We start from the raw sequence: 56,379 nt of genomic DNA, 5'->3' as shown, positions 1-56,379 counted from the left end.
GGTCAGTTCGTGGATCTTCTCGGGTATCTGGGGCACTCGTGAGAGCCTACCCAGCGCGCCACGCGTCCGGTCCATTGACAGAGGCCTTCGGCCCGGCCATGCTAAGCAGTCGCTTAGAGATGGTGTGCGATGCGGAGGCCGGGCACATGGCAGAGCCGAGGATCTTCACGTCCGTCGAGGACCTGAAGGCGGCGGTGGGCGAACAGCTGGGGTACACCGACTGGCTGGAGATCGACCAGAAGCGGATCGACCTGTTCGCGGAGGCGACCGGCGACCACCAGTGGATCCATGTGGACCCGGAGAAGGCCGCCGCGGGCCCCTTCGGCACCACCATCGCCCACGGCTATCTCACTTTGTCGCTGCTCCCGCTGTTCGGGCCGCAGCTGATCAAGGTCGAGGGTGTGCGGATGGGCGTCAACTACGGCACCAACAAGGTCCGTTTCCCCGCCCCCGTGCCGGTCGGCTCGCGGCTGCGCAGCACCGCCGTGATCACCGGCGTGGAGGAGGTGCCGGGCGGGGTGCAGACGACCGTCGCCTTCACCGTGGAACGCGAGGGCGGCGACAAGCCGGTGTGCGTGGCGGAGTCGGTGGTCCGGTACTACCTGTAGACCGGTGCTCCCTGCAGCCGGTACTCCCCGCAGTCCGGCGCTCCCCGCAGTCAGGTCACCGCCCGCAGGATCCGGTGCTCCCCCGCGGGGGACAGCGGACCCGGGGCCGGCCGCGGACGGTCCGGACCGCCCGCGGGGATCCGGAACCGTCCGCGGGAACCCGGCCCTACTTCCTGTTCTTGGCCCCGACCATCCGCAGCACCAGGTCGGCGTAGAGCTCGCCGATCTCCTCCGGGGTGCGGGGGCCGTTGACGTTGAACCAGCGGGCGACGTCGATGCACAGGGACAGCACGGCCAGCGTGGTGCCCTGGACGTCCAGGACGTCGAACTCACCCGCGGCCGCCCCCTCTTCGATGATCCCGCGGACTTCGGCGTCGACCTGGCGGCGCAGCGCGAGGATCTCCGCGCGGGCGTCCGGCCCGAGGGAGTCCAGCTCGTACTGGACGACCCGTGCGGTGGTACGCCCCCTGGCGTGCCAGCGGACGAAGGAACTCACGGCGTCGGCGAGCCGCTCGGTCGCGCTGCCCTCGCGCCGGGCGGCCGTGCGCAGGATCTCCAGCGCCTTCTCGTGGCCGATCCGGCTGATGCGGTGGAGCAGCTCTTCCTTGGTCTTGTAGTGGATGTAGAGCGCGGCCGGGCTCATTCCGGCCCGGCTCGCGATGTCACGCGTCGTCGTCGCGTGGTAGCCCCGCTCGGCGAAGGCCTCCACGGCGGCCAGCAGCAGCCGCCGGGCCGCGTCCGGGGTGACCTCGGCCCACGACTGCAGGTCGCTGTCGGCCCTCTCCTCCGCCGTACTCATCGCTTGCTTTGCCCCTCTCTGCGTCAAGGGGTCCACCATACCGCCGAGGATGAGCGGGCGCTTAGCGTCCCTGGGACGGTGGAGTGACGCAACCGGATCACAGTTTCTCGAACGGGTCGTGCGCGGCGAGGAGTTTTTCCAGACGGGCCTGGTCGACCCGGTTGATGATCTGCCCGGCCTCCTGGCGGTCCCTGATGACCTTGGCGAGGGTGAAGGCGGAGGTGACGAGGTACAGGACGGCGATGCCCAGGAAGGCCCGTACCCAGGCGTCGGCGTTCAGCCGGACGATGCCGATGGCGGTGGCCGCCAGGGAGACCGCGAAGGAGACGACGGCCTGACCGTAGAAGGCAGCCGTGTTCTGCTGCTTGATCGGTGTGTCGCTCATGCCGACAAGCATCAGTGGGTGTGGCCGGGGCCACATCCGCCGGGATACTCAGTTCCCGTACTCAGAGACCCGTGGGACCGGGCCCCACGGGAGCAGGCTCCGGACGACGCGGACCGCGTGGCCGCACTTCGGTGACGGCCGAACCGTGAGTGCCCCATCCTGGAGCGCGTGACTGCCAGGAACGCCCGGGCGCGGGCCCTTGCCGCGCTGGCCGGGCTGATCGCCGACGAGACCCGCGCCGCGTGTCTGCTGGCGCTGCTCGACCAACGGGCGTGGACGGCCGGGGAACTGGCCCGGCACGCGGGCGTCGCCGCCTCCACGCTCAGCGAGCACCTGGACAAGCTCGTCGCCGGTGGGCTGCTGGCCGAGGAGCGGCAGGGGCGGCACCGGTACGTACGTCTGGCCGACGCATGGGCCGCCCAGCTGGTGGAGGACCTGGCCGCCCGGGTCGCCCCAAAGGCCGTGCACCGGCCGCGCACCCTGCGGGAGGCCGGCGCCGCATCGGCGATGGCCCGCGGCCGCACCTGCTACGACCATCTCGCGGGACGGCTGGGCATCGTGGTGACGGACGCGCTGACCGTGCGGGGGCTGCTGCGGCAGGACACCGGTTTCGCGCTCACGGACGCGGGGCTGGCCTGGTTCGACGCCCTGGGCATCACACTGGACCGCAAGGGCCGGCGTCCGCTGGCCCGGGCCTGCCTCGACTGGACGGAGCGGCGCCTTCATCTCGCGGGGGCCGCCGGCGCGGCCCTGTGCCGGCACGCCTTCGACGCGGGCTGGTGCGTACGCATCGGCTCCGAGCGCGCGGTGAAGGTCACGGCTGCGGGCGAGCGGGCCCTGGCGGAACTGCTGGGGATCGAGGCGGCGGCGCTGCGCTGAGCGCCTGTGTGCGACCCCGGGTGTGGGAGCGAGGGCTCACGCATCACGGCGAGGGGGCGCGAGCACGCGGAGCGAGCATTTCGTGCACGGGGAACAGGCCGTTGCCCGCATGACCCCGCTGGGGTTGCGCGGGGTTGTCCGATCCGGGAGTCGAAGCGGAAAGGCTCGACACGGAGGGTCATGAACGGCAGCAGGCGTCTTTAGGCCCACGTGCCCAGGCCCACCCGAGTGCCGAGGAAGCGGAGTCTCACACGGCATCGGGCCGGGGCCACGGCCACGACAATCCGGCGGTCCATTGGGTCATTTCCAGACAGTGGCCCCGCAGTGGCCCCCAACGCACGGCCATGACCGGCATGGTCAATGAACCACTGCGTTGAGAAGCAGCCCCGTCCGCGCAGCATCCACTGAGGAGAGGCTTGATGAGCCGGGTCGGACGATCCATGGCACTGGCAGCCGTGATGGTGGCGGCAGTCGCGTGCACGGCGGGCGGCAGCAGCGACGGTGCGGAGTCAGGATCCTGTGAATACCGGATTCTGTACCACGGCCGAACGTACCGTGACGTCGCCAACGTGACGTTCACCGTCGGGGAGAAACTCGGCGACGCCACCGAACCGCCCTGCGACGACACCGGCGGCCAGAATGCGTCCGAGGCGTCAGGGACGACAGAGACCGTCCATGAGGTCGACGGCATCTCTCCCGACGTGGCCGTCGCAGTCGGCGACACCCCTGGTGAAGCCGAGTTCGTCGTCTCCTACTCCGGCACGGAGCTTCCTGTCGAGGTGAAGAAGCTGATCGACGGCTCATGACGCCGAGTGCCCGGACGGCGCGGGAAGTCAGTGGTCACCCGGGCGGCGGCCTCTTCGCCGCAGAGCAGGCGCCGGCGCCCGGCTTCCCCGGGCACCCGGTCACACCACGGCGCCCAGGCTGCTCACCGTCGGGATCGCCATCAGGATCGCCATCGGAACCGCACAAAGGCACTGAGCCCTGTCCTCCTGGCGCCGGCGAGGTGCCCGCCCGGCCTGCGGCTGCGGGGTCAGAAGACCACCAGGGCCCGTCCCCCCTTTCCCGCCAGCATGGTCTCGAAGGCGGCCGGAATGCCGTCCAGGGCGATCCGTTCGGTCACCAGGGCGGTCAGGTCCAGGCGGCCGGCGCGGACATGGCCGGCGAGGACGGGCAGGTCCTTGGCCGGGTCGGAGTTGCCGTAGACGCAGCCGGTCAGGGTGCGGCCCCAGTGGAAGATCTCCAGGGCGTTGAAGGTGACCTGCTGGTCCTTGCCGCCGATGCCGACGACCGTCGTACGGCCGCCACGGCGGGTGGAGTCCCAGGCGGCGCGGATGGTGGCCGCACGGCCCACGCACTCGACGGAGACGTCGACGCCCTGCCTGTCGGTGAGGGCGCGGATCTCACGGGACGTGTTCTCGGAGGCGAGGAGGTAGTCCGTGGCGCCCGCACGGCGGGCCAGTTCCTCCTTCTGCGGGGTCACGTCGACGGCGATGATCCTCGCCGCGCCCGCGATCCGGGCGGCCTGGAGGGTGGCCAGGCCGACTCCGCCGACGCCGAACACCGCGACGGTCTCCCCCGGCTGCACCTTCGCCGAGTGGTGGACGGCGCCGTACCCGGTGAGGACGGCGCAGCCGAGAAGCGCGGCGTCGGTGAGCGGGACCCCGTCCGGAAGGGGCAGGACACAGGAGGCGGCGACGACCGTCTCCTCGGCGAAGGCGGCGACGTTGAGACCGGGGTGCAGCTCGGTGCCGTCGACGGTGCGGGCGTGGACGCCGGCGATGCCGTTCAGCGCGTTGGCGCACAGCCACACCTCACCGAGCGCACAGGTGTGGCACTCCCCGCACGACGGCGCCCAGTTGAGGACGACGGCGTCGCCCGGCGCGACATGGGTGACCCCCTCGCCGACGGCGAGAACGGTTCCCGCGCCTTCGTGACCGAGCACGGCCGGCACCGGCACCCGCATCGTGCCGTTGCTCAGCGACAGGTCCGAGTGGCAGACCCCGGCGGCGGCCAGCCGGACCCGGACCTGGCCGGGGCCGGGCTCCGGCAGCTCGATCTCCGTGATCTCCAGCGGGGAGCCGATGGCGGGCAGGACAGCGGCACGTACGGCCATGACGTGATGACTCCCTTGGGACGAGGGAAACGACGGGAAAAAAAGACGAGGAAAGGACGAGGGAAGCGGGAAACCGGAAGCGGAGGACCTGGAGCCGGAGTGCCTAGAACTGGAGGGACTTGGTCTGCAGGTACTCGGCGAGGCCGTAGATGCCGAGTTCACGGCCGACGCCGGACTGCTTGCAGCCCCCGAAGGGGGCCAGGGGGTTGAAGCGGCCGCCGTTGATGTCGACCTGGCCGGTGTCCATACGGCGGGCGAAGGCCACCGCCTCGGCCTCGTCGCCCGCCCAGACGGCCCCGGCAAGGCCGTAGACCGTGCCGTTGGCGATGCGCAGGGCGTCCTCCTCGTCCTCGTAGCGCAGGACGGACAGGACCGGGCCGAAGATCTCCTCCTGGGCGACGGTCATGTCGGGGGTGACGTCGGCGAAGACGGTGGGGCTGACGAAGTAGCCCTTGTCGCGCGGGGATTCGGGGCCGCCGGCGACCAGGCGGGCGCCCTCGGCGATTCCCTTCTCGATGTAACCGCGCACGCGTGCCCGCTGTGCGGCGCTCACCAGCGGGCCGATGCGGTCGCCGTACTTCGCGGCGGCCGTCGCGGCGAGCTCGACGGCCTCGTCGTACTGGTCGCGGTGCACCAGCATCCGGGTCCAGGCGCTGCACGTCTGGCCGGAGTTGGACATCACGTTGGCGACACCGACGTTGACGGCCCTGGCCAGATCGGCGCTCGGCAGGATGACGTTGGCGGACTTGCCGCCCAGCTCCAGGGCGACCCTCTTGACGGCGGCGCCCGCCGTCGCGCCGATCCGCCTGCCGACGGCCGTGGAGCCGGTGAAGGAGACCAGATCGACGTCCGGGTGCTCGACGAGGGCCTGCCCGGCGACCGGGCCGAGGCCGGTCACCAGGTTGAGGACACCCGCCGGAACCCCGGCCTCATGGACCGCCTCGGCGAAGAGCCGGGCGGTGAGCGGGGTGTCCTCGGCCGGCTTCAGCACGATCGTGCAGCCCGCGGCCAGCGCCGGGGCGGCCTTGGCGACGATCTGGTGCAGCGGGTAGTTCCAGGGGGTGATCGCGCCGACCACGCCGACCGGCTCGTGGTACACGGTGGAGTTGCCCACCTTCTCCTCGAAGACGTACGTCGCCGCGAGATCGGCGTAGGAGCCGGCGACCGCGATCGGCACGCCCACGTGGACCGTCCGGGAGAAGGCGAGCGGCGAGCCGAGCTCGGCGGTGACGGTCTCGGCGATCTCCTCCTCGCGGGCCACCAGCACGTCCCGCAGGGCGGCCAGGCGGGCGGCCCGTTCGGCGGGCGGCGTCGCGGCCCAGCCGGGGAGGGCGGCGCGGGCGGCGCGCACGGCCGCGTCCACGTCCTCGGCGGTGCCCGCCGGCACGGTGGCGATGACCTGCTCGTCGGCCGGGTTCACCACCTCGATGACGTCCTGGCCCGCGGCGGGGCGCCAGGCACCGTCGATGTACATGCCGTCGTGTGCCTTCATCGTGCTCCTTGGGACGGGGCGCGTCGTACGCGTGGGGAGGAATGCGTCGTACGTGTCACAACCTACCGATGGCTCCCCGTGTCGGCACCGATGGTTTTCGGTCACCGGACGTCCCGGGGCCGGGGTCTTCACTCCTCCGGGGTCGGAAGGCGGACCGGGCCGGAAGGCGGGTCGGACCCGGAAGGCGGTCCGAGGCCGTACCCGCCCGTCGGCGCCGCCGGACCAGCCGGCGGACGGGCCCCGGTGCCCCGGATCCGGTCGGGTGCTCCGGTCCGCCCGGGAGGCACCCGGGAGACACCCGGAAGAAAGCGGCCGGCCGTGTGCGGGACTGACCGGATGTCACTTCGTCGCGGTCAGATGGGCGAAGACGACGACATTGCTGGAGTAGCCGGTTCGGTGGGTGTAGAGGCCGCCGCAGGTGATGACGCGGAGTTCGGGGCGGCGGGCGGGGCCGTACACCTCCTTGTCGGGGAAGCGGTCCTTGTCGAAGACCTGCACCTTGTCCACGGTGTAGACGGCGGTACGGCCGTCCGCGCGCCGTACCTCGATGGTCCGGCCCGGCTCGACCTGGCCGAGCGCGGCGAAGACGGCGGCGCCCTTCTTGGTGTCGCGGTGTCCCACCGCGACCGCCGTGCCGCGCTCCCCGGGCGTGGGCCCGTCCTTGTACCAGCCGACGAGGTTGGGATTGTCGGCCGGTGGCGTCTTCAGCCGCCGGTCGGCGTCGAGGCCGAGGCCGACGACGGGGGCGTCGATGCCGAGGGAGGGAATGCGCAGAGTGGTCGCCCGGGACCTGGGCAGCGGCGCGGGCGGGGGTGAGGACGGAGCGGTGGGGCGCGGGGAGGCGGACCGGCCGCCGTCCTGCGCGCCTTTGTCCTGAGTGCCTTTGTCCTGGGCGCCGCTGTTCGCACCCTTGTCTTTGTCCTTGTCCTTGCCCTCTCCTCGGTCCTTGCTTTGGTCCTTGCTTTGGTCCTTGCCCTTGCCTTGCGCTCCGTTGCCCTCCGCGCCGTTGCCTCCCCGTGCGCCGTCGCCCGTTCCGCCGCCCGTGTCGCCCGTGCCGGAGGGGGCCGGGAGAGCCGGCGCCGCGACGACCGGTCCGCCGGCCCGGTCCGCTGCGGTGCGCTCGCCCGCTCCCTCGCACCGGGTCCCCGCCATCACCAGGAGGAGCGCGAGCACAGCGGTTCTGGTGAGGCGATAGGCACGGGTCCGGTACCAGGGCCTGCGCCTGCGTCCGGGGCGTGGCGCGAAAGCGGCGCCGCCGGCCGCCCGGGGAACGGGTCTCGCGGGCACCCGGGGAACGGGGCCCGCGATGGTGGAGGGCCTGCCCCTGTTCATGCGGGGCCGGGAGCCCGGCAGAGGGCGTGCGCGCACGGCGGGGGGCCGCCCGCGCACCGGATGTACGCGGGCGGCCCCGGCCACACGGCCCGGCGTCCCTCCCTGCTCGGGGAGCCGGGAGGGACGCGTACCCGGGCGCACCCCCCGGCCGCCGGGCCGGGGGAGCGCCGCGGGACGGGCGGAACGTTCGGCGTACGCCCTACGCGGCGCCATGGAGCTGCCGTCGGGCCCGCCGGACGTACGCCGCTCCACCGGCCGCGGCCAGTCCCACGGCCGCGGCGCCGGTCAGCGGTGAGAGGGCGGCGGCCACCGGGGCGAGGCCGCCGGCGCCCGCGTGGACGGCGCCCTTCGGGCCTCCGTCGTTGTCGTGGCCCGTGGAGGCCACGCCGTTCTGCTGGTCGTGGCCGCGGCCCTGGTCCTCGATCCGGCCGCCCGGACCGTGGGCTCCCTCGCGCCGTTCCTGCTCGTCACGGCAGTTGACACGGAAGAGCTTCTCCCTGGTGGTGCCGTCGACGCTCCAGATGAGCTTGTACTGGCCGTCGGTCAGCACCAGCGGTTCGGTGTGGCCGGCTCCGGCGCCGAGGGCGATGGTGCCGTTGACGGTGGCGCTGGTGGGCAGCGGAGGCTGTGCCTGGATGGTGTAGGCGATGCTCGGGAGGCTGTCGAAGTTGACGGCCTCGAGATAGAACCGGCACACCACGGGGTCGTCCTTCGGGACGCCGAAAGGCACGCCCACCCGGTGGATCCTGATGTCGCCGCCTTCTCCTTGGGCCATGGCGGCGGGTGCCGCCAACCATGTGGCCCCCGCCGCGGTCAGGGCCGTCAGGGCGGCGGTGGCACCGATGCGGGAGCCGAAGGTGCGTAGAGATGTCAGGGTGGGCATGCGCATTCCTCCGAGTCAGCCGATTTTCATACAAATCGCTCTTGTCTCTGACTCTCTTTCACACCCGACCGCTGAAGACCGTGACCTGCGCCCGACGCGCCGTCAGACATCGCCCGACCGGCTCAGCCGACGCCTCTCCGCCGACGGCGGCGCGGTCCCCGGAGCGGACGTCTCTCGGTCCAGCGCCCGTTCCAGATACGCCCGCAGCATCACCCGCATCTCCTCGATGATCCGCTCGTCGCCCTGCGGGTCGACGCGGAAGGCGAGATGGACGAGGGTGTCGGCGGTCTCGACGGCCACCAGGAAGGTGCGGCGCAGCTCGTCGTCGAGGGGGCGGTCCAGATGACCGGAGAGCAGCTCGGCGAGGCGGTCGGCGACACGGTAATTGGGCTCGGCACGGGGGGCGCCGACGGGAATCTGGTTGCCGAAGTCGACCAGGGAGAAGCCGGGAGCGGTCCGCTTCATCTCCAGGTACTCCTCGAGCACGACGTCCATGGCGACACGCCAGTCGTCGCTCTCGGTCTTCCGCAGACGCTCCGTGACACGCTCGGCGAAGCGCTCGAGGTTGCGCTGGGCGAGCGCGTCGGCCATCGCGCGCTTGTTGCCGAAGAAGCGGTAGACGGAGCCGATGGGCACACCGGCGCGCAGAGCGACGGCACGCGTGGTCAGCTCGTCGTAGCCGACCTCGTCGAGGAGATCGGCGCAGGCGTCGAGGATTCTGGTCAGCCGTTCGGCGCTGCGCCGCTGCACGGGGGCGCGGCGTAGCGGGGTCGCGTGGGACACGGCTTCATCATGCCCGCCTCCGCTCATCGGGTGAAGCGTGTCTTCCGGCCGGTCGGACGACGGGGCGGCCTTCCGTGGCACGCCCACCGTGCGCCCCGCCGGCGCCCTGCCCGTCCCGCGGGAGCGCGCGGCCCCGAGCCCGGGACCGGCCCCGGTCATTCCGCAGGCGATCCCCCAGGTGACCCTCCGGGTGCTCCCCCGGGCGATCCCCTGAGCGATTCCCCGGGCGATTCCACGGGCGATTCCACGGGAGAGGCCGTGATGTCGGCCGTGCGCTGGATCGGTGCGCCGTCGGTCGCCCAGACCGTGTCGTCGTCGGCGTGGAGGCGGGCGGTGACGTGGTGGGTGCCGCGGGGGACCAGGCGGGCGGGCAGACGGTAGCGGGGGGTGCGCAGAAGGGCCACCGGCCGGCCGTCCACGAGCAGGCGGACATGACCGCGGCCGGGCACCGCCCGGGGCTCGGTGCCGGGCGGCGAGAAGCGGAAGCGGCGGACGGTCAGCCGTATGTCCCAGTCACCGCCGGTGTCCGGCTGGACCTCGACACCGACTTCGGGTGCGCCCTTCTCGTCCACCTCGCGGTAGCGCCGCCCCTCCTCGTCGGCGCGGTCGAGGAGCCTGCCCACGGGCTCGGCCGCCTTCCGCTCCGTGCCTTCGCGCGCACCGTCCGGCCCGCAGCCCGCCGGCCCGGCGGACAGCAGGGCACCGAGCGCGAGCGCGGCCAGAAATCCTCGTGTCCACGACAACATGGCGGGGAGCGTAGGGCGGCGGTACGCCCCGCCGGATCCCCCTGAAGTCCGGATCCGGTCCCCCTGAAGTCCGGTTTCAGTCCTCCCGGGGGCGCAGGGAGCTCGTCCCGAGGATGCAGGGGGCTTGCGCCCCGGAGAACCCAATCCTATGGTGCCCCATAGGAATCAAACCGCAAGGGAGCGATCATGAGTGGGGACGACGCGCGCAGCATTGCCGAGAAACTGACCTACCTCTCCGGCTTCGGCAACGAGCACAGTTCGGAGGCGATCCCGGGAGCCCTGCCCGTGGGCCGCAACTCCCCGCAGCGCGCCCCGCTCGGGCTGTACGCCGAGCAGCTCAGCGGTACGGCGTTCACCGAGCCCCGTGCCCACAACCGCCGCTCGTGGCTGTACCGCATCCGCCCCTCGGCCGTGCACCCGCCGTTCGCCCGCACCGACAACGGCACTCTGCGCACGGCCCCCTTCAACCAGACCGTGCCCGACCCGAACCGGCTGCGCTGGGACCCCCTGCCGGAGCCCGCCCCGGGCACGGACTTCCTGGCCGGCCTGTGGACCCTCGGCGGCAACGGCGACGTCACCCAGCGCACCGGCATGGCCGTGCACCTGTACCACGCCAACGCCTCGATGGAGCGCGTCTTCGGCAACTCGGACGGCGAGCTGCTGATCGTCCCCGAGCGCGGCGGGCTGCTGCTGCGCACGGAGTTCGGTCTGCTGCACGCCGAGCCCGGCCATGTGGCGCTGATCCCGCGCGGGGTGCGCTTCCGCGTCGACCTCCTGGACGGCACCGCCCGCGGCTACGTCTGCGAGAACTACGGCGCCCCCTTCCGCCTCCCCGACCTCGGTCCCATCGGCGCCAACGGCCTCGCCAACCCGCGGGACTTCATGGCGCCCGTCGCCGCGTACGAGGACGTGGAGGGCCCGGTGGAGGTGGTGAACAAGTTCTGCGGCAACCTGTGGGCCGCCACCTACGGCCACTCCCCGCTCGATGTCGTCGCCTGGCACGGCAACCATGTGCCGTACGTCTACGACCTGCGCCGTTTCAATGTCATCGGCTCGATCTCGTACGACCACCCGGACCCGTCGATCTTCACGGTGCTGACCTCGCCCTCCGACACCCCGGGTCTGGCCGGCATCGACTTCGTCGTCTTCGCGCCGCGCTGGCTGGTGGGCGAGGACACCTTCCGGCCGCCGTACTTCCACCGGAATGTGATGAGCGAGTACATGGGCCTGATCGAAGGCGCCTACGACGCGAAGGCGGAGGGCTTCGTGCCGGGCGGCGGCTCCCTGCACAACATGATGTCGGCGCACGGCCCGGACCTGGAGACCTTCGACAAGGCGAGCGCGGCCGAGCTGAAGCCGCAGAAGGTGGACGACGGGCTGGCGTTCATGTTCGAGACCCGCTGGCCGGTGAGGCTCACGCCCCAGGCGGTGCGCGCCGAACACCTGCAGCAGCGGTACGACGATGTGTGGCAAGGTCTCAAGCGGCACTTCCGCCCCTTGCCCTGAGAGTTTCCCGACCGGTACGGATGGCCCGTGACCTCCTTCGCTCCGGATTCGATCGTCCTGAACCGCAAGCTGCCGCTGTGGTACCAGGTGTCCCAGTCGCTGCGTGCCTCGATCCTCAGCCGCTCGCCCCGGGACCCGCTGCGTCTGCCCACCGAGGAACAGCTCGCGGAGCACTACGGCGTGAGCGTGCTGACCATGCGGCAGGCGCTGAAGGAGCTGGAGGACGAGGGTCTGATCACCCGGCACCGGCGGCGTGGCACCTTCATCGAGCCGAACGCCCGGCGGGGCGCCCCGGTACGGCTCCTCGGCTCGGTGGACGCGATCGTGGCCCAGCAGTCCGGTATGACCACCGAGCTGCTGGACCACGGCACGGCTCCCGTGCCCGCCGAACTCGCCGAGTTCTTCCCCGACCTGGACGAGGTGGCGACGTACCACCGGCTGCGCAGCGACGAGAAGACCGGTGAGCCGACCAACCACGCCCGCAACTACGTCCGTCCGGAGCTGGCCCGGCACATCCCCGTGGACGATCTGCTGCGGTGGCCGATGACCAAGGTGCTGCGGGACGTGGCCGGCGCGGACATCGCGCGGATCACGGACACGGTGGAGGCACGGCTGGCCGACCCGGAGACGGCGCGCCTGCTCGACGTCCCGCTGCTCAGCCCGATCCTGCACTACACGGGGGTCACCTACGACACGGCGGGACGGCCGCTGGACGTGGCGGTCATCCACTACCGCGGGGACCGTTTCTCCTTCTCGGTCACCCTCGACGCCACCTGAGCCGGCCGTTTGGGGCAGGTCGTACGATGCCGGGCGTGACGCACGACGACGCTGTGCCGCTGGCCGACCTCATGCCGTGGTCCGTCGCATCGCCACGGGTCGGGCGGGGGTGGCCGACGGCGCCCGACGCGGGGTGTCTGAAGGCCCGCTGGGAGACCCTGCTGAAGGCCGAAGGGCCCGACCGGGAAGCCCTGTTCGAGCCGACGCGCTCACGGACGCCGTACACGGCGGTCGGACAGCTGCCGGGCCGGACCGGCGGCACCGAGAAGCTGATCCGTGCCTCGGGGCCCTGCCCGGAACCGGTCCGCGTGCTGGTGGCGCCCTTCGACGAGCAGTGGCTGATCCCCGATCACCGTCTGATCGACGCGGCCCGCCCGGAGCTGTGGCGGGTGGCCGACGCCCGGCAGGTCTTCGTCACCGAGCCGGCCGCCGCGCCCGGCACCGCGGAGCCGCTCCTGCTGGCGACCTCCCTGCTGCCGCTCCTCCGCCCGGGCCGCGTCCGTCCCCTGTACCGCCGGCCGGGGGCGCGGGAGCCGAATCTGGCGCCCGGTCTGCTCGAGCACCTCGCCGCCCGTCTCGGGCACTCCCCCACCCCGCTGGACGTCCTCGCCTGGACGCTCGCGACCGTGCGCCCCGGTCCGGCCGTCCCGCTCACGGAGGACGCCGGAGTGTGGGCGGAGGGGGTGGAGCTGGGCCGCCGGATGCTGTGGCTGATGCGCCGTGACGGCGAACGCCCCAAGCTGCCCGGTGGCCGCCGCCCCTACGTCCGCGCCCCGCTGCCCTCCCGTCCGCGGACCCTGCGCTACGACCGGGACGAGGAGACCCTGTACCTCGACGAGGGCCGTATCTCCCCCGTGCCGTCCGAGGCCTGGGACTTCCGGGCCGGCTCGGTGCGCGTCCTGGAGCAGTGGTTCGCCGCACGGACCGCGGAGGGCGAACCGGGCACGCTGGCGGCGATCCGCCCGGCGGTCTGGCCGCAGGCGTGGACGTCCGAGCTCCTGGAACTGATCACGGTCCTCGCGCTGCTGGCGGAGCTGCGGCCCCGGCAGGAGGCCCTGACGGTCACCGCCCCGATCACCGCCGCCGACCTGAGGTCCGCGGGTGTCCTGCCGGTACCGGCGGCCGCCCGCCGGCCGGCCACGGTCCTCGACCACCTCGAGGAGGGCCCGGAGGGCCAGTTCGCCCTGGTCTGACGCCTCGTCCTGGTCCGACGCCTCGTCTTGGTCCGATGCCCCGGCAGCCGGCCCGGCAGCCGGCGGGGGGGGCTCGGCCGTACGGCACGAGGTCGGCCGGCACGAGGTCGGCCGGCGTGAGGTCGGCCAGCGTGAGGACGTCCGGCGCGAGGACGTCCGGCGTCCCGTCCCGGCGTCCGTGCGTGCCCCGCCTCCGGCGCCCCCGGACCCGGCCTTCCCCGGCCTCCCCCGGCCCTCCCCGGCGCGCCCGTCGGCCGGTCACGCCCCGCTGCTGACAAAACCGCCGCTCCCAGGCCATGATCCAGTTCATGGAGCAGCTTCCCCTGCCCCTGGAGGGCATCACCGTCGTCGCCGTCGAGCAGGCCGTCTCGGCGCCCTTCGCCACCCGGCAGCTGGCCGATCTCGGGGCCAGGGTCGTGAAGGTGGAGCGGGTCGACGGGGGCGACTTCGCCCGGAGGTACGACACCGCGGCCAAGGGGCTCGCCTCGCACTTCGTGTGGTGCAACCGGGGGAAGGAGTCGATAGCGCTGGATCTGAAGGATCCGCGGGGGCTGGACATCGTCCGGCGGCTGATCGCCGACGCGGACGTGTTCGTGCAGAACCTCGCGCAGGGCGCGGCGGCCCGGCTCGGGCTGGACGCGGCCACGCTGTGCGCCGAGCATCCGCGGCTGATCGCGGTGGACATCTCGGGGTACGGCTCCGGCGGTCCGTACGCGTACAAGCGGGCGTACGACATGCTCGTGCAGTGCGAGGCGGGGCTGGTGTCGGTGACCGGGACGCCCGAGCAGCCGGTGAAGGCGGGCATCCCGGCGGCGGACATCGCGGCGGCCATGTATGCCTTCTCGGGTGTGCTGGCCGCGCTGGTGCGGCGCGGCACCACCGGGCGCGGCGGGCCGGTGGAGGTGTCGATGCTGGAGGCGCTCGCGGAGTGGATGGGGCATCCGCTGCACCACACCCTGCACGGCGGCACCGCCCCGGCGCGCACCGGGCTCGCGCACGCCGTCATCGTCCCCTACGACGCCTACCCGACCGCGGACGGCGGGCGGGTGCTGCTGTCGGTGCAGAACGACCGGGAGTGGCGTCGGCTGGCCGAGCAGGTGCTGGAGCGGCCGGAGCTGGGGACGGACCCGGCGTTCGCGACGAACGCGGCGCGGGTCGCGCACCGGGAGCAGACCGACGCGCTGGTCGCCGGGGCACTGGGTGCGCTCGGCACCGACGAGGCGCTGGACCGGCTGGAGGCCGCGGGGATCGCCTGTGCACGCCTGCGGGACGTGCACGAGCTGGCGGAGCATCCGCAGCTGGCGGCCCGGAAGCGGTGGCGGGAGATGGGGACGCCGGTCGGGCCGCTCAGGACGCTGCTGCCGCCGATCACGCTGCCGGGCGGGGCCGGGCCTCGGATGGGGGATGTGCCCGCGCTCGGGCAGCACACCGACACGCTGCTGCGTGGTCTGGGGGTGACGGACGACGAGATCGCGGCGCTGCGCCGGGACGGCGTGGTGGCCTGAGCACGGGTGCGGTGAACGAGCCGGGAGGAACCGAGAGGAACGTCGTACGCCGGCCGGAACGCCGGTCGCGCTCAGTGCCCGCCGAACAGGGAGCGACGCAGGCGGCGCAGCGGCGCGAACAGCGACACCCGGCTCACCCGCGCGTCCCTGTCCGTGCGGTCGTGCGGACCGCGCGCGGTCAGCTCGCGTACCAGTGACGTCGCCTCCGCCACCTCGTGCTTCGGCGCGGCGGGGCCGGACAGCACCGAGAGATGACGGTCGAGACGTGAGCTGGTCGCGCTGCTCCCGCAGGTGACCGCAGGGACCCTCGCCCTGCCGCGCGCTGTTATCTGCTCCATGTCACTCCCCACCGTCACTCCCCACCCGTACGAGTCCACCCAGCCCGGGCAGAGTAACCCTATCGCCCTCTTGGGGCACTCATGTATCGCGGCCGCAGGATTCACGCAACGCGTAAGGGGATTGACGCTTACTCTCCGAATCCGACCGTTTTCAAGGTGAGTTGGACAAAGGGCCGGGTGGTGGGCCGAACCGACCCTCCGTCGGGTTCGACCGTGACGGCCAGTGAGGTGGCCTTCCTGGCAAGGCCCGTGACGGTCAGAGGCTCGCCCTGTGTGAAGAGTCCGAGGGAGCGCGGTGGTGCGCCGGGGCGCATGAGCCAGAGCTGGTGCACCCGGCCGGGGGGCGGAGCCGCGTATCCGCTCAGGGTGACCACGGCCCGTCCCTCGGAGGCGGAAGCGATCACCGCGATGCCGCGGCCCCGTGCGTCCCGGCCGGTGGCGGCCCGTGCGTCGGGTGCGGCCAGCACCCGGGTGATCTCACGTGTCCGGTCCCGCTGGGCGTCCAGTTCCTCCTGGGTCCGGTGCGCCTGGACGGCGAACAGCGCGGCGACGACGAGCGCCGCGGCGGCGGTCATGGTGGCGAACGGAACGAACAGGGGGCGCGGCCGGGGCGCACGGATGCGCGGGGGAGGCGGCTGGGTGCCCCAGACATGCGGGGGAAGCTGGGATGTGCGCCCCTTCGCCGGTGCGGGGTCCTGGGGAGTGTCGCGTACGGCGGCCAGGACCCGGTCGCGCAGCGCGGGGGGCGGCGGAGCAGCCGCGGAACAGGCCAGCCTGGCCGCGTCCTCGGACAGGGCGCGCACCTCGGCGTCGCACGGGTGACAGCTCCTCAGATGCTTCTCGAAGCGGGCCCGTTCGGCGGGGTCCAGGGCGTCGAGGGCGTAGGGCGCGGCCAGCGAGTGCAGGTCCTCGCGGCGCAGCAGACGGCCGAGCAGGCTCACGCGACTCCTCCCAGGCACTCGCGCAGGCGGGTGAGTCCGTCGCGCATCCGCGTCTTGACCGTGCCCAGCGGCAGGGACAGCCGTTCGGCCACTTCGCGGTAGGTGTAGCCGTCGTAGTAGGCGAGGGTGACGGACTGGCGCTGCAGCGCGGTGAGACGGTCCAGACAGCGCCGTACCCACTCGCGTTCCAGGCCGGCCTCGACCTCCTCGGCGACATGGTCGAAGGCGGGTGAGGCGGCGCGCAGCGCCTCGCGGCGCTCGCGTTCGCCGGCGGCGCGGGCGCTGCGCACCCGGTCCACGGCGCGGCGGTGGGCGAGGGTGAGCACCCAGGACAGGGCGCTGCCCCGCGCGGGGTCGAACCTCGCGGCGGAGCGCCACAGTTCGAGCAGCGCCTCCTGGGCCACCTCCTCGGACTGGGCGGGGTCGCGCACCACGCGCTGCACCAGTCCGTAGACGGGCCCGGACACCAGGTCGTACAGCCTCTCGAATGCTTTCTGGTCGCCCCTTGCCACGAGCACCAGAAGCTCGTCCGCCTCCACTCGTCGCCTCCTCTCCGCCGATCGCCGTGGGCTCGACCTGTCGCGTACGGTACGCGCAGCGGGCGCGCCCCTGAGAGAAGTACGGACGAGCGGGCCGAAAACGCGGGTCGGACAGGAAGAAAGGAAGGAAGAAAGGAAGGAACGAAGGGAGGAACAAAGGGAAGGGCTAAGGGAGGGGCAAACGGAGAAAAGACGTCCGGTCGTCATCCTCCGTCAACGGCATGGGCGGAGACCCCGGCACAGGCAGGGTCTCCGCCGCGGACACGGCTTCTGTCTCTTCTTTTCCGTGAGGGTCAACGTGTCTCTTCCGTGAGGGATCGCGTGAGGATCACGCGAGGGACAACGTGGGGGACGACGTGAGGGACAGGAAGAGCAGAGATCAGGCCGCGCCGGTGAGGACCGGCAGATAGCCACCGGACTGGCCGGCTGCCGTCGGGTGGTAGGAGTTGCCGATGTTCAGCCAGTCGACGCTGTGCAGCCAGGAGTTGCCGGAGCAGATCTCGTGGCCGCTGAAGGCGGGACGGACGTCGCCGAAGACGAAGCCGTGGTTCGCGACGACCCTCGCGATGGCGGCGTTGAGGTGGTCGGCCGCGCCGTTGATGGCGGCGCGCTTGGTCTCGGACAGGCCCAGGCAGAGCTGGCCGAGCATGTAGAAGCGGGGGTAGCCGAGCACGACCACGCGCGCGTTGGGCGCCTTGGCGCGGATCGCCGAGTAGAGGTTGCTGAGCTTTCCGGGCAGGGTCGAGTCGACGTACGCCTTCGCGGTGTTGATGCGTGAGACGCAGGCGCTGTCGGACTGGATCACACAGGTCGTCATGACGTCGGCGAATCCGGCGTCGTTGCCGCCGATGGTGATCGACACGAGTGCGGTGCCGGAGTTGAGCGGGCCGAGCTGGTTCGCCAGTACGTCGTCCGTCCGGGCGCCCGAGCAGGCGGTGAAGGCGAACGACGAGGGTGAGTGCGCGGCGTTCCACAGGTACGGATACGCCTTCGTGCTGCGTTTGCAGCTGCCGCTGGAGTCGATGTAGCTGCCGGCGCCGACCCCGGAGGAGTAGGAGTCGCCGAGGGCCACATAGCCGCCGGCGGCGGCCTGTTGAGCGTGTGCCGTCGCCGCCCCGGTCAGGGCGAGTCCGACGGCCAGGAGGAGAGAACCGATATAGGCGACAAACCGGGAACGTCTCATGGAACCTCCCTTTAGCAGGATCTCTGCCACAACTGTCGTACCAGCTACGCGTGTTGACAGGAAGTGTCCATGCCAAAATTTTTTAACGATCAACAAGATGCGGTGCCGAGAGCGGTCGTTGCCATGCCCTTTCGGCCAACTGACCGAAAAGCGGCTGGAGATGGATGAAGGATCCCGAAGAGGGGATCAAGCGCCCACAAGAACCCTTACGGGTGAATTCCGTGTCTTGACGATCCCTGTACGGCTGCGCGACATTGAAGCCTGGCATCCGGCGCTTCGGGGGGCAAAGTCGCCAATGCAGACCATCGACGTCACAACAGCTTCATCAGAGGGCGCCGCGACGAAGCGACCAGGGCCGGGGAGGGACCTGTCGCCGCTGCTCGCGGGCGCCGCGACGGCCGCCGGAGGAACCGGCGCGCTGCTCGCACTCACCGGATCGGACTCCGTCCTGCGTGGTCCGCTGACACTGTTTCTCCTGGTGGCGGTGCCGGCCGCCGCCATCGCGGCCACACTGCGCGGACTGGATCCCTTCAGCCGTGTGCTTGTCTCAGCGGCGGGCGCCGTCGTTCTCGACATGCTGGTGGCCCAGGGAATGCTGACCCTGCACCGATGGTCCGTCAGCGGTGGGCTGATGACCGTCACCGCGTTCAGCTCCCTCGTTCTCCTGCTGGTTCTGGTACGGCGCCGGTGCGGCCGTACGGTGAAGAGACAGGGCTTCTGACGTGGACATCAGCGTGTACCGCCCCGGCGAGTTGAGCGCCGCCGACCGGGCGGCGTGGACGGCCATGCAGTCCAAGGCCCATCTGCACGGCCTGGAGGAGCTGGCGAACCCGTTCCTCTCCCCCGAGTTCGCCCTCGCGGTGGGCAGGTGCAGACGCGGGGTGCGGATCGCGGTGATCCGCGAGAACGGCGAGCCGGCCGCGTTCTTCCCGTTCCAGAGAACCGCCACCGGCGTCGGCCGGGCCATCGGGCTCGGCGTCTCCGACTGCCAGGGCCTGGTCCACCGGCCCGGCTTCATCTGGGACGCCCGTGAGCTGCTGCGGGCCTGCGGGCTCGCCATCTGGGAGTACGACCACCTGGTGGCGGGCCAGAAGCCGTTCGAGGCCGGCGCCACCGGCACCTTCCCGTCCCCGGTCATGGACGTGGACCGGGGCTATGACGTCTATCTGCGCGAACTGCGCGCCCGCTCACCGAGTTTCCTCCGCAGCACCTGGGCCAAGGAGCGCAGGCTGAAGCGCGACGTGGGCCCCGTGCGCTATGTCCACGACGAACGCGACCCGGCCGTGCTGCGCACGCTGATGGGCTGGAAGTCCGCCCAGTACCGGCGGACCGGACGCAGCGACCGCTTCGCGCACGCATGGATCACCGCTCTGGTCACCCGGCTGTTCCACACCCGATCCGACCCGTTCGCGGGCATTCTGTCGGTGCTGTACGCGAACGACCGCCCGGTCGCCGCCCACTTCGGACTGCGCACCGAGCGGGTGCTCTCCTCCTGGTTCCCGGCGTACGACCCGGCGTACGGACGGTTCTCCCCGGGACTGATCATGTATCTGCACATGGCCGAGGCAGCCGCCGACGACGGCATCGCCCACCTCGACCTCGGCCGGGGGCAGAAGAGATACAAGGACTCCCTGAAGACACGTGAACTCACGGTGTCCGAGGGATGGGTGACACGACGTCACCCCGTGGCGATCGCGCACCGGGCGCACCGCGCCCCGGTCCGGGCGCTACGGAACACGGTGCAGTCACGGCCGGAGCTGTTCGAGCCCGCGGACAAGCTCCTCAAACGGATAGGAAAAATCCGATCAAGGCTGTGATCAGCGCGCACATGGTTTCACAACGGGAAAATCAGCAAAAATGTGAGGCCTGATTCCAGGTCTTGCCATACTGGTTCAATCATCAATACTGTCGTACATCTCATCCGCATCGGTGCGTCAGCAAGCGGCTCCAGGGGAGGGTCAGAGCCAGGACGCATCCGGCGCGGAGCGCGGTAGGGGGGTGCCGTGCTCGGTGACCGCAGATGTGACCGAGCCGTGCCGCGCGACCGGCTGCCGTCGACCCGGCGGGCCGGCCAGCTTCACCGACCCACCCGGCGTGCGCCCAGGAGCCGTTGCGGCGCGCCCGGGTGACAAACCCCCCTTTCGAACCGGACAGACAGCCGGGCCGCCCCAGAGCGGGCGGTCCGCCGGACGAGAGGGACACGACATCATGGGCTCCGTTCCGCGCCCGCCTTCCTCGGCACAGGGAACGCAGGAACCGACGGCCACCGCATTCCGGCCGATCTCCTCCCACTTGGCGATCGCACCACCGGTGAGCGTGGTGATCCCCGCCATGAACGAGGCGGAGAATCTGCCCTACGTCTTCAAGACGCTTCCCGGGTGGATACACGAAGTGGTCCTCGTCGACGGCAACTCGACCGACAACACCGTCGAAGTGGCCCGCGAGCTGTGGCCCGACGTGAAGGTCGTGACACAGCGCGGCAAGGGCAAGGGGGATGCCCTGATCACCGGCTTCGAGGCGTGCACCGGCGACATCATCGTGATGGTCGACGCGGACGGTTCGGCCGACGGCGGCGAGATCGTCTCCTTCGTCTCCGCACTGGTCTCGGGCGCGGACTTCGCCAAGGGGTCCCGGTTCGCCAACGGCGGCGGCACCGACGACATGACCTTCATCCGCAAGCTCGGCAACCGGATCCTGTGCGCCGCGGTCAACCGCAAGTTCGGTGCCCGCTACACCGACCTGTGCTACGGCTACAACGCCTTCTGGCGGCACTGCCTGGACAAGATCGACCTGGACTGCACCGGCTTCGAGGTCGAGACGCTGATGAACATCAGAGTGGTCAAGGCCGGGCTGAAGGTGCAGGAGATCCCCAGCCACGAGTACCTGCGCATCCACGGCACCAGCAATCTGCGCGCCGTGCGCGACGGGCTGCGGGTGCTGCGGGTGATCCTCAAGGAGCGCTCCAACCGGCGCGAGCTGCGCCGCCAGGAGCGGCACTCCCCCCTGCTCGACACCGTGCGGGGAGAAGTGTCTTGAGCGATCCCGGCATCTCCGTCGTGATCTGCGTCTACACCGAGGACCGCTTCGAGGACATCCTCGCGGCGGTCTCCTCGGTGCGGGCGCAGTCCCGGCCGGCCCTGGAGACGCTTCTGGTCGTGGACCACAACCAGGCGCTCCTGGACCGGCTGACACGGGAGTACAAGGAGGCCGCGGACGTACGGGTGCTCGCCAACGCGGGCCCCCGCGGCCTGTCCGCCGGCCGCAACACCGGCATCGCCGCCTCCCGCGGCGAGATCATCGCCTTCCTCGACGACGACGCGGTGGCCGAACGGGACTGGCTGCGGTACTTCGCCGAGGGGTACGCCGACCCGAGGGTGATGGCGGTGGGCGGCCGTACGGTGCCCATCTGGGCGTCGGGCCGCCGGCCGGCCTGGTTCCCGGAGGAGTTCGACTGGGTGGTGGGCTGCACCTACAAGGGACTGCCGCCGGGCCGGGTCCGGGTGCGCAATGTGCTCGGCGGCAACGCCTCCTTCCGGCGTACGGCGTTCGACGTGGCGGGCGGCTTCGCCACCGGCATCGGACGCGACGGCGACAAGCGCCCGCTGGGCTGCGAGGAGACGGAGCTGTGCATCCGGCTCGGCAAGGCCCGGCCGGACGCGGTCCTTCTGATCGACGACCGCGCGGTCATCCACCACCGGGTGCCGGCCTCGCGCGAACGCTTCCGCTACTTCCGCACCCGCGCCTACGCCGAGGGCCTGTCCAAGGCGCTGGTGGCCCGCAGCGTCGGCGCGGCCAAGGGCCTCGAGTCCGAACGCCGTTACACCACCCGGGTCCTGCCCGCCGGAGTGGCCCGCGGGGTGCGCGACGCCCTGCTGGCCCGGCCGGGCGGCGCGGGCCGGGCCGGTGCGATCGTCGCCGGAGTGCTCGCGGCCGCGGGCGGCTACGCCGTCGGCAGCATCCGGGCGCGCCGGGGCGGCACCCGCTTCCGGATCGTGGAGATCGAGAACGGCGAGGGGGGAGAGGACGCATGAACGCACCCGTACCGGTGCTCATGTACCACGCGGTCGCATCCGAGCCCAACAAGGCCACGCGCGCCCTGTCCGTGGCACCGGAGGCGTTCGCGGAGCAGATGGGCGTGATCAAGGGCCTGGGCCTCCACCCGGTGACCACCGCCCAGCTGGCCGCCCACTGGCGCTCGGAGGGCTTCGTGCCGCTGCCCCCGGACCCCGTGCTGATCACCTTCGACGACGGCTACGAGGGCGTCCACCGGCACGCCCTGCCCGTGCTGGCGGGATACGGCTTCCCGGCCACGCTGTTCGTCTCCACCGGCTGGATCAGGGGGGCGTACGACACCGGGGGCGCCCTGGACACCATGCTCGACTGGGACCAGGTGCGCGCCCTCGCGGCCGAGGGAGTCGAGATCGGCGGGCACAGCCACACCCATCCGCAGCTGGACCAGATCGACGACGACGCCCTGTGGTCGGAGCTGATCCGCTGCAAGGAGATCGTCACCGGTGAACTGGGCACCGCCCCGGTCTCCTTCGCCTACCCCTACGGCTACTCCGACCGCCGGGTGCGGGCACGGGTACGGGCGGCGGGCTTCAGGCAGGCCCTCGCCGTCGGCAACGGACTGGCACGCCGCCGGCAGGGTCCGTACGCCCTGCAACGGCTCACCGTGCGCCGCAGCACCACCCTCGAGGAGTTCGAACAGCTCGTCCAGGGCCGCGCGATCGCCCGGAACTTCGCCAGGGACCGCGTCCTCACCAAGGGGTACGCCCTGGTCCGCAGAGCACGTCAGGTCCGCCGGAAGGCCATCCGCAGCAGTGTCTGACACGACCACCGCCACCGAGGCGTCGACCCCCGAGCCCCGCGCCCCCGAACAGCCGGGGCGCCGGCTGCGGCTGCCCGGACGGGACCGGCCCGGCGGCGGCAATCCGCTGTTCCGCAACGCCTACGCGCTGATGCTCAACACCGGGATCTCCGCGGTGCTGGGCCTCGGCTACTGGCTGATCGCCGCCCGTTACTACTCCGCCGACGCGGTCGGCCAGGGCTCGGCCGCCATCGCCGCCATGAAGCTCCTCGCCGGGCTGACCGCGGTGACGCTCACCGGTGCCCTGGCCCGCTTCATCCCGGTCTCCGGCCACGCCACCGGCCGTCTGATCGCCCTCACCTATACGACCAGTTCGCTGATCGTGGCCTGCGCGGCCGGAGTCTTCCTGTTCACGCTGGATCTGTGGGGGCCGTCGTACCGCTTCCTGCACGGGCCTTTGTACGGCCTGGGCTTCGTCGTGGTCGTGGTGGCCTGGAACCTGCTCACCCTGCAGGACGGGGTGCTGACCGGGCTGCGCAGCGCCCCCTGGGTGCCGGTCGGCAACACCGTGTTCTCGGCGGTGAAGCTGGCGCTGCTGGTCGCCCTGGCCGCCGTGATCCCGGCGACGGGTGTCTTCGTCTCCTGGGGGCTGGCGATCGCCTTCTCCATCGTGCCGCTGGGCTGGCTGGTGTTCCGGCGTCTGGTGCCCCGGCATGTGAAGGCGACCGAGGACCACGCGAAACCGCCGACGATGAGGGAGCTCGGGCGGTTCCTGGCCGGCGACTACACCGGCTCGCTGTTCTCGCTCGCGGTCGTCTACATGGTGCCGGTGATCATCGCCTCGCAGGTCAGCTCCGCGGACAACGCGTACTTCTACATCACGACGACGATCGGCGGAACGGTCAATCTGCTCGCCATCAACATGGGCGCCTCGCTGACCGTGGAGGGCTCGCACGACCCGGCGCGGCTGGCCGCCAACACCCGGGCGGCCCTGCTGCGGATGGCCCGGATCATGCTGCCGATCTGCGGGCTGATGTTCCTGCTGGCACCGCAGGTCCTGCGGGTCTTCGGCGAGGACTACGCCCACGCGGCGACTCCGCTGCTGCGCTGGTTCGCCGTGGGCGCGCTGCTGCGGGTCGTGATGGAGACGTACTTCGCGGTGCTGCGCGCACAGAGCCGCACGGCCGGACTGGCCTGGCTGCAGGGCCTGCTGTGCGTGCTGGTGCTCGGACTGACGCTGCTGCTGCTCCCCCGGATGGGGCTGACCGGCGCGGGCGTCGCGGAGATCGCCAGCCTTGCCGTGATCGTCGCGATCGCCGCACCCCGGCTGTACCGGATCACCAAGGGCACCCCGGCCGCCGCCGCCCCCGAGGACACGGCACCCGACGGGACCCTCGCCGCTCCCCGGGTGCGCGAGATCCCCGTCGAGGGCACGCCGCGCCGGCGGCCCGCCTGGGCGCTGGACTCCGACACCCTGGTCCTGGGTCTCCACGCCGACTTCGACCATGTGGAGCGGCGGCCGGACGTACGGCCCGGGCCGGACACCCCGCCCGCCGGCACCGCCCTGGGGCCTTCCGTCCCGTCCGCACGGCCGCCCGAACACCTGGGACTGCCCGTGGAGCAGCGGAAGCCGGGCCCGAAGGCGTCGCACGGGCCGACTGAGCGGGAGGTGGACATGCCGTTCGCGGAACGGGAGGTGGACGCACCGTTCGCCGAGGAGGAGCGGGCCGTCCTGCCGAGGGCGGCGACAGCGGCGCCCGTTCCCGGATTCGAGCCGGACCCCGCCCCCGGAACGAAGGAGGAGCCCCCTCCCGACGAACCCCCGCGGTCCTGGCGGCGGCGTCTGACGCCCACCCGGCCCGGTGTCCTCCTCGGCTGCCTGCTGACCGCCGCCCTGCTGCTGTACTGGGTGCCCGCGCTGCGCCTCGGCGACGCCGGCCTGGACCGGATGGGCGGGCTCGGCCTGGTCTCCGTCCTGCCGTCGCTGACCCTGGCCGGAGCGGCCCTGCTGGCCGTGGTGTTCGCCGCGCTGCTGTGGCTGCGCCGCGAGCACCGGGCACTGCTGCTGGTCACCCTGCTCGCGACCGTCGTCTCCCTGCACGCGCTGCCCGCCGTGATCGAGAGCGAGCCGCGGTTCGCGACGGCCTGGCAGCACCTGGGGTTCATCGACTACATCCATCGCACCGGGTCGGCCGTACCGGACCTGGACGCGCGCTGGAGCTGGCCCGGGTTCTTCGCGGTGGCCGCGTTCGTCGCCGGCGCCTGCGGGCTGAACGACCTCACCGAGGTCATCCGCTGGTGGCCGCTGACCATGCAACTGCTGTACCTGGCGCCGATGTTCCTGCTGGCCCGTTCGATGCGGGCGAGCTGGCGGGCCAGGTGGACCGGCGTATGGATCTTCGTGCTCGGCGGCTGGGTGGGCCAGGACTACTTCTCCCCGCAGGGCTTCACCTATCTGCTCTACCTGGTCTTCGTGGCGATCCTGCTGGTCTGGTTCCGGGCGCCGCGCATGCTGTGGACTAAGGTGCGCCCCGGCGAGGCGGAGGTCGAGCCGGCCGGCCGGCCGCAGCGGGCCGTGCTGCTCGCGGTCGTGATCGGCCTGTTCCTCGCCAGTGTCCCGGCCCACCAGCTCACCCCGTTCGTGATGCTGGGGGTGCTGGCCGTACTGGTCCTGGCCGGCCGGTCCGAACTGCGCGGCCTGCCCGTGCTGTTCGCGGTGGTGGTGGTGTCCTGGCTGGGCTTCATGGCCGAGCCGTACTGGTCCGGGCACTTCGACGAGCTGTTCGGCGGGGTCGGCGGGATCGGCAGCAATGTGTCGACGTCCGTCTCGGGCCGTATCCAGGGCGGCGACTCCACGCACCAACTGGTGCTGTACGCACGTGTGCTGCTGGCCGGTGCCGTGATGGCCCTCGCCTGCTGGGGCTGGTGGCGGCGGCGCGAGCACCGGTACCGCGAGCGGTCGCTGCCGGTGCTCGCCTTCGTGCCGTTCCTGGGCTTCGGCATGCAGTCCTACGGCGGCGAGATGGCCCTGCGGGTGTTCATGTTCGCGCTGCCCGGCGCCGCCCTGCTGGCGGCGCTCGCCTTCTTCCCGCGGGCCGGGGTGAACGCCGAGGAACGCGAGAAGGACCGGGTGAGCCTGGCGCCGCTCGCCGCGCTGACGGCGGGTGCGCTGCTCATGGGCGGCTTTCTGGTCGCCCGGTGGGGCAATGAGTCCTTCGAGCGGATCCGGCCCGGCGAGGTCGCCGCCATGGAGTACGTCTACGCCCACGACGAGCCGACCGTACGGCTGCTGTGGCTGAGCGACGACCCGGTCGACCACGTCACTCCGGCCATGCCCTGGGGCGCCAGGGACATGGAACGCGTCGTCTATGTGCCGACCCAGGCGCCGACCGACCCGGTGCTGGTCTCCGGTCTGGTCGAGGCGCTCAGGGACGCGGGCCCGAACTCGTATCTGATGGTCAACGAGAGCCAGGTGATGTACCTGCGGATGGACGCGGGCTACTCGGACACCTGGTCCGCGCGGCTCATGGAGAACCTGGACAACCGGCAGGAGCTGCAGAAGGTCTTCGTCAACGACGACGTCGCCCTGTACGCGCTGCGCGAGCAGCCCGGGGACACCGTGCCGCAGCCCCAACCGGGGCCGGCCGGTCCGCGGGTGACCTGGACGCCGTGGTCGCTGGCCGGCGGCCTCGCGGCCCTGGCGCTGGTCGTACTGCTCACGGCCCGGGAGTTCGTCCGGGTCGCGATGCGGCCGAGTGTGCGCCGGCTGCGGTGGCTGCAGGGCAGCTTCTGGTTCTCCCTGCCGCTGCTGGGCGTACTGGCCGCCACGCTGGTGCAGCGGTTCCTGACGATGGGGGGCGGCTGACGGGACGACGGCGGGGAGAGCGAGCCGGGCGGGGGCCGGTGCCGGAGGGCGCCTCCCCGCCTTTCGCGGCAATGAGCAGTGAGCAGTAAGGCCGAGCAGTAAGGCAGTCAAGGGGACCGTGAGGGGACACCCCGCCGGCCGACGGCACTACGGCGGGCGCGGTGCCGGGGCCAGCGCGCCCGGCCGGGTGAGCAGCCCGGCCCGAGTGCACGGCCTCAGCGCTTGAGCCACTTCACCTCGTACGCCTTCATGTCGAACCGCTTGCCGTCGACCTTCGCGCTGATCGGCCGGTTCAGGGTGTTGACCACCAGGACGGTCCGGTCGCTCGCCAGGACGCGTACGTTGGGCACGTCGTCCGGGGCGACGGACACCGTCCGGTACGTGGTGCCGGGCGGGAACTCCCGGCTGAAACGGGAGAGCAGGCCGTACAGGGGCAGTGCCCGTCCACCGTCGGAGGAGTCGGTCGGCGTCCACAGGCAGCCGGGGCAGTCGCCCTCCTTCTCCTGGGGGTTCCAGTAGAAGCCGGAGGTGGCACCGCCCTTGGCGATGGCGATCAGACCGGCGGCCTGGACGGCGACGCGGTGCGGCTCGGACCAGCCCTTGCGGTCGTCGTTGCGGTCGGCGGGCTCGACGTAGTACTCGGCCCACCACAGCGGCAGTCCCGGCGTCTGCTGCCGCACCCACCGGCCGACGGCCGTGAACTTGTCGGTGGCGGCGAACTCGTCGGGCAGCAGCTTGTCGCCCTCGGTGGTGTAGCTGGAGCCGTCGACGACGACGAAGTCGGCGCCGGCCTTGTGCTGGTTCCAGTAGGTGAAGGCGTCCAGGACCCGCTGGTCCATGGCGCCCCAGGGGCCGCGCACGACGGTGGAGGCGTTCTCCTCCTGCCTCGGGTCGACGCTGTCCATGACGAGGTAGGGGCCGCCCACCATGTTCTTGGGGTCGACCTGCTTGAGCGCTGTGTAGACCAGGTTGTAGAGCTTGGTGTAGCCCTCGTAGTCCCAGCGGCCCTCGGCGTCGTTCCAGAAGCCCTTGAACTCGTTCCAGACGATGAAGTGGCGTACGTCCGGATAGCGCTTGGCGACGGTCGCGGCGAGTGCGGCGAAGTCCTTGTAGTGCTCGGGGAGCGGGGCGGTCTCCAGGGCGGCCTGGCTCCAGTCGGTGTTGCCGGCGCCGGCCCGGCCGCCCTTCATCCAGTCCGGGGCGCAGCACAGGGTGATCACCGGGGTGCCGCCGGAGGCGCGGATGAAGTCGATCCGGCGGTCCAGCGCCTCGAAGTCGTAGTGTCCCTTGACCGGTTCGGGGTTGTCGGCACCCCAGCCCATGATCGCCTGGTTCTGCGGCAGGCCGCCGTCCCTCGACAGCAGTTTCCTGACCCGGCCGGTCGCCGTGGCGTTGCCCTCGTCGGCGCTGAACTGGGTGTGCGTGAAGCCCCAGCCGACGTACGGCCTGTCCGCGCCCGGCCGGAACACGGGCGTGCCGTGCACCTTGTCGCCGTCGCGTGTGGTGCCCTCGGTGCTCGCGCCGCCGGGCAGTGTGCTCACCAGGGCCACGAGTAAGGCCACGACCACCGCACCCACCCCGAGCAGCGCGGTGAGCCGCCACCGCCCTGCCCCCGTAATCCACCCATGACGTCCCATCAGGGACAACAGTAAGGGGGGAAATCACCCTTGGGACAGGGGTTGACCATATTCGGCCCCTGTCCGATCGGATCCGGAGCCGTGCCCGGCTTGTGCCCGGACCCGCGGGAGCGCCGACGCGTCCCCGGGCGTGCGGAGACCGCCGAAGCACCACCCGCGTGTGCGCGCCCGGTGCTTCGGCGGGGACGCGGACCGGTTCACCGGAACGCCGGGGCGCCGGGCCGGCGGTCCAAGGGCTGACGGTGGCACGGACTCCGCCGGCGCTCCTGCCCTGCGGGGCTCCCCTACTCCCCGTAGGCCGCCCGCAGGGCGTCCCGTACGGCGTCCAGCGCCTCGTCCTCGCCGAGTCCGAGCCGCCGTACCCGTTCCGCGTAGGCCTGGGCGGCCGCCGCGGCCTCCCGCACCGCCGCCGAGCCCGCGGCGGCGATGAACGTGCCGTTGCGCCCCCGTGTCTCGATCACGCCGTCCGCCTCCAGCACCCGGTACGCCTTGGCGACCGTGTTCACCGCGAGCCCGAGCGACTCGGCCAGTCCGCGCACCGTGGGCAGCCGGTATCCCACCGGCAACGCTCCCGACCGGGCCTGCTCGGAGATCTGCGCCCGCACCTGCTCGTAGGGGGGTGCGCCGTCGTCGATGTGGATCTTCAAGGTCACGAGGCGATTGTCCCGTATGCGCGCGCCCGCGCCCCAGTGGACGGCGGGAACGAACACCTCCGGGCCCGGAACCTCCTGCCCGGAAAAGGGCGGGGCGAAAATGGGAGGCGTCCGATCGAGCCTCCCCCGTAGCGTGCGTGCCCATGACTGTGATCGTCCGCGACCTGCGTCCCGATGCACGAGCCGACCTCGAGGGCTTCGCCCGTGTCCGGCACCGTGCCCTCCCCTACCTGCTGATCACCCCCGAATCGCTCGTCCACGACCTCGCCCATCTGTCCCCCGAGGCCCATTACCGGCCGCTCGTCGCCGTGGCGGACGGCGAGGTGGTCGGCACGGCGCAGGTGCATCTGTCCACCGAGAGCCCCGAACCCGGCCAGGGCAACATCAACGTGTACGTGGACCCCGCGTACACGCGCCGCGGTGTCGGCAGCCTTCTCGTACGGGCCGCCGAGGAGCACCTGGTCGCGCACGGGGCGGTCAGGCTGTTCGCCTGGGTGCTGGACGAGCCGGGCAACCGCGCCTTCGCCGAGCGGCACGGCTACCGGGCCGGCCGCTCCGCGCACTTTCTCCGTCTGGACCTGACGGGCACAGCCCTGCCCCCGCTCCAGGACCCGCCGCCGGGCGTGGAGCTGCGCACGGGCTCGGACTTCGCCGACGACCCGCGCCCGCTGTTCGAGCTGGAGGCGGAGACGACGGCGGACGAGCCGGGTGACATGGACCTGGAGCTCAGCGACTACGAGGCCTGGCTCGAGCAGAACTGGCGGCACCCGCTGCTCAGTCTCGAGCTGACAACGGTGGCCGTGGTCGACGGCCGTCCCGCGGCGTTCTCCGCGGTCCGTACCGACGGCACCCGCTACTTCACCTCCATGACCGGCACCGCCCGGGCCTTCCGCGGCCGAGGGCTGGCCAAGCTCGCCAAGAACGACTCGCTGCATCGTGCGCGGGCCGCCGGGTACACGGAGGCGCTCACGGGGAACGACACCGGGAACGGATCGATGATCGCGGTCAACAAGTGGCTCGGGTACGAGGTGTGCGCGACGGAGGTGCGGTATGTCCGCGATCTGGCCTGAGCCCGGAAGCCGGCTGGACGTGGTCCTCGTCAAGGCCGGTCTCACCAAGATCCGCTACCCGGCGGAGCTGCTGGTCGACGACGGCACGCGCATCACCGTGCGTGCCCCGTGGGCGGGCGGGGCGATACGCGACTTCGGCTTCGTCCGCTTCGAGCCGGGCGACGTCTTCACCGAGCACTACTGGCGCGATCGCTGGTACTCGGTGAAGGAGGTCCGCGACGCCCGGGGCGCGCTGAAGGGCTGGTACTGCGACGTGACCCGCCCCGCGACCCGTCTGGGCGTGGAGGTCGTCGTCGAGGACCTGGACCTGGATCTGTGGCGTTCGGCCGACGGTACGGACATACGGCGCCTCGACGAGGACGAGTTCGCGGCGAGCGGCCTGGCGGAGCAGGATCCCGAGGCGGCCGCCGCCGCTCTGGCCGCGCTCGACGAGCTGGAGGTGCTGGCCCGCGAGGACGGCTTCGAGGCCCTGCTGACCTGACCTGAGCACCCGCCCCCGTCCTCGGGGCCCGGGCGCTCAGGTGCTCAGATCGAGGCCACCACCGCATACCGTTCGTCGTCCACTCCCCTGCCCCACAGCCCGGCGTCGCCCGACAGGTGCTCCAGATGAAGGCGGGAGACAAGTGGCCGCAGAAGCATGGTCAGCCGCTTCGAGGGTATGCCGATCGGGGTGACCGTGCCCCGGACACCTTCGACCAGGACCATCCGGCCCTCCGGCCGCAGCAGCTCCTTCCAGCGCCGCAGCGCACGGGCGGGGTCGGGCAGCGTCCACAGGACGTGGCGGACCAGGACGGCGTCGAAGCGCTGCCCGCCCACCGGCGGGTCCGCCGCGTCACCGACCAGGCACACCGCGTCGAGGCCGGCGAGCTTGACGCGAGCCCGCTCCACCATCGCCGGGGACAGGTCGACCCCCGTCACCCTGTGCCCCTGCTCGGCCGCGAGGAGCGACAGGCTGCCGGTGCCGCAGCCGAGGTCGAGGACGTCGGAGGGAGAACCGGGCAGCCAGTCGCGCAGCCGCTCGGCCCAGGCGGCCCGCACCCGTGGATCACGCAGCCCGTGGTCCGGCTCGTCGTCGAAGACGGCGGCCCGGGCGTCCCAGTCCACGCGCTCCCGGGCCGATCCGTCATCACCGGCAGCAGTCCGTTCGCTCATGGTCCAAGGATGACGCCGGCCACTGACACAAGGGTGATGCCGACCACTGACAGCCGAACCGTGACAGCCACCACAGACAAACCCGCACCGATGAGGAACTCTCACCCGAAAGGCCTACCCCCGTCGGCAGACGGACCCCGGTAGGCGTCGAAGGAGGCAGCCATGCGCCGTGTGACCGTGCGGAAGCCCCTGAGGAAGACGGACCCTCGCAAGATCCGTGAGGAGATCGACGAGCGTTCCGTCGGGCGGCCCGAGATCCGCAAGGACATCGCGCGCACATGGTGGCCGGACAGCTGAACGGCATCGGCACTACCCGTGTCCCGCGGCCGGCCCCATGGCCGGCCGGCAGGCGCCCTGACCGGACAGGGGCCGCGAGGCCGGACCTGAGCGCAGCCTCAGCGCTTCCTTAACGCGAGCATAAGAATCGCCCGCCGGAGCCCCTGGCGGGCGATTTCGCGGTTTCTTCGGGCTAGCTTCTGGATCACCCCCCACGTGGATCACCCCCCCACGGAATACGGCCCGCGGGACCCACTCCCCCGTACTCAGAAGCGTTCCGAGGAGTTCCCTGATGTCCGCACGCCGCAAGGCCGCCACGCTCGCCGCCCTCGGCCTCCCCTCCCTGGCCCTGACCGCGCTCGCCGCGGCGCCCGCGTCCGCGCACGGTTCCCTGGGGGACCCGGTCAGCCGGGTGTTCCAGTGCTACGGGGAGGGGCCGGAGAACCCGAAGTCCGCGGCCTGCAAGGCGGCGGTCGCGGCCGGTGGCACCCAGGCGCTGTACGACTGGAACGGCGTCCGGATCGGCGACGCCGGCGGCCGGCACCAGGAGCTGATCCCGGACGGCAAGCTGTGCAGCGCGAACAACGAGGCGTTCAAGGGCCTGGACCTGCCCCGCGCGGACTGGCCGGCGACGTCCGTGCGCAGCGGCTCCCACACCTTCAAGTACCGTGTGACCGCCCCGCACAAGGGCTCCTTCCAGGTCTACATCACCAAGCCCGGCTACGACCCGGCGAAGCCGCTGGCCTGGAGCGACCTGGATCTGGAGCACCCGGTCGCGACGGCCACCGACCCGGCTGCCTCGGGCGGCTTCTACACCTTCTCCGGAACGCTGCCCGAGCGCTCCGGCAAGCATGTGCTGTACACGGTGTGGCAGCGCTCGGACAGCCCGGAGGCGTTCTACTCCTGCTCGGACGTCGCCTTCGGCGGTGAGAGCGGCGGTGGCGCGTCCGGCGGTTCCGCAGCGGCGCCGGTCGCCTCCGCGCCGACCGAGCAGCAGATCAAGGCCGGTGCCGACAAGTCGTCGGTCGAGAACCACGGCCAGGGGGACGCGGACCCCCACACGACCACGGACCCGTCGCCGGCCTCGGCCGAGGACGAGGCCAAGGGCACGGACGAGCAGAAGGCCGAGGCCAAGGACGCGCCCCGGGACACGGCCGAGGACGCGGGCGAGCAGCCGGCCGCGGCTCCGGCCGCCGACGCCGGTGAGCCGAACCGGCCGAAGGCCGACGGCGCCCCGGTGAACCTCGCCGAGACCGGCGGTGACAGCAGCACCCCGTACCTCGCGATCGGCGGTGCGGTCGCCCTGGCGCTGGGCTCGGCGGCCCTGTTCGCCTCGGTCCGCCGGCGCGCCGCGGCCGGAGGCCGACGGGGCCGCTGACGCGGCCCGTGAACGCGGGGCCTGTCCGGTGGCTCAGACCGGACAGGCCCCGAAGCACGTCAGCTGAACACGGACGCGCAGGTGGTGGGGGTGGCGCGGGCCGGGTCGAGCGCGTTGGCCACCTCATGGAAGGCGATGCGGTCGAACACGCCGATCGCCAGGTGCTCGGACAGGTCGAGCGGGCACAGGTCCTGCAGCAGGACGTTGCGCACGCCGGGACCGGACAGGTACTGGCTGCGCCACGGTGTGACCACCTCGTCGTACTTGGTGGCGATGACGGTGTAGCGCACGCCGGGTACGGTGTCGCCGCCCGCGTTGAGCTTGGTGAGGAAGGCGGATCCGGCGATCTGGTCGGCGAGGGCGGGGGTGGTGGCCTTGAGCAGATCGGCGGCGCCGGGGAAGTACGGCAGCAGGCCGGTGAGCCCGTTGAGGGTGGTGCCGTGGTTGCTGGGCGCTATGCCGACGAGGGCGTTCACCTTGGCGGCCCCGCCGAGGAACTTCAGGTAGTAGCGGGGCATCATGCCGCCCTGTGAGTGGCCGACGAGGTCGACCTCGGCGGCGCCGGTCGCGGCGAGCACCTTGTCGACGAAGGCGGCCAGTTGCTCCGCCGACTTGTCGATGGGCCCAAGGCCGTAGAAGACCGGGACGCCCTCCAACTGACCGTAGTCGAGGGAGAAGACGCAGTATCCGCGGTCCTTCAGGTACGGAGCGAGCCCGATCCAGTTGGTCACGGCGTTGCCGAGGGTGCCGTGGACGAGGACGACGGGGCGGGGGTGGGCGGCGGAGGGCCTGCAGCGGTAGTCGTTCCAGCCGCTGCTGGGGGCGCCGGCGGCGTGGGCGGTGACGGCGGAGGCGACGGCGAGCACGGTGGCCAGGACCAGGGCGACGAGGGGTCTGGCCGCCCGCTTGAAGGGCAGCATCGTGTGATCTCCTTGCGAGTGGGGGGAAGCGCGACGGCACTGCGCCCTGTGATCCGGATCACGGGATGTTGTTCACTCGTCAAGTTACGGGCCAGTAGCGCAGGCGTGAAGTAACGGGTTGGCAAAAACTCTCATAGATGCCCTGGGTTCGTGATAATGCACCTGACGAACAGTCATCAGGCGTGAAGAACAGGCACATACGACACACTCCCCCCAACTCCCCGTGGAGTGGCCGTACTTCCTCTTCCCCTCAGCTTTTCCCCAGCGCTTCATCCGCACCCGCGCCCGCACCGCCTCGGCACCCGGAAGCCGTACGGCTCGCGAACACCGCCCCGCTCCCCCAGCCCCACCGCGCATCGGCCCTCGTCCTCCGTACCGCACGAAGACCCCGCCCTTGCCTGCGCAAGGGCGGGGTCTTCGATGCGTGTGAAGGCGGGGCGGAAGCCGGGCCGCGCGGTTGGCGGCCCGGCCCGGGGGTCAGTAGACCTGGACGCCGTAGGCGCTCAGCGCCTCGGTGACCGGCTGGAAGAAGGTCGTGCCGCCGACGGTGCAGTTGCCGCTGCCGCCGGAGGTCAGACCGTAGGCGATGCCGCTGCTGGAGTAGAGCGGGCCGCCGGAGTCGCCGGGCTCGGCGCAGACATTGGTCTGGATGAGGCCGTAGACGATGTCGCCGCCGCCGTAGTTGACCGTGGCGTTGAGCGCGGTGACCCGGCCGGTGTGCGTGCCCGTGGTGGAGCCGTCACGGATGACGGTGGTGCCCACGCTCGGGGTGGCCGCACCCACGATGTCCACGCCGTTGGCCGTGCCGGGCCGGCTGACGGAGGAGTTGGTGTACCGGACGATGCCGTAGTCGTTGCCCGGGAAGCTGGAGCCCGCCGTGGTGCCGAGCACCGTGGTGCGGCTGGAGTTGGAGTACCAGGTGCCCGCGCCGTCGGTGCAGTGACCGGCGGTCAGGAAGTACTCGGTGCCGTTGCTGGCACGGACGTTGAAGCCGAGGGAGCAGCGCCAGCTGCTCGCGTAGATGGCGTCACCGCCCTGGATCAGCTTGGTGAACTTGCCCGGGGTGCGCTTGATGGTCAGAGCGCCGGCGTTGCTCCCCGCCTGCTGCTTGATCTTGTTGATCTCGGCCTGGGAGACCGTGCTGTCGACCGTGACGACAACCCGGTTGGTCTTGCTGTCGATCGCCCAGGCCGTGCCCGGGATGTCGGCCTTGAGCACGGAGTCGCTCGCCTTGGTGAGCTGGGCCGCGCTGAAGGTGGTCGGCGTGTCGGCCGCATTGGCGCTGGGGACGGCGAACGCGGCTGCGGCCACGAGGCCGGATGCGACGGCGATCAGCCGAGTCCGTCTCGTCACGCCGCTGCGGGGAGTGATGCGCTTGATCCTCACTTTTTCGTTCCTCCACCAAGGAAGTCGGGGGCCCGCGTGGGGTCCGGGCCGTGAGGCGCAGTCAGCAGCCGGACGTCCGGGTCCCGAACATGCCGTGCTCCTGACAAGCGCTGTGGGGGAGTATTCGGCCGAACGACCGGTCGGCACAAGGGCACCTTTCAGTCGCGCGACTGTGTGCGATTCGCGTGGGCGGTGTGTGGCCGCCGTGAATCGACGCCTGGTCAGCGGCCGGGAAAGGACCGTCCCGTCCGGATCGGCCGGGGACGAGTGCGGCCATGTCGCCGCCGGCCGTCCGGTCCCCGGGATGTCCGGAACTCGCCCTTCCGGTAACAAGTGCTTTCTGCCATGGACGGCCGAGTCATGAACGGGCGAGTCATGGACGGGCGAGCGTCCGTCAGCGGCGGTTGTCCCCCTGGGGGCGTACGGGGTGAAGCCGTCGCCTCGCTTCGCCCCCTTCGTTCACCCGTACGCACCGCGCATCACCCGTGTGCACGCGCACATTGGGGGACAATCATATTTCACTCCCCGTCAGCCCCCGTTCCACGCATCGCCCTTGGGGCACACGGGCTCTCGACGGATTCGCCGTGCACCAGTACCGTCACAAACCCCCCGCGCGGCGCCTATTCACTTGGCGTGTTGTCAGCATCATGGATGACCATAGGGATGCGGAAAGGAAGAATGACCGCTGTGAGAGGAGGCGTCCATGGGATCGGTACGCAAGGCGAGTGCGTGGCTCGGCCTCGTCGACGACAACGATGACGAGCGCTACTACGACGACGACTACTCCGAGGGCCCCGACTCCGAGGACGCCTGGGTCACCGATCCCCGGGTGAAGGTGGCCACGGACACGGCCGAGGAAAAGGGCCGCCGGATCGGCACGGTGACACCGGACAGCTTCCGGGACGCCCGCACCATCGGCGAGCTGTTCCGCGAGGGTGTGCCCGTCATCATGAACCTCACGTCCATGGAGCCCGCCGACGCCAAGCGCGTGGTCGACTTCGCGGCCGGGCTGGTCTTCGGTCTGCGCGGTTCCATCGACCGCGTCTCCACCCGCGTCTTCCTCCTCTCCCCCGCCGACACCGAGATCGTCAGCGGAGCCCCGGCGGCGCACCGGTCGGACGGGTTCTTCAACCAGAGCTGAGGCAGGGCCGCACACCGGCCCCGCCCCGTCCCGGCCTCACCGGAAGGCGTCGAGTCCGGTGAGCGCCTTGCCCAGCACGAGCTGGTGCATCTCGACGGTTCCCTCATAGGTGAGTACCGATTCCAGATTGGTCGCGTGCCGCATCACGGGGTATTCGAGGGAAATTCCGTTCGCCCCGAGAATGGTGCGCGCCGTACGGCAGATCTCGATCGCCTCCCGCACGTTGTTGAGCTTGCCGAAGCTGACCTGCTCAGGACGCAGGCGGCCGGCGTCCATGCGCCGCCCCAGATGGTGGGCGAGCAGAATCCCCTTGTGCAGTTCGACCGCCATGTCGGCGAGTTTGGCCTGGGTGAGCTGAAAGGCACCGATGGGCTTGCCGAACTGCTCACGTGACGTCGCATAGTCGAGAGCGGCCTCGAAGCTGGAGCGGGCCGCGCCCATGGCGCCCCAGACGATGCCGTAGCGGGCGTGGGACAGACAGGTGAGCGGGCCGCGCAGTCCGGTGACCTCCGGCAGCACGGCATCGGCCGGCAGCCGCACGTCGTCGAGGACGAGCTCGCTGGTGACGGAGGCGCGCAAGGACCACTTGTGCTTGATCTCGGGGGCCGAGAAGCCCGGGGTGTCCGTGGGGACGACGAAGCCGCGGATGCCGTCCTCGGTCTGCGCCCAGACGATGGCGACACCGGCCACGGAACCATTGGTGATCCACATCTTGCGGCCGTTCAGCACCCAGTCGGTGCCGTCGCGCTTGGCACGGGTGCGCATGGAGGCGGGGTCGGAGCCGTGGTCGGGCTCGGTCAGCCCGAAGCAGCCGATCACCTCGCCGGCGGCCATCCGGGGCAGCCACTCCTGCTTCTGCTCCTCGCTGCCGAAGCGGTGGATCGCGTACATGGCGAGGGAGCCCTGCACCGAGACCAGGGAGCGGATGCCGGAATCGGCTGCCTCCAGTTCCAGGCAGACCAGCCCGTACTGGACGGCGGTGGCACCGGCGCAGCCGTAGCCGCTGAGCGACATCCCGAGGGCGCCGAGGGAGCCCAGCTCACGGGTCAGCTCCCGGATGACGGGCAGCTCGCCCTTCTCGTACCACTCGGCGACATGGGGCAGGACACGGTCGGCGGCCCAGTTCCGCACGGTGTCGCGGACGGCCAGGTCCTCCGGGGCCAGCAGATCGTCGATCCCGAGGGGATCGGCGGGGTCGAACGAGGACATGGGCACCTCCGACTGGGTTCCACTGGATTCCGACGGGAACGGCCGGCACCGCCGGCTCACGACTCCGGCCCGACGCTACGACGCGGTACGGCCCACGTCCAGCGCCCCCTCCGCGCGCTTCTTCGCATCCCTCGCATCTCCCGCATCTCCCTCGTCTTCCGCGTCCCCCGTCCCGTCGGCGGCCTCCCCGGGAACCCCAGGGGCCGTGTGCGAGCGGGAAGAAGGACCGCGGTCATGCCGAGACATGGGACTGCTCGGGCTTGCGCTGCGCGGGCAGTCCGGCCGGCGCCGTCTCGCAGTGCATCGTGCGCGGCAGCCGCAGGGCCATCACCGCCCCCAGCAGCAACAGACCCGCGCTCACCAGCAGCGTCACATGCAGCCCGTGCACGAAGGAATCCCGCGCCGCCCGCCGCAGGGCCTCCCCCGCGCTTCCGCCCAGCTGCGCGGCGACCCCGTACGCCTCCCCCAGCGAGTGCGACGCCGCCTTCGACGCCGACGCCGGCACGCCCGGCACATGCGCGACCCCCGGTGCGTACGCCGCGTTCATGACCGTGCCGAGCAGCGCGATGCCCATCCCGGCGCCCAGCTGGTACGACGTCTCGCCGATCGCCGCGGCTCCTCCCGCCTGCTCCGGCGGCGCCTCGCTCAGCATCGACTCGTACGCCCCGAACAGCGTGGTCTCCAGACCGAACCCGAGCAGCACGAAGCCGAACAGCAGCAGCCCGGGGTTGTCCTGCGCGCCCATCCCGGTCAGCACCACCACCGCGCCGGCGGTCAGACAGAACCCGGCGGACACCATCCGCCGCGGCCCGAACCCGCGCAGCATCCTCGCCCCGGCCAGTCCGGCCGCCATCGCGGCGAACGTCAGCGGCAGCAGCCGCAGCCCCGTCTGCAACGGCGACAGCTCCAGCACCAGTTGCAGATACTGCGCCGCGATCAGCTCAAGACCGACCAGCGCCAGCATGGCCAGCACAATGCAGCCCACCGACGTACTGAACGCCGGCCATGCGAACATCCTCAGGTCCACCAGCGGATGCGCCCGCCGCCGCTGCCGCCGTACGAACACCACCAGCAGTGCCGTACCGGCCGCCAGCGACACCACGGTGAGCAGGCTCAGCACCTCCCCGTCGCCGAACCGCTTCACGCCCAGCACCACACCGAACAGCCCGGCCGCGGCCAGCATCGCGCCGGCCACGTCCCAGGGGCCGTTGCCGTCACCGGTCGACTCGGGCAGCAGCAGCCGGCCCACCGGCAGACTCACCAGCATCAGCGGAATGTTGACGAGGAAGACCGACCCCCACCAGAAGTGCTCCAGCAGAAAGCCGCCCAGCAGCGGCCCGATCGCCGCGCCCACCGCGGCGACCGCGCTCCAGACGCCGATGGCCAGCGCTCTTTCACGGCGGTCGGGGAACACCTGCCGCAACAGGGACAGCGTGGCCGGCATGATCATGGCGCCGCCGACGCCGAGCAGCGCCCGCGCGAGGATCAGCACCTGGGGATTGGGGGCGAAGGCCGCCAGGGCGGAGGCGACGCCGAACAGGGCGTACCCCAGCAGCAGGATCCGTCTGCGGCCCACCCGGTCGCCCAGCGTGCCGAAGAGGATCAGCAGCGAAGCGCAGACAAGGGGGTAACTGTCGACGATCCAGAGCAGTTCGATGGCGCCAGGCCGGAGGTCCTTGGTGACCGCGGGCACCGCCACATGCAGCACGGTCGCGTCGACCGCGACCAGGAGCAGGCTGGTGCACAGAACGGTCAGGACGACCCAGCGGTTGGCACCGGTTCCGGCTGCCCGACGGCGCGGCCGAGCGGCGGCCGCGGTCGTCCCGGACATGTATGTACCTCCCAGATGTGCCCTCGTGACCGGCGGGTCCGCGGGACGGGGACTCCCGCAGCTCGGTCGGAGAGGAGCGGTGGTCTCCGACCCGCGCAACGGTTTGACGAGTGACTCGCAGCGTACGCGAGTCCATGCGAGTGACGCATGACCACCCTCTCGAAGCGCACCGCCCTCTCGTGTGTCATGCGCCACTTCTCCCCCGTCGGCGCGCTTCGCCGGCCCGCCTGCTTTCGTGTGCGCTCGATAATCGGCCGGTGATCGATCCTGTGACGCGCATGGCGCCGGCTCTTCCCGGAGTCCTGCGCCGGGCCGCGCCGGCGCTCCTCGGGTACGCGGCCGTCCGCACGCTGGGCCTTCTTGTCCTGGTGCTGTGGAGCGCCGCGCACGACAAGAGCGCGTACACCCTGCTGACCGCCCGCTGGGACGCCCTCTGGTACGCCGGGATAGCCGAACGGGGCTACGGCCACGAGGTGCGTCTGCCGAACGGGGACGTCCACTCCGATCTCGCCTTCTTCCCGCTGCTGCCGTGGCTGGAGCGGGTGCTCGCCTCGGTGGGTCCGCTGTCGTACGCCGACGCCGGCTTCGTGGTGAGCCTGGTGGCCTCGCTCGCCGCGGCCTGGGGGATCTTCGCGGTGGCCGACCATGTGTACGGCCGGCGGGAGGAGGGCCTGGCGCACTCCTGGGAGGAGGAGCGGGCGCGGCCCTGGCCCCGGAGAGACGCCGGCGGCGGCCGGGTGGGCGTCTGGGCGGTGCTGCTGTGGGCGGTGCTGCCGGTCGGGATCGTGCAGTCGATGGCGTACAGCGAGTCGCTGTTCACGGCGCTCGCCGCCTGGACGCTGTACGCCGTGCTGACCGGCCGCTGGGTGACGGCGGGTGTCCTGGCTTCCCTGGCGGGGCTGACCCGTCCGGTGGGGCTCGCGCTGGTCGCGGCGGTGTGGGGGGCGGCGCTCGTCTCGTTCCCGCGCGACCGGGGTGCGCCGCCGGCGGACGGCGCACGCCGGGTGCTCGCCCTCCTGCTCGCCCCGCTCGGCACCGCCGGTTACGTCCTGTGGGTCGGCCACCGCACCGGCAGGGGCCCTCTCGGCTATCTGGACGTCCAGGCCGGCTGGCGCAACGGCTTCGACGGCGGGTACGCCTTCGCCCGCTTCGCCGTCGGCAAGCTGACGTCGTTTCCGTCGGCCCTGGCCGGGCTCGGGCTGATCATCGGGGTCGCCGCGGTGCTGGGGCTGTACGCCGTCGGCGTGCGGCAGCGGCAGCCGCTCGTCCTGCTGGTGTACTCCGGTGTCGTCACCGCGCTCGCCCTCGGTGCGTCGAGCTACTTCGGCTCCAAGCCGCGTCTGCTGCTGCCCGCCTTCCCGTTGCTGCTGCCGTTCGCCCTGGCCCTCGCCCGGTCGCGTCCCGCCCGGTCGGCGCTGGTGGTGGGTGGTGTCGCGGTGGCCTCGGCGCTGTACGGAGCGTCCTGGCTGAACGGGTCCGGCCCCCCGTGACCGGACCCGGACGGCACGGGGGACGGGACGCCGAATTCCACCGGGGCGTTCGTACGGCGCATTCATAAACGCGGCATAAGCATCCGACTGAATGATCGGAGGGAAATACAGGCGAGCACCGCCCGGGATTACGGAATTCACGGTGAACAAAGCCTCGTTGAGAGCAATCCCACATCACATCGTCATCACAAATCCCGTGCTGCGTCCGGGTTCTGCGCTCACTCCCTGTAACGTCGATCAGGTGCGTACCGAAGGAACCCTCACCCGCCTGGACCGGCTGTTCGCCCGGCTGGACCGTGAGCCGCAACGGCCGGCGCACATCGACGTGCCGCGGATGAGCCGTCACCGGTTCGTGCTCTTCTCGGCGACCCTGGCCTTCTACCTGGCCATCGTCTGGGCCGTGGTGACCACCTCGTGGCTGGTCCGGCTCGACTGGCGGATCATGTTCTTCCGTCCGTACCAGCAGTGGCCGGAGGTCCACGCGTTCCTCGACTACTACGTGGTGCTGGGCCAGCGCGGCCCCACCGCGGTGATGGTCGCCGCCTGGCTGGGCTGGCGTTCGTGGCGGCAGCACATGCTGCGTCCGCTGCTCGTCCTCGCCGTCTCGCTGCTGCTGCTGAATGTCACGGTCGGCGCCGCGAAGATCGGCATGGGTCGCCTCGGACCCCACTACGCCACCGTCATCGGCTCCAACGAGATGGGCCTGGGCGGCGACATATTTCCCAGCGGCCACACCGCCAACGCCGTGGTGACCTGGGGCATCCTGGCCTATCTCGCCTCCACCCCGACGGCGCGCCGCTGGCTGTCGGCGCTGTCCGCGGTGACCGCGCTCGGCGTCGGTCTCACCACGGTCTACCTGGGGACGCACTGGCTGAGCGATGTGCTCCTCGGCTGGGCCGCGGGGCTGCTGATCCTCCTGGCGCTGCCGTGGTTCGAGCCGCTGATCGCGAGGACCGAGACCGCCCTGTTCGACCTGCGCGACCGCCGGCGCGCCCGTCGTGGCCGCCGGGCACCGGTGCCCGCACCGGCCGCCGCTCCCGTCGGTGCGCCCGAGGTGCTCGCACCGCGTCCGTCCGTCCCGGGGGAGGCTCCGGTGCACCGCGAGACGGTCGGTGCCGGCCGTGCCTCCCGGGCGGCCCATCTCGCCCCGGGCCGTCACACGGCCCGTCCGGAACGCACACCGGTCGCCCCGGCCGGCAGCCGCCGGCCACCGCACTCCGACCGGCACGTACGCGGTACGGCCCCGGCGTCCCGTCCGCTGACCGGCAGGTGACGGCGGGACCGCCGCCGGGCCGGGGTCCCGCGGCGGTTCAGCCCTTCCAGGCGCGGCTCACACGGCCGTCCTTGACCTCGAAGTTCATCCGGCCGACCCGGTACTCCATGGTGATGATCGTGCCGGGCGGCAGTGACCGCACCGTGCTCCAGCCCCGTGCGCGTGCGAGCCGTTCGGCCTGCCCGGCCTCGAGGCCGATGTAGCGGTCCGGACTGTCCTGGGGCTCCGTCGGCGGAGTGGGAATCGGTGCCATACCGCCACGCTAGGCCCTGACCCGCGGTGGGGGAAGCCCGCCTCGGCACATGGGTCGCACCGGTCTCATCCGCCTCGGCTGTCACACTTCTGTCACAGTGACATGACCGTGAATCGCCCCCTGCTCCCTCACACATACGGGCGATTCCGATCACCTTCCGCATTCCTCCGACCGCAATTCCGGTGCCCCGTCCGGCACCTGAAAAGGCCGGGAAAATGCCCGGGAGAAGCCTCCCGGCCCCGCCCGGCCGCCCTCGTATTCCGCGCCCGGACCGACTTGCGGAAGCCGGCGCCGCATAGGAAATTCACCCTTGCGGCACAGAATCCCCGTATCCCCTGTCGCGGCGCGCGGTCGCGCGCGCATCATGGCAGGAGCCCCGGCGGCCGGCCGCGGACCGCGGCGGACCCGTGCGCGAGGAGCGGAGGGCGAGCGATGGGGACCCAGACCGTAGCGGCACAGCGGCCGGTGTCCGGCGGACGGCTCGGCAGGCTGGTGGTCGACTGGCTGACGACCACCGACCACAAGAAGATCGGCCATCTCTACCTGATCACGTCGTTCGTGTTCTTTCTGATCGGCGGGGTGACGGCGCTGCTGATGCGGGCCGAGCTCGCCCGCCCCGGGCTGCAGCTCCTGACCGGCCAGCAGTTCAACCAGCTGTTCACCCTGCATGGCACGATCATGCTGCTGCTGTTCGCGACTCCCACCTTCGCGGGCTTCGCCAATGAGCTGATGCCGCTGCAGATCGGCTCCCCGGACGTCGCCTTCCCCCGGCTGAACATGCTGTCGTACTGGCTCTTCCTGTTCGGCGGGCTGATCGTGCTCGGCTCGTTGCTCGTGCCCGACGGACCGGCGGCCTTCGGCTGGTTCGCCTACGCCCCGCTCAACGACGCGGTGCACTCCCCCGGCCTCGGCCCGGATCTGTGGATCATGGGGCTCACGCTGGCCGGCTTCGGGACGATCCTCGGCGCGGTCAACTTCCTGGCCACGATCATCGGTATGCGCGCCCCCGGGATGACGATGTTCCGGATGCCGATCTTCACCTGGAACACGCTGTTCACCTCGATCCTGGTCCTGATGGCGTTCCCGGTGCTGGCGGCGGCGCTGCTGGTGCTGGAGGCGGACCGCAGGCTCGGCTCGCAGGTCTTCCAGTCGGCGAACGGCGGGGCACTGCTGTGGCAGCACCTGTTCTGGTTCTTCGGTCACCCGGAGGTGTACATCATCGCGCTGCCGTTCTTCGGGATCATCACCGAGATCATCCCGGTGTTCTCCCGCAAGCCGGTCTTCGGCTATCTGACGCTGGTCGGCGCGACCATGGCGATCACCGGTCTGTCGGTGGTGGTGTGGGCGCACCACATGTTCGCCACCGGCGCGGTGCTGCTGCCCTTCTTCTCCTTCATGAGCTTCCTGATCGCCGTGCCGACCGGGGTGAAGTTCTTCAACTGGACCGGCACGATGATCAAGGGGTCGCTGTCCTTCGAGACACCGATGCTGTGGGCGACCGGCTTCCTGGTGTCGTTCCTGTTCGGCGGTCTGACCGGGGTGATCCTCGCCTCGCCGCCGCTGGACTTCCATGTCACGGACAGCTATTTCGTGGTGGCCCACTTCCACTACGTGGTCTTCGGCACGGTCGTCTTCGCGATGTTCGCCGGCTTCTACTTCTGGTGGCCGAAGTGGACCGGCAGGATGCTCGACGAGCGTCTGGGCAAGATCCACTTCTGGACGCTGTTCGTCGGCTTCCACCTCACCTTCCTGGTGCACCACTGGCTGGGCGCGGAGGGCATGCCCCGGCGGTACGCCGACTATCTCGCCTCCGACGGCTTCACCGCCCTGAACACCCTGTCGACGATCGGCTCGTTCCTGCTCGGTGTGTCGACGCTGCCGTTCCTCTACAACGTGTGGAGGACCGCCCGGCACGGTCACAAGGTCGAAGCCGACGACCCCTGGGGCTACGGCCGTTCCCTGGAGTGGGCGACCTCCTGCCCGCCGCCCCGGCACAACTTCGTCGCCCTGCCCCGGATCCGCTCGGAGTCCCCGGCCTTCGATCTGCACCACCCCGAGTACGCCGGCCAGGCTCCGCAGCCCGAGCCGAAACGGCATCAGGCCGGCCGCGAGCCGTCCTGATCGCCGGCCTCCGGGACCCCGCGGACGGCGGGGTCCGCCCGGCCGCCTCGGCCGGCAACACCGGCAGCGGGTCCGACGGCCCGTGTGGCGCATGCCCGCATGGGGCCTCCCGAAGACGTGGGCGGCGGGGACGGGCGGGTGCGGCGCGCACCGCGGAGCGTGCGGCGGCGGCGCGCGGTGCCCGTCACGGACGGGTCCCGTCCGGCCGGGGACCGGACGGGACCCGGTGCTCCGGGCAGGAGGGGAGCGGCTCAGAGCACGAGGCGCTGCCCGGGCACGATCAGGTCGGGATCATCGCCGATGACGGACCTGTTGGCGGCGTACAGCCGCTGCCAGGTGGTCCCGTACCGGGCGGCGATGCCGCTCAGCGTGTCGCCCGCGCGGACGGTGTAGCTGCCGCGGGAGGCACCGCGATGAGCACGGCCCGTCCCGCGTGCCGGTGCCCTCGACGGCCGCTGCGACGACGCTGCCTGTGTCTTCCTGGTCTTCTGTGCAACGGACCCCCCTGTCTTGGCCGGCTTGGCCGGCTTGCCGGACTTGTGCGTCGACCCGGCCCCCACCGAGCCCGATCCGATCCTCGGCGCGCTGCCGACGGCCCCCGCCCGGACCGAGCAGACCGGCCACGCGCCCCAGCCCTGGGCCCGCTGGACCCTGGTGGCGATCTCGATCTGCTGGGCCCTGGTGGCCCGGTCGGCGGTGGGCGCGTAGGCCGTGCCGCCGTAGGCGCGCCAGGTGCCGGCGGCGAACTGCAACCCCCCGTAGTAGCCGTTGCCGGTGTTGATGTGCCAGTTGCCGCCGCTCTCGCACTGGGCAATGCGGTCCCACACTCCGCCGTCCGCTGCGTGAGCGTTGCCGGTCACGGCCGCCAGCCCGAGCGGCACGAGCAGCGCCGCTCCGGCGAAAGCCGCCGTCGTCCGCGTCCTGCGGACGTTGTCGTGCGTGGTGTCGTGGCTCTTATCGGCACATTCGGACATGTGAATCCCTCTCGAAGGACCCGGGACCCCCCAAGGCGAGGCGTGCCCGCCGCGCATGGACGCGGCCGGCGCACCCGCCCCGTCCGCCGGAAGAGGCCGAGCCGAGTGGTGCCGGTTCGGCTCGGTCGGCGGACGCACCCGAGCGGTGCTCGTTGCACACGGCCGAGGAATGTAAGGAGCGGGCAGCTCCCGGAGCAACCAACTTCCTGTTCGAGCAGGCCAGTTGATGGTTACCAGAGGTAACGGCTTTTTTCGGACACCCACTTCATTTACTTATTTCACGATTTATCAACCATGCGCGCGAGCGATCTGTGACCCACTTCACCTGATCAAGCCCCTTGATTTTTCAGGGTGTTGACGATGAGTGCCGGATTCCGGGCTTGAGGTGACCCTGCGCGCAGGACGGTTCGATTCCGTTCGGCGGAGGGCGTGACTCCCACCACAGATCGCCCGTTGTCTTCTTCATGAGCCGGGGGCCCTCCCGGTTCATGGGCCGGGAGCTCCCGGCCCCGCCATGCACCCGCACCCCGAGGGAGCCAATCGTGCCGCGCATGCTCGACGTCAGCGACGCCGTACGCGCCGAGATCGGCGACGAAGAAGCCGACCGGCTGCTCACCGGAGAGAACGCCCCGGCCCGTTACGACTGCACGTCCTGCCGCACCCCGGGCGACTGCGAACAGGAGCGCACCAGCACCGTCCTGTTCGTCGGGGAGGAGACCGCCGTCCTCGCCTTCGCCCACGCCACCTGCCTGCCCTCGCAGGTCGTCCAGGTCACCGAGGAGCAGCTGCGCGGCGCGGCTCGCTCCATCGGCGCCGACGCGGGCGCCATGGGCAGGGTGCCCGCACAGGTCCCGCCGCAGCAGACCGCGCCCGGGCAGGCCGTGCCCCCAAGGGCCGTGCCGGAGCAGGCCGTGCTCGGGGTGACCAGCGGACTCGTCCTCATCGCCGACGAGTTGCACCCCGCCCTGGTCGTCGAGCCGACCGCGCCCATCGTGCGCCCGGGCTCACTGAGCACCCATGACGAGTTCCTGCCCCTGCTCATCGAACAGGGCTTCCTGCCGGTGACCGAGATCTCCTCCGTGCCGCCCGTGCTGCACGGCTGGTCGGTGCTGCTCGCCATGGGCCGGCTGCACGCCGTGCTCCAGCCCGGCGCGGGCGGCGGTGGACCGGTGGCCTGGTGGCAGGCCCACCAGCCGCTCCAGGTCACCGACGGCTGGCGGACGGCGGCCAACAAGCACCAGCAGGTCGTGATGTTCGCGGCGCCGGTCGGCTCCATCGGCCGCCAGCCGCGCGAGGACCTGCTGCGGGAGGCGCTGGACAAGGCGGCGGCCGGCGGACGGCTGGTCGGCGCGGCGCTGCCGCTCGCCGGGACCTGAGCGCCGGACGCCTCCGGACAGGCGGGAGTTCACCGACGGGCTCCGGGCCGCATCCCTTCCGGCCCGGGGTCGTTTGGACATACGTGCACGCATATGACGTTCCCCGCCAGTCCTACCCACCGCTCCCTTCGCCGGGCTCCCGATCGCGCTCGTCGGACCGGGAGCTCTCCCCGGCGCGGCCGGCCCAGGCCCCTCACGGCGGCCCCTCGGCCACGCCGATCTACGACGCGCTCTACACCGAGTACGTCAATTCCTTCAGGACGCTGCCGGGCGACCGCAGCGGTGAGGAGAATCTGGGCTTCGTCGCGTTCGGGAACCTCCCGCGCGACACGGGCTCGAGCACGTACAGCGCCTCCAGTACGAGCGCCTACAGCACCGGTCGGCAGCAGGCGCAGTGGCAGCGCGTCGGGACGATCGGCCGGCAGAACACCGGACCCCGGCATGCGCCGGCGGCGCTGCCCCCGGGCCCGCGCCGGGGCGGCGTCTGACACGCCGGGCGCACGCAGGGGCGGCCTCCTGAGTCAGGAGGCCGCCCCTGCGCCCCGGTTGCTTCTTCCTGCTTCTTCTTACTTCTTCTTCCCGCCGCGCCTTTCGCGGACCCGCACCGAGATCTGGATCGGGGTCCCCTCGAAGCCGAACTCCTCACGCAACCGGCGCTCGATGAAGCGCCGGTAGCCCGCCTCGATGAAGCCGGTGGCGAAGAGCACGAACCGCGGCGGCTTGGTGCCGGCCTGGGTGCCGAACAGGATGCGCGGCTGCTTGCCGCCCCGGACCGGGTGCGGATGGGCGGAGACGAGCTCGCCGAGGAAGGCGTTGAGGCGGCCGGTCGGCACCCGGGTCTCCCAGCCGGCCAGCGCCGTCTCGATCGCCGGGACCAGCTTCTCCACATGCCGCCCGGTGCGTGCCGAGATGTTCACGCGCGGGGCCCAGGAGAGCTGCGCGAGGTCGGTCTCGATCTCCCGCTCCAGGTAGTAGCGACGCTCCTCGTCGAGGGTGTCCCACTTGTTGTAGGCGATGACGAGTGCGCGGCCCGCCTCGACGGCCATGGTGACGATCCGCTGGTCCTGCACCGAGATGCTCTGCGAGGCGTCGATCAGGACGATGGCGACCTCGGCCTTCTCCAGGGCGGCCGCGGTGCGCAGCGAGGCGTAGTAGTCGGCTCCCTGCTGGAGGTGGACACGCTTGCGGATGCCGGCGGTGTCGATGAACTTCCAGGTCTTGCCGCCCAGTTCGATCAGCTCGTCGACCGGGTCGCGGGTGGTGCCCGCCAGTTTGTCGACGACGACGCGCTCCTCGCCGGCCATCTTGTTCAGCAGCGAGGACTTGCCGACGTTCGGCCGGCCGATCAGCGCGACCCGGCGCGGCCCGCCGATGCCGGTCCCGGCGAAGGTCTCGCGCGGCGCCTCGGGCAGCACCTCCAGGACACGGTCCAGCAGGTCGCCGGTGCCGCGGCCGTGCAGCGCCGAGACCGGGTACGGCTCGCCGAGACCCAGGGACCACAGATACGCCGCGTCGGCCTCGCCGCTCGGGCCGTCGACCTTGTTGGCGCACAGCACCACCGGTTTGCCCGCCTTGCGCAGCAGCCGTACGACCGCCTCGTCGGTGTCGGTGGCACCGACCTTGGCGTCGACGACGAGAACGACCGCGTCGGCGGCCTCGATGGCGTACTCGGCCTGGGCGGCGACGGAGGCGTCGATGCCGAGGACGTCCTGCTCCCAGCCACCGGTGTCGACGACCTTGAAGCGGCGGCCCGACCACTCGGCCTCGTAGGTCACACGGTCGCGGGTCACCCCCGGGGTGTCCTCGACGACCGCCTCGCGACGGCCGATGATGCGGTTGACCAGGGTCGACTTGCCGACATTGGGGCGGCCGACGACGGCGACCACGGGCAGCGGGCCATGTCCCGCCGCCTCGATGGCGCCCTCGACGTCCTCCAGGTCGAAGCCCTCGTCCGCGGCGAGCTCCATGAACTCCGCGTACTCGGCGTCGCCGAGCGCCCCGTGATCGTGCTCGCGCTCGGCCGAGCCGCCGGGCTGGCTGTGGTCGTTCATGAAGTCCCGTACCTCGTCGTTCCTCGTGGTGATCGGTGGCATCCCGCCGGTTCGCGGTGATCCACTACTCAAGTGTGGCCGAACGCCCGGTCAGGCGTCTGGCGTTTTCCAGGTGGGCGGTGAGCCGTTTCTGGATGTATGCGGTCGCCTCGTCGAGAGCCTGCCGCGTACGCCGCCCGGTCCCGCCCGCACCGAGGCCCTGCATCCCCTCGGCGGCCTCGAACGGGTCGCCGAAGACGACGTCGACGCGGGAGCGCAACGGAGGCAGCCCCTTTATCAACCGTCCGCGCCGCTCGGAACTTCCCAGCACCGCGACCGGCACGACCGGCGCCCCGCTGCGGACCGCGAAGTAGGCGAGCCCGGCGCGCAGGGAGGCGAAGTCGCCCTCGCCGCGGGTGCCCTCGGGGAAGATGCCGAGGACGCCGCCGCGCTCCAGGACCCCCAGGGCGCGGACGACCGCCGTGCGGTCGACGGCGTGGCGGTCCACCTTCAGCTGGCCGATACCGGTCAGGAAGGGGTCCAGCGGTCCGACGAACGCCTCCTTCTTGATCAGGAAGTGCACCGGCCGGGGCGCGACGCCCATGACCATCGGGCCGTCGATGTTGTGCGTGTGGTTGACGGCGAGAATCGCCGGACCGGACGCGGGCACCTTCCAGGCACCGAGCACACGCGGGCGCCACAGGCCGTACATCACCCCGGCACCGATCCGCCGGCCGATGCCGGCACCGCGCTCGGACGGAAGGCCCGCCGTGCGCTGTGACGGACGGCTCACTTCGCGGCCCGCTTTTCCTCGATGAGGGTGATGACGCACTCGACGACCTGCGCCAGCGTCAGGTCGGTGGTGTCCACCTCGATCGCGTCCTCGGCCTTGGCCAGCGGCGAGGTCTTGCGGCTGGAGTCGGCGGCATCCCGCTTGATCAGGGCCTCACGGGTGGCCTCCACGTCCACGCCCTTCAGCTCGCCGCTGCGGCGGGCGGCACGGGCCTCCGGGGAGGCGGTGAGGAAGATCTTCACATCGGCGTCCGGCAGCACGGTGGTGCCGATGTCCCGGCCCTCGACGACGATGCCGTTCTTGGCGGAGGCGGCCAGCGAGCGCTGCAGCTCGGTGATCCGGGCCCGCACCTCCGGTACGGCGCTGACGGCGCTGACCTTGGCGGTGATCTCCGGGGTGCGGATCGGGCCGGACACGTCCACGCCGTCGACGGTGATCGTCGGGTGGGCCGGGTCGGTGCCGGAGACGATCTCGGGCTTGCCGGCCACGGCGGCGACCGCGGAGGGGTCCTCGGTGTCGATCCCGTTGGTCACCATCCACCAGGTGATCGCCCGGTACTGGGCGCCGGTGTCCAGGTAGCTCAGACCGAGCTGCGCGGCGACGGCTTTCGACGTGCTCGACTTGCCCGTGCCGGAGGGGCCGTCAATGGCGACGATCACGGGCTGGGCGGTCCGGGCGGCGCCGTTTTCCACAGCGGGGCACCTTCCTGGTGAAGGGTGGTGGACGGGGGGTGCGGGACGCCGGTCATGGGGGCGCCCCGCACAAGGTTACTGGCTTCCCCGAGCCCCTCCGACCGAGGTCACTGGCGGATGGACCAGCCCCGTTCCCGCAGGGCCGCGGTCAGCACGGGCGCCGCCTTCGGCTCGACCATCAGCTGCACCAGGCCGGTCTGCTGCCCGGTGGCGTGCTCGATGCGCACGTCCTCGATGTTGACGCCGGCCATCCCCGCGTCCGCGAAGATGCGGGCCAGCTGACCGGGCTGGTCGTCGATGAGGACGGCGACGACCTCGTACGCGTGCGGCGCGGTCCCGTGCTTGCCGGGCACCCGCTCCTGACCGGCGTTGCCCCGCCGCAGCACGTCCTCGATGCCGGCGCTGCCCTCGCGGCGCTTGGCCTCGTCGGCGGACTCCAGGGCGCGCAGGGCCCGGACGGTCTCGTCCAGGTCGGCGGCGATCTCGGAGAGCAGGTCGGCGACCGGCCCGGGGTTGGCGGACAGGATGTCGATCCACATCCGCGGATCGGAGGCGGCGATCCGGGTCACGTCCCGGATGCCCTGGCCGCACAGCCGTACGGCCGCCTCCTCGGCGTTCTCCAGACGCGCGGCGACCATGCTGGAGACCAAGTGGGGCATGTGGGAGACGAGGGCCACGGCGCGGTCGTGGGCGTCGGCGTCCATCACGACCGGCACCGCACGGCAGTGCGAGACCAGTTCCAGGGCGAGGTTGAGGACCTCGGTGTCGGTGTCCTGGGTGGGGGTGAGCACCCAGGGGCGGCCCTCGAAGAGGTCGGCGGTCGCGGCCAGCGGGCCCGACTTCTCGCGGCCCGACATGGGGTGGGTGCCGATGTAGGCGGTCAGGTCCAGGCCGAGCGACTCCAGTTCACGGCGCGGGCCGCCCTTGACGCTGGCCACGTCCAGATAGCCGCGGGCCACGCCCCCGCGCATGGCGTCGGCGAGCACCCGGGCCACATGGGCCGGCGGGACGGCGACGACCGCGAGGTCGACGGGACCGTCCGGGGCCTTGTCCGTGCCGGCGCCAAGCGCGGCGGCCGTACGGGCCTGCTCCGGGTCGTGGTCGTCGAGGTGCACGACCACACCGCGCCGGGCGAGCGCCAGGGCGACCGAGGTGCCGATGAGGCCAGTGCCGATGACAAGAGCGGTTCTCATTGGGCGATGTCCTTGCGCAGGGCGGCCGCGGCGCCGAGGTAGACATGGTTGATCTCGGAGCGCGGCCGGTCGGACTCGATGTGTGCGAGGAGGCGGACGACCCGGGGCATGGCCCCCTCGACGTCCAGTTCCTGGGCGCAGATCAGGGGTACGTCGGTGATGCCGAGCTTGCGGGCCGCGGCGGCCGGGAAGTCGCTGTGCAGGTCGGGCGTGGCCGTGAACCAGATGCTGATCAGGTCGTCGGTGGTCAGGCCGTTCCGTTCCAGGACGGCGGTGAGCAGGGCTCCGACCTGCTCCTCCATATGTCCGGCCTCGTCCCGCTCCAGCTGGACGGCCCCCCGGACCGCTCGTACCGCCACGGCACCGCTCCTTGCTGATGTGTGCGTCGCTGATGTGTGCGTCGGCTCTCGGACCTCCAGCCTAGACAGACCGCGCGGGCCGGGCGGGCGACGCCCGCCCGCTGAGACGGCGGCAAAACGGCACGGGAGGCGGCACGGGGGACGGCACGGGGAAGAACGCCTCACGGCGCCCGGCGGCTCCGTGGCCCACGGCCGGACGTCCCACGGCCGGGCGTCCGGTCCGCCACCCGCCGAGCCGATCACGGCGGAGGGAAATTCCCTCGGCCCGGCATGAGAATCCGCGTACGCTCCCGGGCATGCAGCCCGAGGATCTGGTGCGCGATCACACCGTCTACTCCTGTGTCATGGGTTCGCGGGCCTTCGGGCTGGCGACGGACGACAGCGACACGGACCGCCGGGGTGTCTTCCTCGCCCCCACCGCCCTGTTCTGGCGCCTCGAGAAGCCCCCCACGCATGTGGACGGTCCGCTGCCCGAACAGTTCAGCTGGGAGCTGGAGCGCTTCTGCGCACTGGCGCTGCGTGCCAATCCGAACATCCTGGAGTGCCTGCACTCACCGCTGGTCGAGTACGTCGACGACACGGGCCGCGAGCTGCTCGCCCTGCGCGAGGCGTTCCTGTCCCGGCAGGTGTACGAGACCTTCACCGGCTACGCCCTCGGCCAGCGCCGCCGGCTGGAGGCCGGCCTGCGTGCGCGGGGCGTCCCGCGCTGGAAGCACGCCATGCACCTGCTGCGGCTGCTGGCCAGTGCCCGTGACCTGCTGCGCACGGGCCGGCTGACCCTCGACGTGGGCGACGAGCGCGACCGGCTGCTGTCGGTCAAGCGGGGCGAGGTCCCGTGGCCGACGGTCGAGTCCTGGATGACCCGTCTGGCGGCGCAGGCCGAGGAGGCCGCCGCCCGCTCGCCCCTTCCCGGGGAACCCGACCGCCGGCGCGTGGAGGCCTTCCTGTATCGCGTCCGCCACGCGTCGGCCTGCCGGGCGGCATCCGTCCACGCCCTCTCCTGAAGGCTCCTGAAATCCCTGAAGTCCTCTGAAGAGGGCGCCCCGGCACCGGCCCCCGCTGCCCGGTCCGGCCCGACCTGGCCTGCTGTGAGCCGAGGCTCCTAGAGGTCCACCTCCTGCATCAGCCTGCCGACCTCCGTGTTGGTCAGGCGGCGCAGCCAGCCCGACTTCTGGTCGCCGAGGGTGATGGGGCCGAAGCCGGTGCGGACGAGTTTGTCGACCGGGAAGCCGGCGGCGGCGAGCATACGGCGGACGATGTGCTTGCGGCCTTCGTGGAGGGTGACCTCGACCAGGTAGTTCTTGCCGGTCTGGGCGACGACCCGGAAGTGGTCCGCGCGCGCGTAGCCGTCCTCCAGCTGGATGCCGTCCTTGAGCTTCTTGCCCAGGTCGCGCGGGATGGGGCCGACGATGTGCGCGAGGTAGGTCTTGCGCACGCCGTACCTGGGGTGGGTCAGCCGGTGGGCCAGCTCGCCGTGGTTGGTGAGCAGGATGAGGCCCTCGGTCTCGGTGTCCAGGCGGCCGACGTGGAACAGACGCGTCTCGCGGTTGGTGACGTAGTCGCCGAGGCACGGGCGGCCCTCCGGGTCCTCCATGGTGGAGACGACCCCGGCGGGCTTGTTCAGTGCGAAGAACCGGTACGACTGCGTGGCCACCGTCAGGCCGTCGACCTTGATCTCGTCCTTCTCGGGGTCGACCCGGCGGCCCTGCTCCAGGACGATCTCGCCGTTGACCTCGACCCGCGCCTGCTCGATCAGCTCCTCGCAGGCACGGCGCGAGCCGTATCCGGCGCGGGCGAGGACCTTCTGCAGCCGCTCGCCCTCCTGCTCGGCGCCGGGGAAGGTCTTGGGCAGCTTGATCTCCTTCCGGCCGGCGTACCGCTCGCGGTTGCGCTCCTCGAGCCGCGCCTCGTACTCGCGGGAACGGGCGGGGACCGTACGGCCGCCCCGCGACTGCTGTGCCTTCTTCGGGCCACTGCCCCCACGCCCCGGCTTCGGGCCGCCCTTGGTGGCGCCGGGGCCCACGTCGTAGCGGCGCTCCTCGGGGCGGGGCCTGCGGGGGCGCCGCCCCTGCCGCTCGTCCCGCTTGTTGCCGGCTCCGCGGTAGTTGCCGCGTCCGCTGTTCCTGCCGCTGCTTCGCATCGATGTTCCGTCTTAGTCGTCCGTGGTCTGACCGCCGGGCGCGTCGGGTGCGTCCGGGTCGAACGACGGCACGCCTTCCTGGGTCTCGGCCTCGATCGCCTCCGCCTCCGGGAGGAAGGGCGCGAGCTCCGGGAGCTCGTCCAGGCTGCGCAGGCCCATCCGCTCCAGGAAGTAGTTCGTCGTCCTGTACAGGATCGCACCTGTCTCGCGTTCCGTGCCCGCCTCCTCGACCAGACCGCGCTGGAGCAGGGTGCGCATGACGCCGTCGCAGTTGACCCCGCGTACGGCCGAGACCCGGCTGCGGCTGACCGGCTGGCGGTAGGCGACCACGGCGAGGGTCTCCAGGGCGGCCTGGGTGAGGCGGGCCTGCTGGCCGTCGAGCACGAAGCTCTCGACGGCGGCGGCGTACTCGGGGCGGGTGTAGAAGCGCCAGCCGCCGGCGACGTTCCTGAGTTCGAAGCCGCGGCCCTGCACGGTGTACTCGTCGGCCAGTTCGCGCAGGGCGTCCGCGATCCGCCGCCGCGGCCGCTGGAGGATCTTCGCCAGGTGCTCCTCGGTGGCGGGCTCGTCCACGACCATGAGGACGGCCTCCAGGGCGGGCTTGAGCTCGAGGTCGGCGACGCCCTGTCCGGTGCTCTTCTCGCTCACGCCTTCTTCTCCTTCCCGGACTTCCCGGACTCCGCGGACTTCGCGGCCTCCTCGGTCTCTCCGGGCGGCCGGTCGAACTCGTCGGTCACCAGGAGCAGCGCCTCCCCGTCCCCTCCGGTCCACCGCACGACGAGCTCGCCGAAGGCCGTCTCCTGCTCCAGGGCGACGGCCTTCTCCCGGTACAGCTCGAGGAGCGCGAGGAAGCGGGCCACGACGGTGAGCGTGTCGGCGGCGTCCTCCACGAGGGTGCGGAAGCCGGCCTGGCCCAGCTCGCGCAGCCGTGCGACGACGATCCCGGCCTGCTCCTGCACGCTGACCAGCGGGGCGTGGATGTGGTCGACGTACACCTGCGGCGGGGGTTTGGGCTGCATCGCCTTGACCGCGAGCCTGGCGAAGCCCTCCGCGCCGATGCTGATGACGACGTCGGGCAGCAGTGCGGCGTGGTGCGGCTCCAGTCCGACGGTGCGCGGGTGGCGCCGGCTCTCCTCCTCCAGGCGCCGGCCGAAGAGCTCGGCGACCTGCTTGTACGCCCGGTACTGCAACAGCCGGGCGAACAGCAGGTCCCGGGCCTCCAGCAGAGCCAGGTCGGCCTCGTCCTCCACCTCGGCGGCGGGCAGCAGCCGAGCGGCCTTCAGGTCGAGCAAGGTGGCCGCCACGACCAGGAACTCGGTGGTCTCGTCCAGGTCCCAGTCCGGCCCCATCGCCCGGATGTGCGCCATGAAGTCGTCGGTGACCCGGGAGAGCGCCACCTCGGTGACATCGAGCTTGTGCTTGGAGATCAGCTGCAGCAGCAGGTCGAACGGCCCCTCGAAGTTGGCGAGCCGGACCGTGAACCCGCCGCCGTCGCCGCCCGTCCCCTCTCCGGCCTCTCCTCCGGCTTCTTCGCCGGCCTGTTCTCCGGTCTGCGACGACGGACCCGGGCGGGCCTGCGGACGGAGGTCCTCCCCGGCCTTTGCCCGGGAGCCCGCCGTGGCCTGTGAGGCATCCGCGGCCCGTGTCCCGGCACCGGCTTCCGCACGGCGTTCCGTCTCCGGCTCCGGCCGGGCCTCGGGTGCGGTCTCGGGGGACGCCGCGGTTTCCGGCGGCCGAACGGGCTCCGAGGGGGCGGCGGCCGGGCCCGTCTCCCCCGCGCTCTCGCCCTCGGTCGCCCGGGGTGCCGCCGGCCGGGGGTGCTCGGCGGGCGGCTCGGGCGGGCGTGGGGAGGCCGTTCCCGGGCCGCGGCCGAGGGGGCGCCTGCGGCGGCCGGGAACGGGTGCGTCGTTCGAGGTCATGACCGTCGCAGGCTATCGCTTACCGGCCCGCACGACCGACCCTCGCCGGTCCGTGGACCGGTCGGGCCCCGCTCCGGGGGCTGTGGACCGAGGTGGACGGAAGCTAACGGCTGCGCAGCCGGCGCACCAGGATGCTCGCGTCGCCGCGGGCCTCCAGGTCGGCCAGGACCACGGAGACCGCCTCGCGGACGATGCGGCCGCGGTCCACGGCCAGGCCGTGCTCGCCGCGCAGCACCAGGCGGGCGTGTTCCAGGTCCATGAGTTCCTCGGCGGACACATACACGGTGATCTTCTCGTCGTGCCGTTCCCGCCCACTGGGCCGGCGCGGGGTGCCGCGGGCCCGCCTGCGCGGCGGCACGACGGCAGAACCTTCCTGCGCCGCCGCACGCCGCACGGGCCGGGCCGCCGCGCTGAACCGGCTGCGGGACATGCC

54 protein-coding genes and 1 pseudogene (1 of these 55 only partly in view) are annotated in these 56,379 nt (G+C 71.6%); 24 read left to right on the top strand and 31 right to left on the bottom strand.

Annotated elements, in window-relative coordinates; all coding sequences use genetic code 11:
- A protein-coding gene (gene soxR / locus ABD224_RS10045) for a redox-sensitive transcriptional activator SoxR (protein ID WP_344049057.1) crosses the window boundary here: on the bottom strand, positions 1-36 show its beginning. 450 nt of this gene lie to the left of the window's left edge; 36 of the gene's 486 nt are visible here — the first part of the coding sequence; the start codon lies at positions 34-36; the stop codon falls past the left edge of the window.
- A 110-nt stretch (positions 37-146) separates the two neighbouring features.
- Here soxR and ABD224_RS10040 point away from each other — a divergent pair, with 110 nt between their 5' ends.
- Positions 147-608 carry a MaoC family dehydratase gene (locus ABD224_RS10040; RefSeq protein ID WP_344049056.1) on the top strand — a complete coding sequence of 154 codons (462 nt, stop codon included), beginning with the start codon at positions 147-149 and terminating at the stop codon, positions 606-608.
- A 166-nt stretch (positions 609-774) separates the two neighbouring features.
- On the opposite strand, the gene ABD224_RS10035 is transcribed toward ABD224_RS10040, so the two are convergent.
- The gene (locus tag ABD224_RS10035; protein ID WP_344049055.1) at positions 775-1,407 is read right to left on the bottom strand and encodes a TetR/AcrR family transcriptional regulator; all 633 of its coding nucleotides are present in this window, start codon (positions 1,405-1,407) and stop codon (positions 775-777) included.
- A gap of 97 nt (positions 1,408-1,504) precedes the next feature.
- Positions 1,505-1,792, bottom strand: coding sequence for a YiaA/YiaB family inner membrane protein (locus tag ABD224_RS10030; protein ID WP_344049053.1), 288 nt, complete (start codon positions 1,790-1,792; stop codon positions 1,505-1,507).
- 168 nt (positions 1,793-1,960) lie between these two features.
- Here ABD224_RS10030 and ABD224_RS10025 point away from each other — a divergent pair, with 168 nt between their 5' ends.
- Positions 1,961-2,671, top strand: a complete 711-nt coding sequence (locus tag ABD224_RS10025; RefSeq protein ID WP_344049052.1) for an ArsR/SmtB family transcription factor — start codon at positions 1,961-1,963, stop codon at positions 2,669-2,671.
- Positions 2,672-3,090: 419 nt separating this feature from the next.
- Entirely contained in the window at positions 3,091-3,477 is a 387-nt protein-coding gene (locus tag ABD224_RS10020) for a DUF6281 family protein (RefSeq protein ID WP_344049051.1), read from the top strand.
- Between the two features lie 227 nt (positions 3,478-3,704).
- Here ABD224_RS10020 and ABD224_RS10015 read toward each other — a convergent pair whose 3' ends face one another.
- The 6 genes from ABD224_RS10015 to ABD224_RS09990 all read right to left on the bottom strand — a co-directional run bounded on the left by ABD224_RS10015 (position 3,705) and on the right by ABD224_RS09990 (position 10,023).
- Positions 3,705-4,787 carry a zinc-binding dehydrogenase gene (locus ABD224_RS10015; RefSeq protein ID WP_344049050.1) on the bottom strand — a complete coding sequence of 361 codons (1,083 nt, stop codon included), beginning with the start codon at positions 4,785-4,787 and terminating at the stop codon, positions 3,705-3,707.
- 103 nt (positions 4,788-4,890) lie between these two features.
- On the bottom strand, positions 4,891-6,279 hold the full coding sequence (locus ABD224_RS10010; protein ID WP_344049049.1) for an aldehyde dehydrogenase family protein: 1,389 nt from the start codon (positions 6,277-6,279) through the stop codon (positions 4,891-4,893).
- 339 nt (positions 6,280-6,618) lie between these two features.
- Positions 6,619-7,452, bottom strand: coding sequence for a class F sortase (locus tag ABD224_RS10005; protein ID WP_344049048.1), 834 nt, complete (start codon positions 7,450-7,452; stop codon positions 6,619-6,621).
- 358 nt (positions 7,453-7,810) lie between these two features.
- Positions 7,811-8,494 (bottom strand): hypothetical protein, encoded by a 684-nt coding sequence (locus ABD224_RS10000; RefSeq protein WP_344049047.1) that lies wholly within the window; start codon positions 8,492-8,494, stop codon positions 7,811-7,813.
- 102 nt (positions 8,495-8,596) lie between these two features.
- Positions 8,597-9,304: a TetR/AcrR family transcriptional regulator gene (locus ABD224_RS09995; RefSeq protein WP_425580957.1), complete on the bottom strand. Its 708-nt coding sequence runs from the start codon at positions 9,302-9,304 to the stop codon at positions 8,597-8,599.
- Between the two features lie 128 nt (positions 9,305-9,432).
- Complete coding sequence (locus tag ABD224_RS09990) at positions 9,433-10,023, bottom strand: hypothetical protein (RefSeq protein WP_425580956.1); 591 nt, start codon at positions 10,021-10,023, stop codon at positions 9,433-9,435.
- A 186-nt stretch (positions 10,024-10,209) separates the two neighbouring features.
- On the opposite strand from ABD224_RS09990, the gene hmgA reads away from it, so the two are divergent.
- From hmgA to ABD224_RS09970, 4 genes are all read left to right on the top strand, one after another.
- The gene (gene hmgA, locus ABD224_RS09985; RefSeq protein WP_344049045.1) at positions 10,210-11,529 is read left to right on the top strand and encodes a homogentisate 1,2-dioxygenase; all 1,320 of its coding nucleotides are present in this window, start codon (positions 10,210-10,212) and stop codon (positions 11,527-11,529) included.
- A 27-nt stretch (positions 11,530-11,556) separates the two neighbouring features.
- Positions 11,557-12,306, top strand: coding sequence for a GntR family transcriptional regulator (locus ABD224_RS09980; RefSeq protein WP_344049044.1), 750 nt, complete (start codon positions 11,557-11,559; stop codon positions 12,304-12,306).
- Between the two features lie 26 nt (positions 12,307-12,332).
- Entirely contained in the window at positions 12,333-13,499 is a 1,167-nt protein-coding gene (locus ABD224_RS09975) for a type ISP restriction/modification enzyme (RefSeq protein WP_344049043.1), read from the top strand.
- Between the two features lie 308 nt (positions 13,500-13,807).
- The gene (locus ABD224_RS09970; protein ID WP_344049042.1) at positions 13,808-15,004 is read left to right on the top strand and encodes a CaiB/BaiF CoA transferase family protein; all 1,197 of its coding nucleotides are present in this window, start codon (positions 13,808-13,810) and stop codon (positions 15,002-15,004) included.
- Between the two features lie 71 nt (positions 15,005-15,075).
- Here the strand turns inward: ABD224_RS09970 and ABD224_RS09965 are convergent, their stop codons facing one another.
- From ABD224_RS09965 to ABD224_RS09950, 4 genes are all read right to left on the bottom strand, one after another.
- A complete protein-coding gene (locus tag ABD224_RS09965) occupies positions 15,076-15,342 on the bottom strand; it encodes a hypothetical protein (protein WP_344049041.1) in 267 nt (88 codons plus the stop codon).
- 128 nt (positions 15,343-15,470) lie between these two features.
- Positions 15,471-16,283, bottom strand: a complete 813-nt coding sequence (locus ABD224_RS09960; protein WP_344049040.1) for an anti-sigma factor — start codon at positions 16,281-16,283, stop codon at positions 15,471-15,473.
- Complete coding sequence (locus ABD224_RS09955; protein ID WP_344049039.1) at positions 16,280-17,029, bottom strand: sigma-70 family RNA polymerase sigma factor; 750 nt, start codon at positions 17,027-17,029, stop codon at positions 16,280-16,282. The genes ABD224_RS09960 and ABD224_RS09955 overlap by 4 nt, the downstream gene beginning before the upstream one ends.
- A gap of 172 nt (positions 17,030-17,201) precedes the next feature.
- Entirely contained in the window at positions 17,202-18,005 is an 804-nt protein-coding gene (locus ABD224_RS09950) for an SGNH/GDSL hydrolase family protein (protein ID WP_344049038.1), read from the bottom strand.
- Between the two features lie 226 nt (positions 18,006-18,231).
- Here ABD224_RS09950 and ABD224_RS09945 point away from each other — a divergent pair, with 226 nt between their 5' ends.
- The 6 genes from ABD224_RS09945 (at position 18,232) to ABD224_RS09920 (ending at position 26,680) form a co-directional block, all read left to right on the top strand.
- On the top strand, positions 18,232-18,726 hold the full coding sequence (locus ABD224_RS09945) for a hypothetical protein (RefSeq protein WP_344049037.1): 495 nt from the start codon (positions 18,232-18,234) through the stop codon (positions 18,724-18,726).
- A gap of 1 nt (position 18,727) precedes the next feature.
- Positions 18,728-19,822, top strand: a complete 1,095-nt coding sequence (locus ABD224_RS09940; RefSeq protein ID WP_344049036.1) for a GNAT family N-acetyltransferase — start codon at positions 18,728-18,730, stop codon at positions 19,820-19,822.
- A 391-nt stretch (positions 19,823-20,213) separates the two neighbouring features.
- Positions 20,214-21,041, top strand: coding sequence for a glycosyltransferase family 2 protein (locus ABD224_RS09935; protein WP_344049035.1), 828 nt, complete (start codon positions 20,214-20,216; stop codon positions 21,039-21,041).
- Positions 21,038-22,036 (top strand): glycosyltransferase family 2 protein, encoded by a 999-nt coding sequence (locus ABD224_RS09930; protein ID WP_344049034.1) that lies wholly within the window; start codon positions 21,038-21,040, stop codon positions 22,034-22,036. The genes ABD224_RS09935 and ABD224_RS09930 overlap by 4 nt, the downstream gene beginning before the upstream one ends.
- Complete coding sequence (locus ABD224_RS09925; protein ID WP_344049033.1) at positions 22,033-22,836, top strand: polysaccharide deacetylase family protein; 804 nt, start codon at positions 22,033-22,035, stop codon at positions 22,834-22,836. The genes ABD224_RS09930 and ABD224_RS09925 overlap by 4 nt, the downstream gene beginning before the upstream one ends.
- Positions 22,829-26,680 carry a lipopolysaccharide biosynthesis protein gene (locus ABD224_RS09920; protein WP_344049032.1) on the top strand — a complete coding sequence of 1,284 codons (3,852 nt, stop codon included), beginning with the start codon at positions 22,829-22,831 and terminating at the stop codon, positions 26,678-26,680. The genes ABD224_RS09925 and ABD224_RS09920 overlap by 8 nt, the downstream gene beginning before the upstream one ends.
- Positions 26,681-26,895: 215 nt before the next feature.
- On the opposite strand, the gene ABD224_RS09915 is transcribed toward ABD224_RS09920, so the two are convergent.
- Both ABD224_RS09915 and ABD224_RS09910 read right to left on the bottom strand, forming a co-directional pair.
- On the bottom strand, positions 26,896-28,317 hold the full coding sequence (locus ABD224_RS09915; RefSeq protein ID WP_344049031.1) for a GH39 family glycosyl hydrolase: 1,422 nt from the start codon (positions 28,315-28,317) through the stop codon (positions 26,896-26,898).
- Between the two features lie 284 nt (positions 28,318-28,601).
- Positions 28,602-28,970: a GntR family transcriptional regulator gene (locus ABD224_RS09910; protein ID WP_344049030.1), complete on the bottom strand. Its 369-nt coding sequence runs from the start codon at positions 28,968-28,970 to the stop codon at positions 28,602-28,604.
- 143 nt (positions 28,971-29,113) lie between these two features.
- Here ABD224_RS09910 and ABD224_RS09905 point away from each other — a divergent pair, with 143 nt between their 5' ends.
- Positions 29,114-30,040: a GNAT family N-acetyltransferase gene (locus ABD224_RS09905; protein WP_344049029.1), complete on the top strand. Its 927-nt coding sequence runs from the start codon at positions 29,114-29,116 to the stop codon at positions 30,038-30,040.
- Positions 30,021-30,521 carry a ribonuclease FAU-1 family protein gene (locus ABD224_RS09900; protein WP_344049028.1) on the top strand — a complete coding sequence of 167 codons (501 nt, stop codon included), beginning with the start codon at positions 30,021-30,023 and terminating at the stop codon, positions 30,519-30,521. The genes ABD224_RS09905 and ABD224_RS09900 overlap by 20 nt, the downstream gene beginning before the upstream one ends.
- A 44-nt stretch (positions 30,522-30,565) precedes the next feature.
- Here the strand turns inward: ABD224_RS09900 and ABD224_RS09895 are convergent, their stop codons facing one another.
- A complete protein-coding gene (locus ABD224_RS09895; protein WP_344049027.1) occupies positions 30,566-31,192 on the bottom strand; it encodes a class I SAM-dependent methyltransferase in 627 nt (208 codons plus the stop codon).
- Positions 31,193-31,354: 162 nt separating this feature from the next.
- On the opposite strand from ABD224_RS09895, the gene ABD224_RS09890 reads away from it, so the two are divergent.
- Complete coding sequence (locus tag ABD224_RS09890) at positions 31,355-31,489, top strand: hypothetical protein (RefSeq protein WP_344049026.1); 135 nt, start codon at positions 31,355-31,357, stop codon at positions 31,487-31,489.
- Between the two features lie 271 nt (positions 31,490-31,760).
- Positions 31,761-32,846: a lytic polysaccharide monooxygenase gene (locus ABD224_RS09885; protein WP_344049025.1), complete on the top strand. Its 1,086-nt coding sequence runs from the start codon at positions 31,761-31,763 to the stop codon at positions 32,844-32,846.
- Positions 32,847-32,905: 59 nt separating this feature from the next.
- On the opposite strand, the gene ABD224_RS09880 is transcribed toward ABD224_RS09885, so the two are convergent.
- Together ABD224_RS09880 and ABD224_RS09875 are read right to left on the bottom strand one after the other, a co-directional pair.
- Complete coding sequence (locus ABD224_RS09880) at positions 32,906-33,766, bottom strand: esterase/lipase family protein (protein WP_344049024.1); 861 nt, start codon at positions 33,764-33,766, stop codon at positions 32,906-32,908.
- Positions 33,767-34,243: 477 nt separating this feature from the next.
- Entirely contained in the window at positions 34,244-35,152 is a 909-nt protein-coding gene (locus ABD224_RS09875) for a S1 family peptidase (protein ID WP_344049023.1), read from the bottom strand.
- A 703-nt stretch (positions 35,153-35,855) separates the two neighbouring features.
- Here ABD224_RS09875 and ABD224_RS09870 point away from each other — a divergent pair.
- Positions 35,856-36,293 (top strand): cell division protein SepF, encoded by a 438-nt coding sequence (locus tag ABD224_RS09870; protein WP_344049022.1) that lies wholly within the window; start codon positions 35,856-35,858, stop codon positions 36,291-36,293.
- Positions 36,294-36,329: 36 nt separating this feature from the next.
- Here ABD224_RS09870 and ABD224_RS09865 read toward each other — a convergent pair whose 3' ends face one another.
- The gene (locus ABD224_RS09865; protein ID WP_344049021.1) at positions 36,330-37,502 is read right to left on the bottom strand and encodes an acyl-CoA dehydrogenase family protein; all 1,173 of its coding nucleotides are present in this window, start codon (positions 37,500-37,502) and stop codon (positions 36,330-36,332) included.
- 232 nt (positions 37,503-37,734) lie between these two features.
- Positions 37,735-39,333 (bottom strand): MFS transporter, encoded by a 1,599-nt coding sequence (locus tag ABD224_RS09860; RefSeq protein ID WP_344049020.1) that lies wholly within the window; start codon positions 39,331-39,333, stop codon positions 37,735-37,737.
- Between the two features lie 257 nt (positions 39,334-39,590).
- Between ABD224_RS09860 and ABD224_RS09855 the strand changes: the two genes are divergently transcribed.
- Complete coding sequence (locus tag ABD224_RS09855) at positions 39,591-40,823, top strand: hypothetical protein (protein ID WP_344049019.1); 1,233 nt, start codon at positions 39,591-39,593, stop codon at positions 40,821-40,823.
- 241 nt (positions 40,824-41,064) lie between these two features.
- Entirely contained in the window at positions 41,065-42,096 is a 1,032-nt protein-coding gene (locus ABD224_RS09850; RefSeq protein ID WP_344049018.1) for a phosphatase PAP2 family protein, read from the top strand.
- A 37-nt stretch (positions 42,097-42,133) separates the two neighbouring features.
- Here ABD224_RS09850 and ABD224_RS09845 read toward each other — a convergent pair whose 3' ends face one another.
- Entirely contained in the window at positions 42,134-42,349 is a 216-nt protein-coding gene (locus ABD224_RS09845) for an I78 family peptidase inhibitor (protein ID WP_344049017.1), read from the bottom strand.
- Positions 42,350-42,781: 432 nt separating this feature from the next.
- Between ABD224_RS09845 and ctaD the strand changes: the two genes are divergently transcribed.
- Positions 42,782-44,470 carry an aa3-type cytochrome oxidase subunit I gene (gene ctaD, locus ABD224_RS09840; protein ID WP_344049016.1) on the top strand — a complete coding sequence of 563 codons (1,689 nt, stop codon included), beginning with the start codon at positions 42,782-42,784 and terminating at the stop codon, positions 44,468-44,470.
- A 251-nt stretch (positions 44,471-44,721) separates the two neighbouring features.
- Here ctaD and ABD224_RS09835 read toward each other — a convergent pair whose 3' ends face one another.
- A complete protein-coding gene (locus ABD224_RS09835) occupies positions 44,722-45,444 on the bottom strand; it encodes a LysM peptidoglycan-binding domain-containing protein (protein WP_344049015.1) in 723 nt (240 codons plus the stop codon).
- 542 nt (positions 45,445-45,986) lie between these two features.
- Here ABD224_RS09835 and ABD224_RS09830 point away from each other — a divergent pair.
- Both ABD224_RS09830 and ABD224_RS09825 read left to right on the top strand, forming a co-directional pair.
- Positions 45,987-46,820 (top strand): hypothetical protein, encoded by an 834-nt coding sequence (locus ABD224_RS09830; RefSeq protein WP_344049014.1) that lies wholly within the window; start codon positions 45,987-45,989, stop codon positions 46,818-46,820.
- An 83-nt stretch (positions 46,821-46,903) separates the two neighbouring features.
- On the top strand, positions 46,904-47,308 hold the full coding sequence (locus ABD224_RS09825; protein WP_344049013.1) for a hypothetical protein: 405 nt from the start codon (positions 46,904-46,906) through the stop codon (positions 47,306-47,308).
- Between the two features lie 78 nt (positions 47,309-47,386).
- Here the strand turns inward: ABD224_RS09825 and der are convergent, their stop codons facing one another.
- From der to aroH, 5 genes are all read right to left on the bottom strand, one after another.
- Entirely contained in the window at positions 47,387-48,871 is a 1,485-nt protein-coding gene (gene der, locus ABD224_RS09820; RefSeq protein ID WP_344049012.1) for a ribosome biogenesis GTPase Der, read from the bottom strand.
- A gap of 64 nt (positions 48,872-48,935) precedes the next feature.
- Positions 48,936-49,643 (bottom strand): lysophospholipid acyltransferase family protein, encoded by a 708-nt coding sequence (locus ABD224_RS09815; RefSeq protein WP_344049011.1) that lies wholly within the window; start codon positions 49,641-49,643, stop codon positions 48,936-48,938.
- Positions 49,640-50,335, bottom strand: coding sequence for a (d)CMP kinase (gene cmk, locus ABD224_RS09810; RefSeq protein ID WP_344049010.1), 696 nt, complete (start codon positions 50,333-50,335; stop codon positions 49,640-49,642). The genes ABD224_RS09815 and cmk overlap by 4 nt, the downstream gene beginning before the upstream one ends.
- Before the next feature lie 107 nt (positions 50,336-50,442).
- Positions 50,443-51,528, bottom strand: coding sequence for a prephenate dehydrogenase (locus ABD224_RS09805; RefSeq protein WP_344049009.1), 1,086 nt, complete (start codon positions 51,526-51,528; stop codon positions 50,443-50,445).
- Positions 51,525-51,887: a chorismate mutase gene (gene aroH / locus ABD224_RS09800; RefSeq protein ID WP_344049008.1), complete on the bottom strand. Its 363-nt coding sequence runs from the start codon at positions 51,885-51,887 to the stop codon at positions 51,525-51,527. Before aroH ends, ABD224_RS09805 begins: the two co-directional genes overlap by 4 nt.
- Before the next feature lie 296 nt (positions 51,888-52,183).
- Here aroH and ABD224_RS09795 point away from each other — a divergent pair, with 296 nt between their 5' ends.
- Complete coding sequence (locus ABD224_RS09795; RefSeq protein ID WP_344049007.1) at positions 52,184-52,891, top strand: nucleotidyltransferase domain-containing protein; 708 nt, start codon at positions 52,184-52,186, stop codon at positions 52,889-52,891.
- Between the two features lie 98 nt (positions 52,892-52,989).
- Here the strand turns inward: ABD224_RS09795 and ABD224_RS09790 are convergent, their stop codons facing one another.
- The 4 genes and pseudogenes from ABD224_RS09790 to ABD224_RS09775 all read right to left on the bottom strand — a co-directional run.
- Complete coding sequence (locus tag ABD224_RS09790; RefSeq protein WP_344049006.1) at positions 52,990-54,027, bottom strand: pseudouridine synthase; 1,038 nt, start codon at positions 54,025-54,027, stop codon at positions 52,990-52,992.
- Between the two features lie 12 nt (positions 54,028-54,039).
- Complete coding sequence (gene scpB, locus ABD224_RS09785; protein ID WP_344049005.1) at positions 54,040-54,675, bottom strand: SMC-Scp complex subunit ScpB; 636 nt, start codon at positions 54,673-54,675, stop codon at positions 54,040-54,042.
- Positions 54,672-55,946, bottom strand: a complete 1,275-nt coding sequence (locus ABD224_RS09780; protein ID WP_344049004.1) for a segregation and condensation protein A — start codon at positions 55,944-55,946, stop codon at positions 54,672-54,674. The genes scpB and ABD224_RS09780 overlap by 4 nt, the downstream gene beginning before the upstream one ends.
- 103 nt (positions 55,947-56,049) lie before the next feature.
- Positions 56,050-56,379: pseudogene (locus ABD224_RS09775) on the bottom strand (hypothetical protein); the annotation flags it as partial.

Origin of the sequence: Streptomyces thermoalcalitolerans, from assembly GCF_039525155.1 — a bacterium.
In the GTDB taxonomy this organism is placed as follows: domain Bacteria; phylum Actinomycetota; class Actinomycetes; order Streptomycetales; family Streptomycetaceae; genus Streptomyces; species Streptomyces thermovulgaris.
The sequence above is the reverse complement of the archived record's forward strand: the minus strand, read 5'-3'. Positions and strand labels throughout refer to the sequence as shown.

Bases quoted from the DNA above. Each gene is read 5' to 3' on its own strand.
- ABD224_RS10040 (WP_344049056.1), top strand. From the start codon at position 147: ATGGCAGAGCCGAGGATCTTCACGTCCGTCGAGGACCTGAAGGCGGCG.
- ABD224_RS10035 (WP_344049055.1), bottom strand. From the start codon at position 1,407: ATGAGTACGGCGGAGGAGAGGGCCGACAGCGACCTGCAGTCGTGGGCC.
- ABD224_RS10030 (WP_344049053.1), bottom strand. From the start codon at position 1,792: ATGAGCGACACACCGATCAAGCAGCAGAACACGGCTGCCTTCTACGGT.
- ABD224_RS10020 (WP_344049051.1), top strand. From the start codon at position 3,091: ATGAGCCGGGTCGGACGATCCATGGCACTGGCAGCCGTGATGGTGGCG.
- ABD224_RS10015 (WP_344049050.1), bottom strand. From the start codon at position 4,787: ATGGCCGTACGTGCCGCTGTCCTGCCCGCCATCGGCTCCCCGCTGGAG.
- ABD224_RS10010 (WP_344049049.1), bottom strand. From the start codon at position 6,279: ATGAAGGCACACGACGGCATGTACATCGACGGTGCCTGGCGCCCCGCC.
- ABD224_RS10000 (WP_344049047.1), bottom strand. From the start codon at position 8,494: ATGCCCACCCTGACATCTCTACGCACCTTCGGCTCCCGCATCGGTGCC.
- ABD224_RS09995 (WP_425580957.1), bottom strand. From the start codon at position 9,304: ATGAGCGGAGGCGGGCATGATGAAGCCGTGTCCCACGCGACCCCGCTA.
- ABD224_RS09990 (WP_425580956.1), bottom strand. From the start codon at position 10,023: ATGTTGTCGTGGACACGAGGATTTCTGGCCGCGCTCGCGCTCGGTGCC.
- hmgA (WP_344049045.1), top strand. From the start codon at position 10,210: ATGAGTGGGGACGACGCGCGCAGCATTGCCGAGAAACTGACCTACCTC.
- ABD224_RS09975 (WP_344049043.1), top strand. From the start codon at position 12,333: ATGCCGGGCGTGACGCACGACGACGCTGTGCCGCTGGCCGACCTCATG.
- ABD224_RS09970 (WP_344049042.1), top strand. From the start codon at position 13,808: ATGGAGCAGCTTCCCCTGCCCCTGGAGGGCATCACCGTCGTCGCCGTC.
- ABD224_RS09965 (WP_344049041.1), bottom strand. From the start codon at position 15,342: ATGGAGCAGATAACAGCGCGCGGCAGGGCGAGGGTCCCTGCGGTCACC.
- ABD224_RS09955 (WP_344049039.1), bottom strand. From the start codon at position 17,029: ATGACGACCGGACGTCTTTTCTCCGTTTGCCCCTCCCTTAGCCCTTCC.
- ABD224_RS09950 (WP_344049038.1), bottom strand. From the start codon at position 18,005: ATGAGACGTTCCCGGTTTGTCGCCTATATCGGTTCTCTCCTCCTGGCC.
- ABD224_RS09935 (WP_344049035.1), top strand. From the start codon at position 20,214: ATGGGCTCCGTTCCGCGCCCGCCTTCCTCGGCACAGGGAACGCAGGAA.
- ABD224_RS09925 (WP_344049033.1), top strand. From the start codon at position 22,033: ATGAACGCACCCGTACCGGTGCTCATGTACCACGCGGTCGCATCCGAG.
- ABD224_RS09915 (WP_344049031.1), bottom strand. From the start codon at position 28,317: ATGGGACGTCATGGGTGGATTACGGGGGCAGGGCGGTGGCGGCTCACC.
- ABD224_RS09905 (WP_344049029.1), top strand. From the start codon at position 29,114: ATGACTGTGATCGTCCGCGACCTGCGTCCCGATGCACGAGCCGACCTC.
- ABD224_RS09900 (WP_344049028.1), top strand. From the start codon at position 30,021: ATGTCCGCGATCTGGCCTGAGCCCGGAAGCCGGCTGGACGTGGTCCTC.
- ABD224_RS09895 (WP_344049027.1), bottom strand. From the start codon at position 31,192: ATGAGCGAACGGACTGCTGCCGGTGATGACGGATCGGCCCGGGAGCGC.
- ABD224_RS09890 (WP_344049026.1), top strand. From the start codon at position 31,355: ATGCGCCGTGTGACCGTGCGGAAGCCCCTGAGGAAGACGGACCCTCGC.
- ABD224_RS09885 (WP_344049025.1), top strand. From the start codon at position 31,761: ATGTCCGCACGCCGCAAGGCCGCCACGCTCGCCGCCCTCGGCCTCCCC.
- ABD224_RS09880 (WP_344049024.1), bottom strand. From the start codon at position 33,766: ATGCTGCCCTTCAAGCGGGCGGCCAGACCCCTCGTCGCCCTGGTCCTG.
- ABD224_RS09870 (WP_344049022.1), top strand. From the start codon at position 35,856: ATGGGATCGGTACGCAAGGCGAGTGCGTGGCTCGGCCTCGTCGACGAC.
- ABD224_RS09865 (WP_344049021.1), bottom strand. From the start codon at position 37,502: ATGTCCTCGTTCGACCCCGCCGATCCCCTCGGGATCGACGATCTGCTG.
- ABD224_RS09860 (WP_344049020.1), bottom strand. From the start codon at position 39,333: ATGTCCGGGACGACCGCGGCCGCCGCTCGGCCGCGCCGTCGGGCAGCC.
- ABD224_RS09845 (WP_344049017.1), bottom strand. From the start codon at position 42,349: ATGGCACCGATTCCCACTCCGCCGACGGAGCCCCAGGACAGTCCGGAC.
- ctaD (WP_344049016.1), top strand. From the start codon at position 42,782: ATGGGGACCCAGACCGTAGCGGCACAGCGGCCGGTGTCCGGCGGACGG.
- ABD224_RS09835 (WP_344049015.1), bottom strand. From the start codon at position 45,444: ATGTCCGAATGTGCCGATAAGAGCCACGACACCACGCACGACAACGTC.
- der (WP_344049012.1), bottom strand. From the start codon at position 48,871: ATGAACGACCACAGCCAGCCCGGCGGCTCGGCCGAGCGCGAGCACGAT.
- ABD224_RS09805 (WP_344049009.1), bottom strand. From the start codon at position 51,528: ATGAGAACCGCTCTTGTCATCGGCACTGGCCTCATCGGCACCTCGGTC.
- ABD224_RS09795 (WP_344049007.1), top strand. From the start codon at position 52,184: ATGCAGCCCGAGGATCTGGTGCGCGATCACACCGTCTACTCCTGTGTC.
- ABD224_RS09790 (WP_344049006.1), bottom strand. From the start codon at position 54,027: ATGCGAAGCAGCGGCAGGAACAGCGGACGCGGCAACTACCGCGGAGCC.
- ABD224_RS09780 (WP_344049004.1), bottom strand. From the start codon at position 55,946: ATGACCTCGAACGACGCACCCGTTCCCGGCCGCCGCAGGCGCCCCCTC.